The 57,671-nt window shown below is 71.0% G+C and carries 49 protein-coding genes and 1 pseudogene (1 of these 50 running past the window's edge); 37 read left to right on the top strand and 13 right to left on the bottom strand.

The annotated features are described in order from the left end of the window. Positions 1-1,053, bottom strand: partial view of a flavin-containing monooxygenase gene (locus ABT369_RS53150; protein ID WP_350625533.1) — the 5' portion only. Its footprint begins 735 nt before the window's first position; only the first 1,053 of its 1,788 coding nucleotides appear in the window; the start codon lies at positions 1,051-1,053; its stop codon lies beyond the left edge, outside the window. Between the two features lie 169 nt (positions 1,054-1,222). On the opposite strand from ABT369_RS53150, the gene ABT369_RS53145 reads away from it, so the two are divergent. Continuing rightward, entirely contained in the window at positions 1,223-1,816 is a 594-nt protein-coding gene (locus tag ABT369_RS53145; protein WP_350625531.1) for a TetR/AcrR family transcriptional regulator, read from the top strand. Between the two features lie 19 nt (positions 1,817-1,835). Here ABT369_RS53145 and ABT369_RS53140 read toward each other — a convergent pair whose 3' ends face one another. Both ABT369_RS53140 and ABT369_RS53135 read right to left on the bottom strand, forming a co-directional pair. After that, on the bottom strand, positions 1,836-2,795 hold the full coding sequence (locus ABT369_RS53140; protein ID WP_350625529.1) for a phosphotriesterase family protein: 960 nt from the start codon (positions 2,793-2,795) through the stop codon (positions 1,836-1,838). 14 nt (positions 2,796-2,809) lie between these two features. Further along, the gene (locus ABT369_RS53135) at positions 2,810-3,685 is read right to left on the bottom strand and encodes an LLM class F420-dependent oxidoreductase (RefSeq protein WP_350625527.1); all 876 of its coding nucleotides are present in this window, start codon (positions 3,683-3,685) and stop codon (positions 2,810-2,812) included. A 118-nt stretch (positions 3,686-3,803) separates the two neighbouring features. On the opposite strand from ABT369_RS53135, the gene ABT369_RS53130 reads away from it, so the two are divergent. The 10 genes from ABT369_RS53130 to ABT369_RS53085 all read left to right on the top strand — a co-directional run bounded on the left by ABT369_RS53130 (position 3,804) and on the right by ABT369_RS53085 (position 14,541). Then, positions 3,804-5,981 (top strand): acetate--CoA ligase family protein, encoded by a 2,178-nt coding sequence (locus ABT369_RS53130; RefSeq protein WP_350625525.1) that lies wholly within the window; start codon positions 3,804-3,806, stop codon positions 5,979-5,981. After that, a complete protein-coding gene (locus ABT369_RS53125; RefSeq protein ID WP_350625523.1) occupies positions 5,978-6,760 on the top strand; it encodes an enoyl-CoA hydratase/isomerase family protein in 783 nt (260 codons plus the stop codon). The genes ABT369_RS53130 and ABT369_RS53125 overlap by 4 nt, the downstream gene beginning before the upstream one ends. Beyond that, positions 6,757-7,905 (top strand): acyl-CoA dehydrogenase family protein, encoded by a 1,149-nt coding sequence (locus ABT369_RS53120; RefSeq protein ID WP_350625521.1) that lies wholly within the window; start codon positions 6,757-6,759, stop codon positions 7,903-7,905. The genes ABT369_RS53125 and ABT369_RS53120 overlap by 4 nt, the downstream gene beginning before the upstream one ends. Beyond that, positions 7,905-8,990, top strand: a complete 1,086-nt coding sequence (locus tag ABT369_RS53115) for an acyl-CoA dehydrogenase family protein (protein WP_350625519.1) — start codon at positions 7,905-7,907, stop codon at positions 8,988-8,990. Before ABT369_RS53120 ends, ABT369_RS53115 begins: the two co-directional genes overlap by 1 nt. Further along, the gene (locus tag ABT369_RS53110; protein ID WP_350625517.1) at positions 8,984-9,775 is read left to right on the top strand and encodes an enoyl-CoA hydratase/isomerase family protein; all 792 of its coding nucleotides are present in this window, start codon (positions 8,984-8,986) and stop codon (positions 9,773-9,775) included. Before ABT369_RS53115 ends, ABT369_RS53110 begins: the two co-directional genes overlap by 7 nt. A 58-nt stretch (positions 9,776-9,833) precedes the next feature. Next, complete coding sequence (locus ABT369_RS53105; protein ID WP_350625516.1) at positions 9,834-11,126, top strand: ABC transporter substrate-binding protein; 1,293 nt, start codon at positions 9,834-9,836, stop codon at positions 11,124-11,126. A 74-nt stretch (positions 11,127-11,200) separates the two neighbouring features. Further along, on the top strand, positions 11,201-11,878 hold the full coding sequence (locus ABT369_RS53100; RefSeq protein ID WP_350625514.1) for an ABC transporter ATP-binding protein: 678 nt from the start codon (positions 11,201-11,203) through the stop codon (positions 11,876-11,878). Further along, positions 11,878-12,747, top strand: coding sequence for a branched-chain amino acid ABC transporter permease (locus ABT369_RS53095; RefSeq protein WP_350625545.1), 870 nt, complete (start codon positions 11,878-11,880; stop codon positions 12,745-12,747). Before ABT369_RS53100 ends, ABT369_RS53095 begins: the two co-directional genes overlap by 1 nt. Next, complete coding sequence (locus ABT369_RS53090; protein ID WP_350625512.1) at positions 12,744-13,841, top strand: branched-chain amino acid ABC transporter permease; 1,098 nt, start codon at positions 12,744-12,746, stop codon at positions 13,839-13,841. Before ABT369_RS53095 ends, ABT369_RS53090 begins: the two co-directional genes overlap by 4 nt. After that, positions 13,834-14,541 carry an ABC transporter ATP-binding protein gene (locus tag ABT369_RS53085; RefSeq protein ID WP_350625510.1) on the top strand — a complete coding sequence of 236 codons (708 nt, stop codon included), beginning with the start codon at positions 13,834-13,836 and terminating at the stop codon, positions 14,539-14,541. The genes ABT369_RS53090 and ABT369_RS53085 overlap by 8 nt, the downstream gene beginning before the upstream one ends. A 20-nt stretch (positions 14,542-14,561) precedes the next feature. Here ABT369_RS53085 and ABT369_RS53080 read toward each other — a convergent pair whose 3' ends face one another. Continuing rightward, positions 14,562-15,488 carry a sigma-70 family RNA polymerase sigma factor gene (locus ABT369_RS53080; protein WP_350625508.1) on the bottom strand — a complete coding sequence of 309 codons (927 nt, stop codon included), beginning with the start codon at positions 15,486-15,488 and terminating at the stop codon, positions 14,562-14,564. Between the two features lie 53 nt (positions 15,489-15,541). Between ABT369_RS53080 and ABT369_RS53075 the strand changes: the two genes are divergently transcribed. After that, a complete protein-coding gene (locus tag ABT369_RS53075; protein WP_350625506.1) occupies positions 15,542-16,126 on the top strand; it encodes a dihydrofolate reductase family protein in 585 nt (194 codons plus the stop codon). A gap of 33 nt (positions 16,127-16,159) precedes the next feature. On the opposite strand, the gene ABT369_RS53070 is transcribed toward ABT369_RS53075, so the two are convergent. Continuing rightward, positions 16,160-16,642, bottom strand: coding sequence for a universal stress protein (locus tag ABT369_RS53070; protein ID WP_350625504.1), 483 nt, complete (start codon positions 16,640-16,642; stop codon positions 16,160-16,162). A 79-nt stretch (positions 16,643-16,721) separates the two neighbouring features. Between ABT369_RS53070 and ABT369_RS53065 the strand changes: the two genes are divergently transcribed. From ABT369_RS53065 to ABT369_RS53050, 4 genes are all read left to right on the top strand, one after another. Beyond that, a complete protein-coding gene (locus ABT369_RS53065; RefSeq protein WP_350625502.1) occupies positions 16,722-17,174 on the top strand; it encodes a MarR family transcriptional regulator in 453 nt (150 codons plus the stop codon). Further along, positions 17,171-18,853, top strand: coding sequence for an MFS transporter (locus tag ABT369_RS53060; protein ID WP_350625500.1), 1,683 nt, complete (start codon positions 17,171-17,173; stop codon positions 18,851-18,853). The genes ABT369_RS53065 and ABT369_RS53060 overlap by 4 nt, the downstream gene beginning before the upstream one ends. Before the next feature lie 91 nt (positions 18,854-18,944). Beyond that, positions 18,945-19,691 carry an ATP-binding protein gene (locus tag ABT369_RS53055; RefSeq protein ID WP_350625498.1) on the top strand — a complete coding sequence of 249 codons (747 nt, stop codon included), beginning with the start codon at positions 18,945-18,947 and terminating at the stop codon, positions 19,689-19,691. A 78-nt stretch (positions 19,692-19,769) separates the two neighbouring features. After that, the gene (locus ABT369_RS53050) at positions 19,770-20,387 is read left to right on the top strand and encodes a hypothetical protein (RefSeq protein WP_350625496.1); all 618 of its coding nucleotides are present in this window, start codon (positions 19,770-19,772) and stop codon (positions 20,385-20,387) included. Positions 20,388-20,400: 13 nt separating this feature from the next. Here the strand turns inward: ABT369_RS53050 and ABT369_RS53045 are convergent, their stop codons facing one another. Genes ABT369_RS53045 through ABT369_RS53035 form a run of 3 tightly spaced genes read right to left on the bottom strand, consistent with a single transcriptional unit; the run spans position 20,401 to position 22,472 of the window. Then, positions 20,401-21,249, bottom strand: coding sequence for an SDR family oxidoreductase (locus ABT369_RS53045; RefSeq protein WP_350625494.1), 849 nt, complete (start codon positions 21,247-21,249; stop codon positions 20,401-20,403). Positions 21,250-21,288: 39 nt separating this feature from the next. Then, complete coding sequence (locus ABT369_RS53040) at positions 21,289-22,131, bottom strand: SDR family NAD(P)-dependent oxidoreductase (RefSeq protein WP_350625492.1); 843 nt, start codon at positions 22,129-22,131, stop codon at positions 21,289-21,291. After that, positions 22,128-22,472, bottom strand: a complete 345-nt coding sequence (locus tag ABT369_RS53035; protein WP_350625490.1) for a YybH family protein — start codon at positions 22,470-22,472, stop codon at positions 22,128-22,130. The genes ABT369_RS53040 and ABT369_RS53035 overlap by 4 nt, the downstream gene beginning before the upstream one ends. A 48-nt stretch (positions 22,473-22,520) precedes the next feature. On the opposite strand from ABT369_RS53035, the gene ABT369_RS53030 reads away from it, so the two are divergent. From ABT369_RS53030 to ABT369_RS53010, 5 genes are all read left to right on the top strand, one after another. Beyond that, positions 22,521-23,339 carry a MerR family transcriptional regulator gene (locus ABT369_RS53030; RefSeq protein WP_350625488.1) on the top strand — a complete coding sequence of 273 codons (819 nt, stop codon included), beginning with the start codon at positions 22,521-22,523 and terminating at the stop codon, positions 23,337-23,339. Positions 23,340-23,370: 31 nt separating this feature from the next. Continuing rightward, positions 23,371-23,763: a hypothetical protein gene (locus tag ABT369_RS53025; RefSeq protein WP_350625486.1), complete on the top strand. Its 393-nt coding sequence runs from the start codon at positions 23,371-23,373 to the stop codon at positions 23,761-23,763. Between the two features lie 234 nt (positions 23,764-23,997). Continuing rightward, positions 23,998-28,719 carry an NIDO-like domain-containing protein gene (locus ABT369_RS53020; RefSeq protein WP_350625484.1) on the top strand — a complete coding sequence of 1,574 codons (4,722 nt, stop codon included), beginning with the start codon at positions 23,998-24,000 and terminating at the stop codon, positions 28,717-28,719. Positions 28,720-28,745: 26 nt separating this feature from the next. Then, positions 28,746-35,720: a polymorphic toxin-type HINT domain-containing protein gene (locus tag ABT369_RS53015; protein ID WP_350625482.1), complete on the top strand. Its 6,975-nt coding sequence runs from the start codon at positions 28,746-28,748 to the stop codon at positions 35,718-35,720. A 34-nt stretch (positions 35,721-35,754) separates the two neighbouring features. Further along, a complete protein-coding gene (locus ABT369_RS53010; RefSeq protein WP_350625480.1) occupies positions 35,755-37,728 on the top strand; it encodes a hypothetical protein in 1,974 nt (657 codons plus the stop codon). Between the two features lie 13 nt (positions 37,729-37,741). Here ABT369_RS53010 and ABT369_RS53005 read toward each other — a convergent pair whose 3' ends face one another. Then, a complete protein-coding gene (locus tag ABT369_RS53005) occupies positions 37,742-38,353 on the bottom strand; it encodes a TetR/AcrR family transcriptional regulator (protein ID WP_350625478.1) in 612 nt (203 codons plus the stop codon). Between the two features lie 88 nt (positions 38,354-38,441). Here ABT369_RS53005 and wrbA point away from each other — a divergent pair, with 88 nt between their 5' ends. The 5 genes from wrbA (at position 38,442) to ABT369_RS52980 (ending at position 43,339) form a co-directional block, all read left to right on the top strand. Beyond that, the gene (gene wrbA / locus ABT369_RS53000; protein WP_350625476.1) at positions 38,442-39,056 is read left to right on the top strand and encodes an NAD(P)H:quinone oxidoreductase; all 615 of its coding nucleotides are present in this window, start codon (positions 38,442-38,444) and stop codon (positions 39,054-39,056) included. Between the two features lie 149 nt (positions 39,057-39,205). Then, positions 39,206-41,839, top strand: coding sequence for a beta propeller repeat protein (locus ABT369_RS52995; RefSeq protein WP_350625474.1), 2,634 nt, complete (start codon positions 39,206-39,208; stop codon positions 41,837-41,839). 65 nt (positions 41,840-41,904) lie between these two features. Beyond that, the gene (locus ABT369_RS52990; RefSeq protein WP_350625472.1) at positions 41,905-42,237 is read left to right on the top strand and encodes a YnfA family protein; all 333 of its coding nucleotides are present in this window, start codon (positions 41,905-41,907) and stop codon (positions 42,235-42,237) included. A gap of 189 nt (positions 42,238-42,426) precedes the next feature. After that, a complete protein-coding gene (locus tag ABT369_RS52985) occupies positions 42,427-43,026 on the top strand; it encodes a hypothetical protein (protein ID WP_350625470.1) in 600 nt (199 codons plus the stop codon). 73 nt (positions 43,027-43,099) lie between these two features. Further along, on the top strand, positions 43,100-43,339 hold the full coding sequence (locus ABT369_RS52980; RefSeq protein ID WP_350625468.1) for a hypothetical protein: 240 nt from the start codon (positions 43,100-43,102) through the stop codon (positions 43,337-43,339). Between the two features lie 134 nt (positions 43,340-43,473). On the opposite strand, the gene ABT369_RS52975 is transcribed toward ABT369_RS52980, so the two are convergent. Beyond that, complete coding sequence (locus ABT369_RS52975; protein WP_350625466.1) at positions 43,474-43,947, bottom strand: hypothetical protein; 474 nt, start codon at positions 43,945-43,947, stop codon at positions 43,474-43,476. A 45-nt stretch (positions 43,948-43,992) separates the two neighbouring features. Between ABT369_RS52975 and ABT369_RS52970 the strand changes: the two genes are divergently transcribed. Beyond that, the gene (locus ABT369_RS52970) at positions 43,993-44,151 is read left to right on the top strand and encodes an MBL fold metallo-hydrolase (RefSeq protein WP_350625464.1); all 159 of its coding nucleotides are present in this window, start codon (positions 43,993-43,995) and stop codon (positions 44,149-44,151) included. A 3-nt stretch (positions 44,152-44,154) separates the two neighbouring features. Here the strand turns inward: ABT369_RS52970 and ABT369_RS52965 are convergent, their stop codons facing one another. Both ABT369_RS52965 and ABT369_RS52960 read right to left on the bottom strand, forming a co-directional pair. Further along, entirely contained in the window at positions 44,155-44,586 is a 432-nt protein-coding gene (locus tag ABT369_RS52965; protein WP_350625462.1) for a TIGR03618 family F420-dependent PPOX class oxidoreductase, read from the bottom strand. A 10-nt stretch (positions 44,587-44,596) separates the two neighbouring features. After that, positions 44,597-44,770, bottom strand: a complete 174-nt coding sequence (locus ABT369_RS52960; protein ID WP_350625543.1) for an Lrp/AsnC ligand binding domain-containing protein — start codon at positions 44,768-44,770, stop codon at positions 44,597-44,599. A gap of 288 nt (positions 44,771-45,058) precedes the next feature. Between ABT369_RS52960 and ABT369_RS52955 the strand changes: the two are divergent. From ABT369_RS52955 to ABT369_RS52935, 5 genes and pseudogenes are all read left to right on the top strand, one after another. Next, positions 45,059-47,769: pseudogene (locus tag ABT369_RS52955) on the top strand (beta-L-arabinofuranosidase domain-containing protein). 78 nt (positions 47,770-47,847) lie between these two features. Continuing rightward, entirely contained in the window at positions 47,848-48,945 is a 1,098-nt protein-coding gene (locus tag ABT369_RS52950) for a serine hydrolase domain-containing protein (RefSeq protein ID WP_350625460.1), read from the top strand. After that, positions 48,942-49,463 (top strand): pyridoxamine 5'-phosphate oxidase family protein, encoded by a 522-nt coding sequence (locus ABT369_RS52945; protein ID WP_350625458.1) that lies wholly within the window; start codon positions 48,942-48,944, stop codon positions 49,461-49,463. Before ABT369_RS52950 ends, ABT369_RS52945 begins: the two co-directional genes overlap by 4 nt. 22 nt (positions 49,464-49,485) lie before the next feature. Further along, the gene (locus ABT369_RS52940) at positions 49,486-50,259 is read left to right on the top strand and encodes a GntR family transcriptional regulator (RefSeq protein WP_350625456.1); all 774 of its coding nucleotides are present in this window, start codon (positions 49,486-49,488) and stop codon (positions 50,257-50,259) included. Positions 50,260-50,298: 39 nt separating this feature from the next. Beyond that, entirely contained in the window at positions 50,299-52,710 is a 2,412-nt protein-coding gene (locus ABT369_RS52935) for a GcvT family protein (RefSeq protein ID WP_350625454.1), read from the top strand. A gap of 32 nt (positions 52,711-52,742) precedes the next feature. Here ABT369_RS52935 and ABT369_RS52930 read toward each other — a convergent pair whose 3' ends face one another. Next, a complete protein-coding gene (locus tag ABT369_RS52930) occupies positions 52,743-53,648 on the bottom strand; it encodes an SDR family NAD(P)-dependent oxidoreductase (RefSeq protein WP_350625452.1) in 906 nt (301 codons plus the stop codon). A 101-nt stretch (positions 53,649-53,749) separates the two neighbouring features. On the opposite strand from ABT369_RS52930, the gene ABT369_RS52925 reads away from it, so the two are divergent. The 5 genes from ABT369_RS52925 to ABT369_RS52905 all read left to right on the top strand — a co-directional run. Continuing rightward, a complete protein-coding gene (locus tag ABT369_RS52925; protein ID WP_350625450.1) occupies positions 53,750-54,595 on the top strand; it encodes a helix-turn-helix transcriptional regulator in 846 nt (281 codons plus the stop codon). Between the two features lie 190 nt (positions 54,596-54,785). Next, a complete protein-coding gene (locus ABT369_RS52920) occupies positions 54,786-55,499 on the top strand; it encodes a GntR family transcriptional regulator (protein ID WP_350625448.1) in 714 nt (237 codons plus the stop codon). Further along, positions 55,496-56,362, top strand: a complete 867-nt coding sequence (locus tag ABT369_RS52915; RefSeq protein WP_350625446.1) for a carbohydrate ABC transporter permease — start codon at positions 55,496-55,498, stop codon at positions 56,360-56,362. Before ABT369_RS52920 ends, ABT369_RS52915 begins: the two co-directional genes overlap by 4 nt. Beyond that, complete coding sequence (locus ABT369_RS52910; protein WP_350625444.1) at positions 56,359-57,180, top strand: carbohydrate ABC transporter permease; 822 nt, start codon at positions 56,359-56,361, stop codon at positions 57,178-57,180. Before ABT369_RS52915 ends, ABT369_RS52910 begins: the two co-directional genes overlap by 4 nt. Before the next feature lie 24 nt (positions 57,181-57,204). After that, positions 57,205-57,671 (top strand): ABC transporter substrate-binding protein (locus ABT369_RS52905; RefSeq protein ID WP_350625442.1); only part of this gene is annotated, 467 nt, incomplete at its 3' end.

Below are 57,671 nucleotides of genomic sequence, written 5' to 3'. Positions count from 1 at the left end.
CCCGATGACGAGGGCCTTCCGGTTCTCGAACCGGGTTCCGGAGGTGTACTGGGTGGAGTGCAGGACGTCGCCGCGGAAGTCCTCGAGCCCGGGAAGCCGCGGGCGGTTGGGAACGCCGCTCACGCCGCCGGTCGCGATGACGACGTGCCGGGGCCGCAGGACGCGCTCGGCGCCGTCGTGCCGCACGGTGACCGTCCAGATCTGCTCGTCCTCGTCGTAGGTGCCGCCCACGAACTCGGTCGAGGTCCAGACGTTGAGCTCCATGATGTCGGCGTAGTGCTCGAACCAGTTGCCCAGCTTGTCCTTCGGGATGTAGGTGGGCCACGTGTCGGGGTAGGGCAGGTACGGCAGGCTCGCGACCCAGGACTCGTTGTGCAGGGTGAGCGAGTGGTAGCGCTTGCGCCAGACGTCCCCGACGCGTTCGTGCTTGTCCACGATCAGGGCGTCGACGCCGATGGTGCGCAGCCGGGCCGCGATCGACAGGCCCGCCTGGCCCGCGCCGACGATCAGCACCTCGGGGGAGCGGTCGTCGTAGCGCTGTTCCTCCTGGCGCAGGTCGAGCCAGTTCTTGCCACCGAACGTCCGCGAGTACGCCGTGCCGTGCGGCCGGTTGGCGCCGCGGCGCTCCTCGGAGCCGGTCAGCTCCTGCAGGGTGGTCAACAGGGTGCGGGCCCGCAGCGGCGGCCCGGCGGCCAGGTCGAGGCGGACCACGCCGGCGCCGTGACCGAACGCCGTGTCGAAGGTGAAGAAGCCCTCGACCACGTCGTCGCCGGCGCGGACGGCGACCCGGGGTGCCGTGCGTCCGGGGGCCAGGGCGAAGCCGTACGCCTTCACGTCGCGATTGCGCGCGATGAGCTCGGCGGCGGCTTCCCGGCCGCCGAGCGTGGTCCGGACGTCCCAGGTGAACGAGACGAGGTCGCGCCAGTCGGCCTCGGTCAGGAAGAGATCGGCCAGCCGGTCCAGATCCTCGGCGTCCAGAGCGGTTTCGAGGTTCTGAAGCCATGCGGTGACGGCGCTGAGGCACGCTGGTGCTGACATGTCGGAGCGGGACATCGGCCCTCCCGGGACCATCATTGGTAGCCTTGGACACAGTAAGTTGAACATGGCGCCAGAGTCAATTTCTGGGTGCTACGCTGCGTTTCGACAAAGTCGATCGATATGGGATGGGGCTGTGCCAGCGACGGAGCAAGCCTTTCCGGTGAGTGCGCGGGGCCGCCGGACGATGAGCAAGCTGGTCGATGCCGCTGCTGTGGTGTTCGGGCGCAAGGGCTTCCTGGACACCAAGATCACTGACATCACGACCGAGGCCGGCGTCGCCAACGGGAGCTTCTACACCTACTTCGAGTCGAAGGAGGCGATCTTCCGTGCGGTCATCGACGAGGTGAACGAGCGGATGTTCACGAAGTCCCGGGTGCCCGCCGACGCCGGCTCCAGTGCCTACCAGCGCATCGAGCACGCCACGCGGGCCTACGTGCGGGCCTACCGCGAGGAGGCCAGCCTGCTGATGATCCTGGAGCAGGTCGCGAGCTTCAGCCCGGAGTTCCGGGAGATGCGGCGGGAGACGCGGAAGGTCTTCCGCGCGCGCACCGAGCGCGGTATCCGCCGCTTCCAGGAGTCGGGCCTGGTCTCGCCGAGCCTGCCGGCGGACTACGCCGCGGCCGCGTTGACCTCGATGGTCAGCAACTTCTGTTACATGTGGCTGGTCCTGGACGAGGACTACGACGAGGAGACGGCCATCCTCACGCTGAGCCGGCTCTGGGCCCAGGCGCTGGGCATCGAGGTCGACCTGCGCAACGCCGAGCCCAGCGCCTCCTAGCATTCCGCCCGCCCGGCGCTCAGCCGAGAATCCGGGCGGGGTTGGCGACGAGCATGGTGTGGATCTGTTCCGGCGTCACGCCCCGCTGGAGCAGCGCGGGCAGGACGTCCTCGTGCAGATGGTTGTAGTGCCAGTTCGGCAGCAGGCGGGCCTTGTCGGCGACGTCGAAGTTGTGCGTGAAGCACGAGGCGTCGTGCGACAGCACCATCCGGTCCGCGTAGCCGAGCGCGCAGAGGTCGGCGACGGTCTGCACCCGCGCCTCGAACGGCAGCATGAGGTCCAGTCCGAACCGGTCCATGCCGATGAAGGACCCGGCGTCCATCAGCGAGCGCAGATAGTCGAGGTCGGTCGTGTCGCCGCTGTGGCCGATCACCACGCGTTCGAGGTCCACCCCCTCCTTGCGGAAGACCGCCTGCTGGTCGGTGCCCCTGCGGGTGCCGGCGTGGGTGTGGGTGGAGATGGGCGCCCCGGTCTCCCGATGCGCCAGCGCCGCGGCTCGCAGCACCCGTTCGACGCCGGGGGTCAGGCCGCTCTCGTCGGTGGCGCACTTGATGATGCCCGCGCGGATGCCGGTGTCCGCGATCCCGGTCGTGAGGTCCCTGATGAAGAACTCGGTCAGCAGCTCCGGGCCGTCGATCAGCTTGCCGGGACCGCGGAACTTGAAGAACATCGGGACGTCGTCGTAGGTGTAGAGGCCGGTGGCGACCACGATGTTCATGCGGACCAGCTTGGCGACCTCGGCCACCCGCGCCACGTCGCGGCCCAGTCCGATCACGGTGAGGTCGACGATGGTCCGGACGCCGAGATCGTAGGCGCGCTCCAGCTTCTGGACGGCATCGGCCCGGCGGGCCGCCTCGTCCCAGCGGCCCGGGTAGTTGCGCTCGACCTCGGTGTCGAGCACGAAGACGTGTTCGTGCATCAGCGTCTGACCGAGCTCGGCCGGGTCGACGGGGCCGCGGACGGTGGGAACGGTGCTCATGGACTGCGCTCCTGTCAGGCGAAGGCGGGGAGGGTGCTGGAGCCGAGCTCGGCGATGGATCGTTGCAGCCCGGGCTCGGCCAGGGTCTGCGCGGGCACCAGGACCCGGTCCACGCCGAGATCCCGCAGGAACCGGAGCGTCTCGTGGTCCCCGAGCCGGCCGGGGTCCTTCGTCCAGCGGGCGGTGATCTCCAGGCGGCCGTCGCGTCCGGACGCCTCGAACTCCGTGCGGGCGAAGGCGACCAGCGACGCCACCGCCTCGCGGTCGTAGCCGCCCGGGAAGAACCCGTCGCCGATCCGGCCGGCCCGCCGAGCGGCCACCTTGGTCGACCCGCCGATGTGGATCGGCACCGAGCCCCGGGGCGGCGAGGGCTCGCTGTGGACGAGGTCGAAGGAGAAGAACTTTCCCTGGTACGTGCGGGGACCCGGACGCCACAGCTCGCGCATCACGGCGATCGACTCGTCCATCACCGCACCTCGCTGCGCGAAGTCGGCGCCCAGGGCCTCGAACTCCTCGCGGAGCCAGCCCACCCCGACGCCGATCTCGACGCGGCCGCGGCTGAGCCGGTCGAGGGTCGCGATCTCCTTCGCCGTGATCAGCGGGTTGCGCTGCGGGACGGTGATGATCCCGGTGCCGAGGCGCAGCCGCGTGGTCGCGGCCGCGACGAACGCCATCCAGATCAGGGGGTCGGTGAGCGGCAGGTCGTGGCCGAACCAGAAGCGCCCGTCGGGGGTTTCGGGGTACCGCGGCTCGTAGACCTCCGGGATGACCACGTGCTCGACGGTCCAGAGGGATTCGAAGCCGGCCTGTTCGGCCCAGCGTGCGAGATCGAGTGCGCGGTCAGGCTCGGCGAACTCGCCGACGTTGCAGTGGCTGATGCCGAATTTCATGGCTCCGCTCCCGGCCTCGGATTGTGTCAGGCACCCACTTGACTCTGGCGCCAAGTTCAACTTAGCTGTGACTGCCACCACACTGTCAAGGCTTTCGGCTCTACCAGAAGGAGGGGACATGCGAGATCCGCTCGGGCGACCGCGGGACCTCAACGGGCCGCATGGGGGCCTGGATGCGCTCTTCCACCCGCGAGCGGTCGCCGTCCTAGGCGCCTCCGGCCGGGAGGCGAACCCGTTCGCCCGCCCCCTGCACTACCTGGCGCAGTTCGGGTTCACCGGCGAGATCTACCCGGTCAACCCCGGATACGCGGAGCTCGCCGGCCGGCCGTGCTACCCCTCGCTCGCCGCGCTGCCCGGCCCCGTCGACCTGGTGCTGATGCTGATTCCGGCGGCGCGGGTGCTGGAGGAACTGCCCGCGGTCGCCGCGGCGGGTGCGCGCGCCGCCGTCGTCTTCGCCTCCGGCTTCGGGGAGCTGCGGGAGGGTCAGGCGCTGCAGGCGCAGCTGCGGGAGACCGCGCGCAGCCTGGGCGTGCGGTTGCTCGGGCCCAACTGCCAGGGCGTGGTCCACACGGGCGAGGCCATGTTCGGCACGTTCACCGCCGCCCTCGAGTCCGGCCCGGTCGCGGCCGGCGGGCTGGCCTACGTCGGCCAGAGCGGCGCGGTCGGCGGATCGATTCTCAGCCTGGCCCGCGAGCGCGGCCTCGGCATCGCCGCCTGGGCGAGCACCGGCAACCAGGTCGACCTGACCGCCGTCGAGCTCGGCCGCTACCTGCTGGAGGAGGACGAGGTCCGCGTCCTGTCCATGTACCTCGAGGCCGCGGTCGACGACCACGACTTCCGCGAGCTCGCGCGAAGGGCCGCCGAGCTGGGCAAGAAGGTGATCGTCCTGCGCTCCGCGGTCAGCGCCGCCGGTGCCCGCGCCGCGGCCTCGCACACGGGCGCCATCGTCGGCGACGACGCCGGCTACCGGGTGACGGTCCGCGAGTTCGGCGTGGTCGAGGCCGAGGACGTCGACGACTTCGTGGCGCTCGCGCACGGCCTGACGGTCTCCCCGCCGATCGCCGGCGATCGGGTCGCCGTCGTCACCACCTCGGGCGGAGCCGGCAGCCTCGCCGCGGACCAGCTCTCGGCCGCCGGCTTCGCCGTCGACGACCTCCCCGAGCAGACCCGGGCCGAGCTGCGCGACCTGGTGCCCAGCTTCGGTGCCGTCGACAATCCCGTCGACGTCACGGCGCAGATCTTCCGGGACAGCGACCCCTCGGACTTCGTGGACGTCTGTGACCGGGTGTACCGCTCGGACGGCATCGACGCCGTGATGATCACGCTGACGCTCGTCACCGGCACGCTGGCCACCCGCATGGCCGAGTCGTTCGTGAAGACCTGGCGCGACCTGGCCAAGCCCATGGTCCTGGTCTGGATGGCGGCCCGGGAGCAGACCGCCGAGGCGCGGGACATCCTGCGGGACGCGGGCTGGCCGATCTTCGACTCGACCCGCCAGGCGGCACGCGTGCTGTCCGCACTACGCAGCCCCGCGGCGGCGGAGGACGGCTTCACCTCGCCGACGTTCCCGGTCGCCGAGATCCAGCGGGCGATGGCGGGCACCGGCGCGGTGGTCACCGAGGCCGAAGGGGAGGCCCTGCTCGGGCTCGCCGGGGTCGCCCGGCCCGCCTCGGTCCTGGTGTGCTCGGTGGACCAGGCGCAGGCGCTCGCCGCCGAGGCCGCCGGGCCGAGCGTCCTGAAGATCCAGGCGAGCGGCGTGCTGCACAAGTCCGAGCGCGGCGGCGTGCGGCTGGCCGTCCCGGCGGATCAGCTCGTGCCGACCTACCGCGACCTGATGACCGAGTTCGCGGCCGATCAGCCCGCGGGCGTGCTGGTCCAGGAGATGGCGCCGGCGGGCGTCGAACTGATCGTGGGCGTGACCCGGTCCGCCGGCGGCCTGCCGATCGTCACCGTGGGCCTGGGCGGGTACGCCACCGAGATCTACCGGGACGCGGTCTCGGCCTTCGCCCCGGTGTCCCCGCAGCGGGCCGAGCAGATGGTGCGTTCGCTGACCGCCGCCCCGCTGCTGACCGGCTTCCGTGGCAGTCCTCCGGTCGATCTGTCCGACACCGCGCAGGCCATCTCCCGGATCAGTCTCCTGGCGGTCGCGGCCGGCGAGCGCCTGAGCGACCTGGAGGTGAACCCGCTGCGGGTGACCCCCGACGGCCGGGCGATCGCCCTGGACTTCCTGCTGCTCAACCGGCCGGCCTCGACGCCGGTTCCATCCAACGGACCCCGTGAAGGAGAAGCCCGATGACCCCCTCGGTCACCTTTGAGCGCCACGGCAACGTCGCGCTCGTGACCATCTCCAACCCGGCGATCAAGAACGCGCTGACCATGGACATGGCCCAGCAGCTGGCGGATTGCTGCGAGCGGATCGACCGGGACGAGACGCTCGGGGCGGCGGTGATCCGGGGCGATGCCGGGACGTTCTGCTCGGGCGCGGACACCAACTCGTGGCGCGACTCCTACGCCGATGACGCCGTGAGCGACCGCGCGTACGCCGAGACGGACCAGATGTACGGCTCGTTCGTCCGGGTGGGGCAGCTTCGGGTGCCCACGGTGGCCGCGGTGCGCGGCGCCGCCGTGGGGGCCGGGCTCAACCTGGCGCTCGCCACCGACCTTCGGATCGTGTCCCGCGATGCGCGGCTGATGGCCGGCTTCCTGCGGGCGGGCATCCACCCCGGGGGCGGCTTCTTCACGATCCTGAGCCGGCTGACCGGCCGGGAGGCCGCGGCCGGCATGGGGATGTTCAGCGACGAGATCGACGGCGACCGGGCGCGCGAGCTCGGCCTGGCCTGGCGATCGGTGCCGGACGACGAGGTCGAGTCCACGGCACTGGAGCTGGCCGGGCGGGTCGCGGCCGACCCGCTGCTGGCGACGCGGGTCGTGCGCTCGTTCCGGCTCGAGACCTCGGACCAGCGGCTGCCGTGGCCGGTCGCCCTGGAGCTCGAACGCGGCGTGCAGCTCTGGACGCAGAACCGCCGCCTCAAGCGCCTGGCGGCCGCCGAGCACACCGAGGCGGGCACGTCATGATCGACTTTGCGGCCTCCCGGCTGACCGAGGCGGAGATGACGCTCCGCGACGAGGTGCGCGAGTTCATCGCCGCGGCGCGGCGCGAGAACCGCTTCTCGGTCGGCCTGGGCATCAACGCGGAGGCGAACATCGAGTTCAGCCGCGAGGTCGCCCGTCGCGGCTGGGTCGGGATGGTGGTGCCCAAGGAGTACGGCGGCCCGGGCCGCGGCGCGGTCGACCGCTTCGTGGTGGTCGAGGAGATGCTGGCCGCCGGGGCCCCGATCAGCGCCCACTGGGTCGGCGACCGGCAGACCGCCCAGATCATCCTGCGGTTCGGAACCGAGGAGCAGAAACGGCGCTTCCTGCCCGCGATCGTCCAGGGAGAGGTCTGGTTCTGCCTGGGCATGAGCGAGCCCGGCAGCGGCTCGGACCTCGCGTCCGTGCGCACCCGGGCCACCCGGACGGACGGCGGCTGGCTGCTGAACGGGCAGAAGGTATGGACCTCGGGCGCGCACTACGCGGACTTCGCCGTGACCCTCTGCCGGACGTCGGCCGAGGGCAAGCACGCCGGGCTCAGCCAGCTCATCGTCGACCTGCGCGCCGACGGCATCACGATCCGCCCGATCCGCCTGCTCAACGGCTTCCACCACTTCAACGAGGTCTACTTCGACGACGTCTTCGTCCCCGACGACATGGTGCTGGGCGAGATCGGTGACGGGTGGCTGCAGGTCACATCCGAGCTGGCGCACGAGCGGTCCGGCCCCGACCGGTTCATGTCGGTTGTCCCGGTGCTGGAAATGGTCTACGCGGCACTGGCCGAGACCAGCCCGTCGGAGGAGACGGAACACCTCATCGGGCTGGTCACCGCGCGCTACTGGACCCTGCGCAACCTGTCGCTGTCCATTGCCCGGGCCCTCGACCGGGGCGAGACCCCGGCCGTGGAGGCGGCCCTCGTGAAGGACATCAGCACGCAGTTCGAGAACGAGGTCGTCGAGATCCTGCGCAAGCTCGTGCCGGACGAGCTGGACCCCTCGGCCGGGGGGCTGCGGTCCCTGCTCGCGGACGCCGTGGTGACGGCCCCGACCTTCACGCTGCGCGGCGGCACCAACGAGGTGCTTCGCACCGTCATCGCCAAGCACCTGGCCCGCTCGTCGAGGAGTGACTGATGTCGGAGACGTCCGAGATGCTCGACCAGGCGCTCGCCGCCATCTTCACCCGATCCGGCGCGGGACCGGCGCAGCGGGGCGCGCCCTGGCCGCAGGACACCTGGTCGACCGTGGAGGCCAACGGATTCGCCTACCTCGACCTCGACGAGCACGGCATCGGCCTGGAGGAGGCCGTCCGGATCGCGATCAGCGTCGGCCGGCACGCCGTCGCGATACCCCTGGTCGAGACCGCCGGCCTGGTGTCCTGGCTGCTCGCCCGGTCCGCCCTCGAGCGCCCGGAGGGCCTGACCCTCGGCGCCGTGTCGCATCCGCTGGACGACCTCCGGGTGACGCCGCTGTCCGGCGGCGACGCCGAGATCTCCGGCACGCTGCATCGAGTCCCATGGGGGCGCCGCGCGGACCACCTGGTGGCGATCGCGGACTTCGATGGCACCCCCCGCACGGTGGTGCTGCCGCGCCCGGCCGAGGTCCGGGCCGGGGAGAACCTGGCCGGGGAGCCCCGCGACACCGTCCTGTTCGACCGGCTGCGGCTGCCCGCCGCGGCGATCGCGCAGGGCGTGGGGCCGTCGCCCCTGGAGCTGCGCGCCCGCGGCGTCCTGCTGCGTGCCGCCTCCGCCGCCGGCGCGATGCAGCGGGTCCTCGCCGTGGTGCTGGCCTACGCCGACACGCGCGAGCAGTTCGGCAAGCCGATCCGGACGTTCCAGGCGGTGCAGCACCACATGGTCGACGTGGCCGAGGCCGCGGCCGCCACGATGCTCGCGGTCAACGCCGCCGTGCTGGCCGATCCGGGGGAGCGGCTGCTGGCCGCGGCTTCCGCGGGCGTGACCGCCAAGGAGGACACCCGCCGGCTGAACCGGTCGGCCCATCAGGTGCTCGGCGCGATCGGCGTGACCGACGAGCACGAGCTGCCGGCCCTCACCACGCGGCTGTGGAGCTGGCAGGGGGAGTTCGGCAGCAGCCGGGACTGGTCGGTCTTCATCGGTCGCGCGGCGCTGAACAAGAGCCTGCCGAGCCTCTGGAGCCTGATCTCCTCGACCGGGCAGGCCCACGCCGGGCGCGCCCTGGGCGAGGTGGTCCCGTGGTAGAGCACCGGTCCGACCTCCTGGTCGACGTCAGCGCCGACGGTGTCGCCGTTGTCCGCCTGAACCGCCCCGAACGCCGCAACGCCCTGAGCCGCGGGCTGCTGAGCGACATCACGACCGTCTTCACCGACCTCGACCGGCGTCGCGACGTCCGGGTGGTGGTGCTGCGCGGCACCGGCGGACAGGCGTTCTCCGTCGGTGCCGATCTGAAGGAGATGCACGCCCGGGACACGGCCGAGCATCTGCCGTACGAGCCGATGCGCGAGGCCACCCGCAACCCCTACGAAACCGTGCTGGAGTGCCGCAAGCCGACGATCGCGGTCCTGGAGGGCTGGGTCGTCGGCGGCGGGCTCGAGCTGGCGATGGCGTGCGACCTGCGGGTCGCCGCGGACACCGCACGGTTTCTGATGCCCGAGTCCAAGGTGGGCCTGGGCGCCAACTTCGGCAGTCAGATGCTGCCGCGGCTGGTGCCGGCGGGCTTCGCCTTCGAGGTGCTGTACCTCGGCGAGCCGTTCGACGCCGCAACCGGGTTCCGGATGGGCCTGCTCAACCGGGTCACCCCGCCCGAGGAGCTGGACGCGACGGTGGACGCCCTGGCGGCGACCCTCGTATCCAGGGCACCGATCACCCTGCAGCGGTACAAGGCGATGGTGCACCTCGGGTCGTCCCTGCCGATCGCCACCGCGCTACGCCTCGACCCCGGTCCCAGCCCCTACCTGAGCGAGGACCGCGCGGAGGGCACCGCAGCCTTCAGCCAGAAGCGAACTCCACGGTGGTCCGGCCGCTGAACGCACGGATCGCGACACCCCGCAACACCCCGGTTCCACTGCTGCGAAGGGAACAGCCATGAAGACACCCCAACGGTTCCGCACCATACCCCGCACCGCCGCCGTGGCCATGGCCACGGTTGCCAGCCTCGCCCTCGCCGCCTGCGGAGGCGGTTCCGCGAACAGCGGCAAGGGCGGCGGCGACATCAAGGTCGGCGTGATCGCCGCGCTGACCGGCATCGCCGCACCCTACGGCGTCCAGAGCGTGAACTCCTTCCAGATGGGCGTCGCCGACCTCAACGCGGCCGGTGGGATCAACGGGCGCAAGGTCTCGGTGGAGGTGCTCGACAACCGCTCGAAGCCGGAAGAGGTCCCCGCCCTGATGCGCCGGCTCGTGTCCGGCGGTGCGAACGTCATCGTCGGCGCGTCGTCCAGCCCGGTCACCATCACCGCGGCCCAGACCGCCGACCAGCTCAAGGTGCCGCTGATCGTGCCGATGGAGGCGGCCGACAGCATCATCGGCACCGGGCGCAAGTACGTCTTCAAACTGGCCCCCTCGATCCTGGCCGACAACGGCTGGGCCGCGCAGTCGGTGCGCGCCGTGATGCAGGGGGCGGAGAAGAAGGGCGAGACGCCGAAGACGGCGATGCTGATCTACGCCAGCGCCGGGGCCTACCCGGACGCGCAGAAGGCGTGGTCCGGCACCTTCCAGAAGGAGTACCCGGGCGTGAAGGTGCTCGACTCCATCTCCTACGACGAGGCCACGACGACGGACTTCGCCCCGCTGGTCAGCCAGGCGAAGAACGCGAACCCCGACATCCTGTTGTTCGGCGGCAACCCGCAGGGCGCGTTCCTCTTCTACCCGGCGCTCGCCCGCTCCGGCTGGAAGCCCAAGGCGACGGTCGGCGTGCTGGGCGGCAACACCAACGCGCAGTTCATCCCGACGGTCGGCGCGATCTCGGACGGCGACGTCGCCGGCAACTACTGGACCTCGCTGCTCAAGTCGGCCGACGGCGCCAAGCACACCCCGCAGAGCTACTCGGACGAGTACAAGGCCAAGTACAACGGGCAGACGCCCGACGGGGTCGGCGCCTACTACTACGCGTCGGTCGGGCTGCTGGCGGACGCCCTGTCCGCGGCGAGCAACCCGGACGACAAGGAATCGATCACGTCGGCCCTGCGGTCCGTGGACATCTCCGGCATCAACGGCGACAAGCACGGGCTGTGGATCATCAGCCACGGCGTGAAGTTCGACGCCAAGGGCACGAACGAGCGGGCGACCGGCCTGGTCACCCAGATCCAGGGCGGCAAGTACGTCCCGGTCTTCCCGGCGGACGCGGCCGCGACCTCGACCGTCTACCCGAGGCCGTAGGCGGATCGGGGACCATGATGAAGACGGCCCTGTCGGTTGAGGGATTCAGCGTCTGGCGTGGACGGTCGGAGATCGTGCGATCCGTCGACCTCGAGGTCGGCCAGGGTGAGCTCGTCTGCCTGCTCGGCTCCAACGGAGCGGGCAAGACGACCCTCACCGAGGGGCTGCTCGGCACCATCCCCGCCCGCGCCGGCAAGCTGGAGTTCGACGGTCGCCCAATCGCCGGCCTCCGGCCCTGGCACCGGGTGCGGGCGGGACTCGTCCTGGTCCCGCAGGAGCGGTCGCTGTTCGTGGGCATGACGGTCGAGGAGAACCTCCTGGTCGGCGCGGGACCGCGGGCAAAGGCGGGCCCCTTCGACCTGGCGGCCATGTACGACCTCTTCCCGCGCCTGAAGGATCGGGCCGGCCAGCTCGCGGGGACCCTGAGCGGTGGCGAGCGCAGCATGCTCGCCATCGCCCGGGGGCTCATGCTCCAGCCCCGCACGCTCGTGCTCGACGAGCCCTCGCTCGGTCTGGCGCCGGTCATCGTGCAGGTGATCATGAAGACGATCGGCGAGATCAACGCCGCCGGTGTCGGGGTCCTGCTGATCGAGCAGAACGTCCACCAGGCGCTCGCGCTGGCCTCCCGCGGCTATGTGCTGGAAGGCGGAAAGATCGTCGCGGCCGGCACCGCGGAGTCGCTGCTCGCCTCCAGCCTCCTGGAGAGCGGATATCTCGGAACCACGACCAGCACACGAGAGGAGGCCAGGTGATGGCCGTTCTCCAGATCATTGCCACCGGGGTGCTCCAGGGGCTGATCTACGCCCTGATCGGGCTTGGCCTCTACCTGATTTTCAACGTCATGCGGGTGGTGAACTTCGCCCATGGCTACTTCGTCCTGATCGGCATGTACGGGGTGCTGTCCCTCAAGCCCAGTTCGCTGGCCGACTTCGCCGTGGCCCTGCTCTTCGTCGCCGCCGTCGCGGCCGCCTTCGGCTATCTCGTCGAGCGCTTCCTCATCGAGTCGACCCTCGACAAGTCCGGTCACGCGCAGCTGGTGATCACCCTCAGCATCGGCGTCGCCCTGCAGTACCTCTTCCAGGTGCTCTATCCCGAGCCGTACCAGACCATCCGCAACCCCTGGCCGATCGACGCCATCAACACCCTCGGCGTCACGATCAGCTTCGCCCGGCTGGCGGCCGGGACGGTGAGCCTCGTCCTGGCGCTCGCCCTGTCGTGGCTGATCTATCGGACGCGCCTGGGCGTCTACATGCGGGCCTGTGCGGAGAGCCTGAACGGTGCCATGTTCGTCGGCGTCAACGTCCGCCGGGTGTACCGCTCGACGTTCGCGCTCGGCGCGGCCGCCGCCGCGGTGGCCGGCGGGCTGCTGATTCCGTTCCAGCCGGTGTCTCCCTTGTACGGCCTGGAGCTGACGGTCAAGGCGTTCATCGTCGTCGTGATCGGCGGCAGCGGGGCGCTGTGGGGGACGGTGACGGCCGGCGTCCTCCTCGGGGTGGCCGAGGCGGCCAGCAGCGTCTACGTCAGCGGCTCGCTGGCCTCCTCGGTGATCTACGGCGCATTCCTGCTGATCATCCTGTTCCGCCCCCAGGGCCTGGCTCGGAAGCGGGTGGCCCGGACATGAGATCCCTGCGCGCGCTCGTCTCCACCCCACTGAACCGGGCGAACACCCTGGTCGTGGCCGTCGCGCTCGTCGTGGCGGTGACCTTCCCGCAGTTCGCCGCGGAGCCGACGATCGGCGTCGGCTTCGTCGCCCTGCTCTACGCGATGCGCAACCTCACCTGGAACATCGCCGGCGGCTTCACCGGACTGCTGTCGATCGCGCACGCCAGCGCCTTCGGCATCGGTGCGTTCTCGGTCGCGGTGCTGACCTGGCAGCACGGCATCAACATCTGGCTGGCGATCGGCGTGGGCATCCTGCTCTCGGCGGCGATCGGCGCGGCGGTCAGCCTGATCATGAGCCGGTTCGGCGTCAACGCGCTGTTCTTCACGCTCGGAACCCTGGCCCTGGCGGTCGCGATCTCCGGAATCGCGGCCACGTGGAGCGTCACGGGCGGCGTGAACGGTCTGCAGAACCTCACCACGCAGGAGGGCATCCTGCATCTGCAGTGGTTCACGGACGCCGCTCCGCTGTACTACGTCGCACTCGCCGTCCTCGTGCTCCTCACCGCCGGGGTGTCGTGGATGACGCGCCGCACCCGGTTCGGCCGTTCGCTGCCGTTCATTCGCGAGGATCCGGTGCTCGCCGCGAGCATGGGCGTCGCGGTGATCCGCAACCAGGCGATCGCCATGGGTGTCAGCATGGGGCTCACCGCGATTCCGGGTGCGCTCATCGCGCAGTACACGAACTTCGTGAGCTACGACTCCGTCCTGTCGGTGGAGGTCGGCGTCGCGATGCTCGTGGGCGCGATCATCGGCGGCTCGGCCACGCTCGCCGGGCCGATCGTGGCCGGGATCGGCATCGCGGTGCTCGAGGAGCTGCTGCGCATGTTCGCGGTGTCCAGCTCCAACGTCTCCAGCTACACCCAGATCGCATACGCGATCTGCGTCATCGCGATCCTGAGGTTCGGCGGCTCGGGCATCGTGCCGCTGTGGAACCGGTTGATCGTCCGCCTGTTCGGCACCGGCCGGCCGCACGACCCGGAGTCCGAGAAGTCGTCCGGCCGGTCGGCGCCCGATCGTGCCCCGGCCCCCGAGGTGGTGAGCGAGCATGCTTGAGGTCACGGCGATCGCCAAGAACTTCGGCGGTCTCAAGGTGCTGCAGGACGTCTCCTTCACGGCCGGGTCCGGGATGGTGACCGCCCTGATCGGTCCCAACGGCGCGGGCAAGTCGACGCTGGTGAACCTGATCGCCGGCGTGCTGCGCCCGACGAACGGGACGGTGCTGCTGGACGGCGTCGACATCACCGGGATGTCTCCGGTGAAGGTGTTCGAGGCGGGTGTCGCACGGACCTTTCAGGTGTCGGGGAACGTGTCGGAGCTCAACGTCTTCGAGTGCGTCGCGCTGGCGGCCTACCGGCGCGCCCGCGGCTACCGGGAGGCGAACCGGCTGGCTCGCGAGCAGCTCGAGCGGTTCGACCTCTGGCAGTACCGGCGCGAGGCGATCGGGGACATCCCGTCGGCGATGGTCCGGATCGTCGACTTCGCCCGGGGCCTGGTGTCGCAGCCGAAGGTGCTGCTGCTCGACGAGGTGATGGCCGGCCTGACCCCGCACGAGGTGGACATCGTGATCGAGCGCGTGCGCGAGTGCCGCGCGGAGGGCATCGCCATCGTGATGATCGAGCACGTGATGCAGGCGGTGAACGCGCTCGCGGACAAGGCCGTGGTGCTCAACCACGGCCGGATCGTCACCGAGGGAGCCCTGGCCGAGGTGACCGCCCACCCCGACGTTCGCGAGGCGTACCTGGGCGCTGCGTGAGGTTCGGGCGTCGCCGGTCGTCATCCACGGGGGGCGGCGGCGTCCGAGTCCCGCTGCACGACGAGGTCGGGCAGGCCGAAGGCGGGGAACAGGCCGGGCGCCTCGAACACGTCCATGGCGGCCAGCCCGTCGGGCTCGAGGCGGAGCAGGATCAGGGCGAACGGGCGGAACGTGGTGTCGCCGGGGCGGCAGACGTACGCGGCCACCGCCGGCTGGCGGTTCGCGCCCGTCGGCAGCATGCGCCAGCGGCCCTCCGACATCATGTCCTCGCGCAGCGCCGGCGCGACCCGGTCCCGGCCGGTCCACGAGCCGACGCCGGGCTCGATGGTGAGGCGGACGTCCTCGCGGAGCAGGGCGATGAGCGCCTCGGGGTCGGCGCTTTCGTGGGCCGCGATGTACCGCCGCACCAGGTCCCGCTGCGCCCCGTCGGGGACGTTCGCCGGCGCCCACTCCAGCCGGCCGCCGGGCCACCGTTCGCGCAGGGCCGACCGCGCTCGCTGCAGGGCGCTGTTCGCCGCCTGCGTGGTGGTGTCGAGCGTGGCGGCCGTCTCGCCGGCCGACATGGACAGGACGTCGCGCAGGATGAGCACGGCCCGCTGGCGCGGCGGCAGGAGCTGGATCGCGGCGAGGAACGCCAGGGAGATGGTCTCGCGGCCGACGGCCACGGCGTCCGGGCCGGGCCGCTCGTCGAGGAGCTGGTCGGGGTACGGCTGCAGCGGTGGACCCGGGCGTCGCAGGGTGTCCAGGCAGGCGTTCGTGGCGATGCGGTACAGCCACGTCCGGGCACTCGATCGTCCCCCGAAGGTGTCGCGGGACCGCCAGGCGCGCAGGAACGTCTCCTGGACGTGGTCCTCGGCGGCCTCGAACGAGCCGAGCATGCGGTAGCAGTGCACGTGCAGCTCACGGTGGTACCGGCGGGCCAGGCCGGCGAAGTCTTCGGGGTCCACGAAATGTTCTTACCGCACCGATGACTTTCCGGCCCGGCATCGTCTACCTGGGCATGGCACTGGTTGAAGCGGATATCTCGATGTCGGTGGACGGGTTCGTGACCGGGCCCGACCTGGAGGCCTTTCCCGGGTACGGCAAGGGCGGCGAGCGGCTGCACGCGTGGCTGGAGCACGAGGAGGGCCTGCGGCTGAGCGAGGCGACGTTCGCCGCGTCCGGGGCCTTCGTGACGAGCCGCCGGGTGTATGAGGACACCGGCGGCTGGGCCGAGCACGCGCAGTTCTGGAACGAGCCGGCCTTCGCGGGGCACTACGGCATGCCGGTCTTCGTCGTGACCCACCGCCCGCACGAGCCGGTCCGCCACCGCGACACGACGTTCACGTTCGTCACCGAGGGCGTGCGCGCGGCGCTGGAGGCGGCCGCGGTGGCCGCCGCAGACCGGCGGGTGCACATCATGGGCGGGGCATCGCTCATCCAGCAGGCCCTGCGGACCGGCCTGGTCGGCCGGCTGCGCCTGCACATCGTCCCGCTGCTGCTCGGCTCCGGCACCGCCCTGTTCGACGGGGCCGGCCCGCGGCTGCGGCACCTCGAGACCGTGGACACGCCCGGCGCGACGCATGTGACCTACCTGGCCGGGTGACCGGCCGCGATGGCGGCCGGGTGCCGGTCACCGTCAGGGGACCACGGTGACCGGCCAGCGGCCGCAGCGCACGAGTTTGACCGCGACCGAGCCGGCGAAGCGGTGCAGGGCGCCGGCCGAGCGGCCCACGACGACCGCGTCCGCGTGGAGCTGCTCGGCGATGGCGACCAGTTCGGTGTACGGCTCCCCGGTCCGCACCACCAGGCGCGCGTCGACGTTCAGGCGCGGGATGTGGTGCTCGACGGCGTCGCGCAGCTGCCGTTCGACCGCGTCGTGCGCGTCGACCACGTTGGCGGCCGCGTTCCCGCCGGTGTCGGCGAGCGAGAGCACGGAGGCGGGGAGCGTGCGCACGTAGACGGCGACGAGCCGCGAGCGCTGCCGCCGGGCGAGGCCCACGGCGTACGCGGCCGCGCGCAGGGAGGACGTCGAGCCGTCGATGCCGACGACGATCGTGCCCGGCCCGTCGCTGCTGACCTCGCGAATGGGCCGGGCGGCCGGCTGCAGTTCCTCGTTCACGGCATCTCCCCGGGGTGTGAGGGCGCGATCACACGGGAAAGCATAACGCCAGAATATAAGTACGTGATATAAAAGTTGTGTGTCCAAGATCCTTGACGGGGTGGCGCTGGCCAACAGCCTGGAGCGGGTCGTCTCGCTCCTGCGCCGGCTGGCCCCCTCGGACCAGGTCTCGCTGACGAAGGCGGCCACGCTGCGGACGCTCGACGTCCACGGCCCGTGCCGCATCTCCGAGCTCGCGGTCCGCGAGGGCATCACCCAGCCGGCCATGACCCAGCTCGTCTCCCGCCTGGAGCAGGACGGCTACGCCGAGCGTCGCTCCTGGGCCGACGACGCCCGGGTCGTGATGGTGCACCTCACCCCGGACGGCGCCGACGTGCTGCGGCACCGCCGCGACACCCGGGCCCGGCTCCTGGCCGACCTCGCCGATCGCCTCGGCGAGGAGGACCGCGCCGCGCTCGCCGCCGCCCTGCCCGCCTTGGACCGGCTCGTCACCACCTATCAGACCCTCCTCCCCGGGAGTACCGCGGTATGAATCAGCACAGTCCGGCGGCGGCCAGCCCGTTCCGCCAGCCGAAGGCGGTGTGGGCCGTCGCGTTCGCCTGCGTCGTGTCGTTCATGGGCATCGGCCTCGTCGACCCGATCCTGCCCGCGCTGTCGACCAAGCTGCACGCGTCGCCCAGCCAGGTGTCGCTGCTGTTCACCAGCTACCTGCTCGTGACCGCGGTCGCGATGCTCGTCACCAACATGGTGTCCAGCCGCATCGGCCCGAAGCGGACCCTCATCGTCGGCCTCGTGATCATCGTCGTGTTCGCGGGCCTCGCCGGCACCTCGGACTCGATCGGCGGCATCGTCGGCTTCCGCGCCGGCTGGGGCCTGGGCAATGCGCTGTTCATCGCCACCTCGCTCGCCGTCATCGTCGCCTCCGCGAGCGGCGGCTTCGGCGGGGCGATCATCCTGTACGAGACGGCGCTCGGCGTCGGCATCGCGGTCGGCCCGCTGCTCGGCGGCACGCTCGGCGGGATCAGCTGGCGCGGCCCGTTCTACGGCGTGAGCGTGCTGATGTTCATCGCGCTCATCGCGACCATCTTCCTGGTGCCGAAGACGCCCAAGCCGGCCGAGCGCACCTCCATCGCGGCCCCGATCGCCGCGCTGCGCCACCGCGGGCTGCTCATCATGAGCCTCACCGCCGTGCTGTACAACTGGGGCTTCTTCACCATGCTCGGGTACGCCCCCTACCCGATGCACCTCAACGAGCACAAGCTCGGCCTCGTCTTCACCGGCTGGGGCCTGCTCGTCGCGATCTTCAGCGTCGCCGTCGCCCCGCGGCTGCAGCGGCGCTTCGGCACGGCCAAGACGCTGTACGCCAACCTGTTCCTCCTCGGCGTCGTGATGACCGTCATCGCCGCGTTCACCGACTCGCCCGCCACGGTCATCGTCGCGGTCATCGTCTGCGGCGCCTTCATCGGCATCAACAACACCCTGACCACCCAGGCGGTCATGACGGTGGCCCCGGTGCCGCGGCCGGTCGCGTCCGCCTCCTACGGCTTCGTGCGCTTCATCGGCGGCGGTCTCGCCCCGTTCGTGGCGGGCAAGCTTGCCGACCACTACAACATCCACGTGCCGTTCTACCTCGGCGCCGCGACCTTCATCCTCGCCATCTTCGTGCTGGCCACCGGTCACCGGATCCTCACCGACGCCGAGAACGCGGCCTCGGCCGACGAGTCCCAGCCCATCGGCGAGATCGTCGCCGTCGGCCGCATCGGCGCGGCCAACGGCAACCGGCCCGTCGTCGTGGCCGTCGACGCGGGGGAGTCCGCGGCCGCCGTCCTTGCCGCCGCGGCCGAGCGCGCCGCCGAGCTGCACGCGCCGCTGGAGCTGCTGCACGTCCACGAGATCGCGGTCGTCGGCGACGAGGCGGTGGATCGGGAGACGTACGAGCAGGCCCGCACCCGGGTCCAGACGCTGCTGGACGACCTGGCCGCCCGCGGCGTCACCGCATCCGGGCACGTGCTGCGCAGCGTCGCCGACCACGGCCACGCCGGCAGCCTGATCGCCCGCCACGCCAAGGCCGTCGACGCCCAGCTGGTCGCGATCGGCGGCCCGTCCCACGGCGGCGTCGCCCACCTGCTCGACGGCAGCGCGACCGAGCGCGTCGTCGCGGAGTCGGGCTGCGAGGTGCTCGTCGTTCCGCCGGTCACGCTTGCGGGGTAATCCCCGCGGACAGCCGGTGGTCGTCCGTCCGGGGCACGTGTTCGTGCCCCGGACGGTTTCCGGTTCACTCGTTTCGTTTTACGGTTATTCCATGATGACCGTCGAGTCCCGGCACGACCTCGAACGGGAGGTCACCTGGATCACCGTCGCCGGGGAACTCACCGTGGAACGCAAGCACCGCCTCCGCACGATCATCGGCAAGGCGCTCGTCGCCTGCCCCCGCGCCGTCATCGTCGACCTCACCGGCTTCGACGACCCGACCGGCACCGCCGCGCCGCTGTTCCACGCGGCCCAGAGCCGGGCCTTCCGCGACCACGGGGCGTTCCTGCTGTGGGTGCTGCCGCGCCAGGGCCAGCTCCGCGACCGGCTCGCCAACCCGTTCTGGCACCACGTCCTGCGGCTCTACGACACCATCGCCGAGGCCGAGGCGGCCGTCGAGCTCGGCCCGCCACCGCCGACCCGGTTCACCGAGCCGCTCGAGCCCGACGGCTTCGCCCCGAGCCGGGCCCGCCTGATCGTCCACGACGCCTGCATGGCCTGGGACCTGCCGCACATGGCCACCGTCGCGCGCCGGGTCGTCTTCGAGCTCGTCCACAACGCCGCCACCCACGCGGCCACGCCGCTCGTCCTGGTCGTCAGCCGGCGCGGCGGCTTCCTGCATCTCTCGGTGCGCGACGGCGACCCCCGGCCTCCGACGGTGCTGCCCAACAGCCGCAAAGCGGGTGTTCCCGGCGACGGCCTGCACATCGTCGACCGCAACGCCACCGCGTGGGGCTGCCTGCGCAGCGCCGAGGGCAAAATCGTCTGGGCCGCGCTGTGGATCGCACCCCCGCCGTAAGAATGACCGTTATGTTCGGTAGGCCGGGCTGATGGGTATCAGAGTGGTCGATTCGCAGCCACTCCGAGGGAGCCCCCCATGCCAACCGAGCTGCAAACGCTGGGCCGTCACGCCCGCCCGCTGCACGGCGTCCTCGGCTGGTGGGCCGTGACGAGCTTCGGCCTGCTGAGCGTGCTGGTCGCGGCCCTGGCGGCCTGCTGGCCGACGTACGTGCGCGCGGTCGGCACCGCCGCGCTGGGCGCCTGGCTGCTGTTCACCGCCGTCGGCCGCGCCGGCGGCGGCCAGCTCCTGCGCGCCCGCTACGGCGGCCCGCTCTTCCTGCAGGCCGGCCCCGCCCTGCTGGCGCTGGCCGGCGTCATCCTGATCCGCCTGCCGGAGTCGGACCCGTCCGTCGGCGTCTCGGTGGCCGCCCTCGCGTTCGGCATCGCCGCGGCCGTCGACGGCGCCGCCGCGCAGCCCCTGCCGAGCCTGGCCCGCACCTGCCTGCGCGTGCGCGCGGCGAGCGGTCTGGTCGCCGCCATCGCGGTGGCCGCGGCGCCGGTGGTGGGCCTGATCATCGCCGCGGCCGTGATCGGCATCGGCGAGCTCGTCCTGGCGGCGCGGCTGCTGCCGGAGGCCGATCGCCTGGCCCAGATGCTGGACCGCACCGAGTCCCCCGCGGACGCCGAGCCGCTGCTGGCCCTGGACGACGACTGACAGAGATGCCGGCTCAGGCGGGGACGGGGGTTTCGGGCTCCATGTCGAACGACGCCTGGAGCTTCTCCGGGCGTGTGCCAAGTCCGGCGCGGATCGCGCGATGCCACGGCGCATCGATGAGGCGCTTGGTCTCGTCGAGCATCGACGCCGGTTCCAGGTTGCGGTAGGTGTCCACCTCGCCGGCGGCGACGGCGGTCAAGGTCGCGTACACGGGCTCGGGATCGAACTGCGCCCGGGGGAACGCGAGCCTCGAGTAGTCGAAGAGCCGCTCGCCGGGATCGTCCTCCCAGCTCTTCCACGTCTGGAACATGCGGTCGTTGAATCCGGTCAGGAACGGGCCCGGGTTGACGGTTGCCACCTCGATGCCGAACTCGCGCAGCTCGTCCGCCATGGACTCGGCGACGGCCTCGATCGCGTGCTTCGACGCCGAGTAGAGGCCCGTGAAGGGATTGACGTTCAACCCCTCGCGTGAGGACACCCAGACGATCCGGCCCTCGCCGCGCTTGACCATCTGCCGCGCGATGCCCTGCGTCAGCAGGAGCGGCCCGAAGACGTTCACCTCGAACTGGTGGCGGATGTTCCTCGCGGGAATGTCGACGGTCGAGCCGCCTTCCCCGACGCCGGCATTGTTCACCAGAATCTCGACACCCCACGAGAGGGCCTTTCTCCGGTCGCCTTCGTCGGTGACGTCGAGCTTTTCGACCTGCAGATGCACGCCTCGCTGCGCCGCCTGCCACTTGAGGGTCTGCACCTGGGCCCAGATCTCCACGGCGGCGATGACGTCGAATCCCTTTCCGGCCAGGCGCATGGCCACCTCGTGGCCGAACCCGGTCCCGGCTCCGGTGATGAGCACCTTCTTCATGGCACACCCGTCCTTCTTGAGCGGTATCGATGGAACGCTTCACAGGCCCGGCGGGAAGTCGGCGGCGCGGGACATGGATTCGGATCTGCCGATGTCGGCCATCGCCTCGCGCAGCGCCGACGTCACCGTGTCGTACGCGTCGCTGCCCAGCACCAGCCGGCGCGGCGGCGGGTCCTCGGCCATCGCGGCGATGACCGCGCGGACGCCGCGCCGCGGGTCGCCGGGCTGCTTGCCGTCCTGGTCGATCATCGCGGACCGCACGTCCTCCAGCATCCGGCGGTAGGCCGGCACGGTCTCGGTGATCGGCTCGTCGGCGAACCCGGCAAAGGCGTTCGTGCGGAAGGGCCCTGGCTCGACCGCCAGGACGCGGATGCCCAGCGGGGCGACCTCCTCGCGCAGGACCGCCGTCGCCGCCTCGACCGCGTGCTTCGCGGCGCTGTAGTAGCCGAACCCGGTCACGGCGCGCAGACCGGCGAGCGAGGACATGTTGACGATCCAGCCGCGGCCCCGTTCGCGCATGCCGGGCAGCACCGCACGCGTCACCGAGAGCAGCGCGAAGAAGTTCAGGTCGAACGTCCGCCGTACCGCATCCTCGGGCATGCCCTCGACCGAGCCGTACCATCCGCGCCCGGCATTGTTGACCAGCACGTCGATCCCGTCGAAGCGCTGCTCGGCCGCGGCCACCGCGGTGCGGACCCGGCCCGCGTCGGTGACGTCCAGCGGCAGGAGCAGCACGCGGTCGCCGTACGGCCGCGCCCACTCCCGCAGCTCCTCGGGGCGCCGCGTGGTCAGCGCCACCCGGTCGCCCGTCTCGAGCGCGGCGTCGGCGTACGCCTGGCCGAAGCCGCCCGGCGTCCCGCCGGTGATGAACCACGTTCTCATGGCTCGATCATGAGCCGGACGATGGAGGAGCCGCGCAGGGTGAACCGGTAGTGCAGGTCGACCACCCCGCCCGGAAAGTCGCCCTCCAGACGCTGCGTCACGTCATACCGCTCCTCCCCGAGCCGCGTGTCCTCCCCGAGCCGCGTGGCGGAGACGAGTTCGGTGGTGTACGTGTACTCGGCCGCCGCACCGGCCAGCCACGCGCGGATCTCGGCGGTGCCGTGATGGCCGCGGCCGTCGTCGATCACGACGGCGTCGGGTGCGTAACACGCGACAGCGCGGTCGACGTCCCGGGTGTTGTGCGCGGTCAGATAGGTCGTGATCGCGGGAGGAAGGTCCATGACGCCAACGGTGGAGTCTCGCGCAGGGGGAGGGTCAAGACTGGAGGCATGCGCCGAGGACTGACCATCGGGGAGTTCGCCACGCTGACGCACCTGAGCGTGCGGACGTTGCGCCGGTACCACGAGGCCGCCCTGCTCGTGCCCGCCACCGTCGACCCGTTCACCGGCTACCGCTACTACGCCGCCGAACAGATCCCGTCCGCGCAGGTCATCCACCGGCTGCGCGAACTCGACGTCCCGCTTGCCGAGGTGAAGTCCATCCTCGCCGCCGACCCCGAGCGGCGCGCGGACCTCATCGCCGGGCACCTGCGCCGGCTGGAGGCGGAGCTCGATCGCACCCGGGCCGCCGTCGTGTCGCTGCGGCGGCTGCTGCGCCCCGACCCGGAGAACCTTCAGGTCGAGCTGCGCTCCGTGCCCGCCCGGACCGTCGCCGCCGTCCGCGGGCACGTCACGCTCGAGGACTCGACGAGATGGTACGACGCGGCGATGGCCGAGCTCGATGCCGCCTTCGCCCCGGCCGATCGCACCGGGCCACCCGGCGGCCGCTACGCCAACGAGCTGTTCACCGCCGGCGCCGGGGCGATGACGGTGTACCGCCCGGTGCGTGAACCCCGCGCGCGCGGCCGCATCGAGGTCGTCGAGCTGCCGCCGGTCGACCTCGCCGTCGCCGTCCACTCCGGCGGGCACGACGACATCGACGTGACGTACGGCCGCCTGGGATCGTGGGTGGTCGAACACGCCCTGGCCGTCGACGGCCCGATCGACGAGACCTACCTGGCCGGCCCCCGCGACACCCCGGCCCCCGCCGACTGGCGCACCGAGATCGGCTGGCCGGTGTTCCGCCTCACCCCGGGGGGACTGGCTTAGGATGCCGTAGGACATCGGCAGGGGAGCTGAGATGGCGTTCGTTTCCGGACGGGCCACGGCGGTCCGGGCCGTCGCGGCGTTGCTCGGCATCGGCTCGCTCGAACTGCGCGCGCTCGCGAGCGACCTGCGCCAGGGGGCGATCGCCGCGCACGAGGTGGCCGACGCCATCGCGCGGATGCAGATGATCGCCGACGTCACCCACGACTTTCCGCTGCTGCTCATCCGGCCCGGGCTGCTCGGTCGCGAGCGCGCCGCCCGGGAGGCGCTCGTGTGGCGGTGGGGCGTCTCGACCGACGCCGCCCGCGAGTGGATCGGGGCCGCGCTGGCCGATGCCGGGCCGCAGTTCCGGCGGTACCCGGCGATGCTCGATCGCGAGCACCAGCGCTGGATGGCCAAGAACCCGCTCCGGCGGGTGCTGCGCTAGGCACGCCCGGCCCGTCCGGCGGTGAGATTCTTCACATTGACGGGACCGGATGCGACCGACCGTTAAGGGGCTTATCCATTTTGAGCAGGGCTCCGTGGTCGCATGATCACATCGAGTAGTCGCGATGAGTAAACCCAATCACCGGCGTCAGTGTCCCGGGCCGTTGACCGGATTCCCAGCGAACTCCTAGCCTTCCCTCGCACCGTCCGACTGGATCACGGGGGAGTGGCCGGCGTGGATATTCGTCTGCCCATGTTTCGTGCGCACGTGCGGCCGTACAAGGCCCTCGGCGTACTGTTCGCGCTGCTCAGCCTCATGGTGACGCTGCTCGTCGCGCCGCCCTTCGCCGGGCCGGCGCACGCCGCGCCCAAGACCCCCGCCTGCCCGGCGACCGCGCCCGACGCGAAGACCGCGCGGGACCAGGCGGCGGCGTGCAAGGGCCGCGTCGAGGTGCTCGGCGGCCGCACCGAGCGGGCCCAGGTCTTCGCCAACCCGAACGGCACCTTCACGTCGAACGAGGCGGTGGTCGTGCAGCGGGTGCGCACCGCCGGCGGCGGCTGGACGGCCCCGGACTCGACGCTGCGCAAGACCTCCTCCGGCGGCTACGCACCCGCGGCGAGCTGGCTCGGCACCACGTTCTCCGGCGGCGGCACCGGCCCGCTGGTGACGCTGCGCCGCGGCTCCGGCGAGCTCTCCCTGTCGTGGCCGTCCGCGCTGCCGGAGCCGAAGGTCGCCGGGAACACCGCCACCTACCCGGAGGTGCTGCCCGGCGTCGACCTGCAGCTGACCGCCGAGGTCGAGGGTTACTCCGAGGTGCTGGTCGTCAAGACGCCCGAGGCCGCCAAGCAGCCGGCCCTGGAGAACGTGCGGTTCCGCACCGCGACCAAGGGGCTCAAGGTCAAGACCGGCGACTCCGGCTCCGTGTCGTACCTCGACGGCAGCGGCTCGCCGATGTTCGCCTCCGGCACGCCGGCGATGTGGGACTCCTCCGGCGGCGTCCCGGCCGACGCGCGGTCCGCGACCGCGCAGAGCCGCACCGCGCGGATGCCCGTGACGGTCGAGGGCGGCGACGTCGTCGTCCGGCCCGATCTGCAGGTGCTGCGCGGCGGCGCGACGAAGTTCCCGGTCTTCATCGACCCGGCCTTCAACGCGAGCGCCTGGACGATGATCAACAGCCGGTTCACGACCCAGTCGTACTGGAGCTACGACCGCAACGGCTGCCCCGCGCCCTTCAAGAGCGTCCCGTGCGCCAAGGTCGGGTACACCGACGAGGGCCAGACGATGATCTACCGCTCGATCTTCCTGCTCCCGACGGCCTCGTACGTCGGCAAGCACGTGCTGGACGCCAAGTTCTCGATGGATCTGCTGCACTCGTGGACCTGCAGCGACACCCGCACGAGCCTGTGGTGGGTCGGCGGGATCGACGCCAACACCACCTGGAGCAACCACGCGGGCAGCTGGAGCTCGCTGCAGACGTTCACCGACAACCACACGTGCAACCTGGCCCGGGTGCGCAGCGAGTGGGGCATCACCGGGCTGATCCAGTCGGCGGCCGGGCAGTACTGGAACGGCGTCACCATCGGCCTGCGGGCCGGCGACGAGGCCAACCACAACGCGTGGAAGAAGTTCGACGCGGGCACGGCGCTGCTGACCGTCACCTACAACTCCTACCCGAACGCGCCCGACCAGCTGACCGTCTCCGGCAGCGCGTGCGCGACGGGCGCGGCCCGGCCGGTGGTGAAGACGGTGACGCCGGAGTTGCGCGCCCGCACCAGCGACGCCGACGGTACCGCCCAGACCCACCGGGTGTCGTTCTGGTGGTGGCCCGTCGGGGGCACCCGCAACGACAACGACAAGGTCACGCAGACGGCCGTCACGCCCGGCACCACCGCCATCGTCAGCATCCCGCCGGGCAAGCTCGTCAACGACGGGGTGTACCAGTTCCAGGCCCGCTCCTACGACGGCACCGACGACGGCCAGTTCTCACAGGTGTGCGAGTTCAAAGTGGACACCGCACCACCCGGCCCACCGTCGCAGGTGACCTCCACCGACTACCCCAGCGACGGGCAGCGCCACGGCGGCGCGGGCATCGGCGGCACCTTCAAGTTCTTCCCGCCCGCGACCGTCCCGTCGGACTTCGCCGGCTACGCCTACACGCTCGACACCGGCACGACGCCGCCGAACGCCAAGCAGGTCGCCGCGGCCACGGACAACACGGCGACGGTGAGCATCACGCCGCCGACCGATGACGCGTTCACGCTGCGCGTGTGGACCAAGGACACGGGCGGCAGCTACTCGACGCCGACCACGTACGCCTTCAGCGTCAAGGCCGGCGCCGGCCCCGACGCCCGCTGGCAGCTCGACGAGGGCAGCGGTACGAGCGCCGCGGACTCGACCGGGCACGGCAACCCGATCACCCTGTCCAACCCGTCGTGGATCGCGAGCCGCGGCGGCACCGGCAAGGCGCTGTCGTTCAACGGCACCAACGCCACCGGCGCGACCGGCGGCCCGATCAACACCAAGTCGCCGACCACGAACACCGCGACGACGGTCCGTACCGACGCGAACTTCACGGTCACCGCATGGCTGAAGGTCGACACCCTCGACCCGGGCGGCGCGAACTATGTCGCCGTCAGCCAGGACGGCACCCGCACCTCGGCGTGGACGCTCGGCTACCACGGCAGCAGCAACCGCTGGCGGTTCGCGATGTACGGCTCCGACGTCGACAACGTTCCCGTCATCGCCGGCATCGTGTCCGACGGCACGCCCGTCGCGGGCAAGTGGACGTACATCGTCGCCACCTACGACGCGTCGACCCACACGCTGCGGATGTACGTCGACGGGGTGCTGCAGACCGGCAGCCTCGTGCTCTCGGGCGGCTTCAACGCCACCGGCCCGGTCGTGCTCGGCCGGCGCAAGTGGAACGGCGGCAACGACAGCTTCTTCAAGGGCGGCGTCGACGACGTGCGCATCTACGCCCGGGTCGTGCCCGCGGCCGATCCCGAGCTCACCAACCAGCTCAACCCCGAGAAGCCGACCATCACCATCCCGGCCGGCCAGACCCCGACGGTGAACCAGCCGCTGCAGGTCACCTTCAGCGGCGGGGGAGACCCGGCCGTGACGGCGATCAAGTACAGCCTCGGCGCCGCCGGGCTCGGCTCGACCGCGACCCTGCCCACGCCGGGCGGTCAGGTCACGGTCACCGTCACGCCGCCCGCCATGGGCCAGGTCACGCTGTTCGCCGCGGCCGTCGCGGGCACTCACCAGAGCGACATCGCCACCGCGTTCATCACGGTCGGCACGCCGCCCGCGATCACCGGCACGGTCGTCGACCCGGTCAGCGGCAACGCGGTCTCCGGCGCGACGGTGACGCTGCGCCCGAGCGGCACCACCCGGGTGACCGACGCGTTCGGCGTCTACGAGTTCACCGGCCTGACCCCGGGCACCTACACCGTGTCGACCGCGGTCGGCGACGCCTGCGGGCTGTACGCCAGCACCGAGGTCGAGGTCACCGGGCAGACGTACGTGGACCTGCTGCTCTTCCCGCAGTCCGACGTGTTCGGGTACACCTGCCTCACCCAGACCCAGGCGTTCGAGCCCGGCGACACGCTGCTCGGCCTGAGCGGCGACGACTCGGTGACGCAGGTGTCCGTACCGTTCGCGATGCCTTTCTACGGGCACAACTCGTCCACCGCCTGGGTGTCGACGAACGGCTTCCTGGCCTTCGCCGACCCGAGCGCGGCCGGTGACGCGGCGGCCGGCGCCGCCATCCCGCAGTCGGCCGCCCCGAACGCGCTCGTCGCGCCGTTCTGGACCGACCTGGTCGTCGACGGCAGCGCGAGCGTCTACACGAAGACGGACGGGGCGTTCCCGAACCGGCGCTTCATCGTCGAGTGGCGCAACGTGGCGCTCTTCGCCAGCAGCAAGCGGGTCACGTTCGAGGCGATCCTGTCCGAGAACGGCGACATCGCCTTCAACTACGCCGACATCGACGCCGACGACGCCGAGCGCGGCGGCGAGGCGACGGTCGGCATCGAGAGCACCGGCGGCGAGTACGGCCTGCAGTACGCCTTCCACCAGCCGATCCTCGAGTCCGGCAAGGCGGTGCTCATCGACTACCCGCTCGACGCCCAGCCGATCGGCACCGGCTACGTCACCGGCACCGTGACCCGCAACGGCACCCCCGCCGCCGGGCTCACCGTGTCGCTGCAGCCGCAGGGGCTCACCACGACGACGGCGAACGACGGCACGTACGCCTTCGCCGCCGTCGAGGAGGGCGGGTTCAGCGTGTCCACGGTGGACGGTTGCGCCACGGCCACCGCGAGCGGCCACGTGTCCGGCCCGACCGTCGCGAACCTGGCGCTGGCCGCGGTGCCGGACGAGTTCGGCTACACCTGCACCACGTCGACGCAGGCGTTCGTGCCGGCCGACACGACGGTGCTGCCGATCGTCGACGACGACGCGCACACCCAGGTGACGCTGCCCTTCCCGGTGACGTTCTACGGCCAGACGTACACCGGCGCCTGGGTCTCGGCCAACGGCTTCGTCAGCTTCACCGACCCGGGCTACGAGAACCCGGACGTGCGGGCCGCCCTGCCCAACGCGACCGGCCCGAACGCCGCGCTGTACCCCTTCTGGGACGACCTGGTGCTGGACGGCAACTCCAGCGTCCGCACCGCCGTCGTCGGCTCGGCGCCGAACCGCAAGTTCGTGGTCGAGTGGCGCGACATGTACCTCTTCGGCAACACCTCGCGCCGGGTCACCGTCGAGGCGATCATCGCCGAGAACGGCACCATCACCTTCAACTACGCCGGGCTCGACAACGCCTACGAGCGCGGCCTCGGCACGGTCGTCGGCATCGAGAACGCCGACGGCACCATCGGCCAGACCTACTCCGCGTTCCGTGATGCGCTGGCCGACGGCCGGGCCATCACCTACACCCCGCCGGCCGCGTGATCGTCGTGGAACTTTGGAGGAAGCCGGTGCACACCTCACTGCGCGCCCGCAACGGCCTGCTGTACACCCTCTCGGCGCTGCTCGTCGTGCTCGTCGCCGGGCAGCAGCCGGTGTTCGCCGGCCCGGCCAGGCCGTTCACGCCGGCGGCCGCCGCCAAGGTGCCCAGCGTCAAGACGAAGGCGGTCACGGCCGGGAAGCCGGTCAAGGACACCACGAAGAAGGCCCAGGACAGCCCGGCGCCGGTCTGGCCGGGCGCGTCCGCGGTCGACGTCGGCGTCGGCGCCACCGCGCCGGCCGCCTCCGGCCCGGTCACCATCACGGCCCCGGCCACGACGAAGCAGGCCAAGACGGTCGGCGCGGCGGGCATCGCGATCCCGGCGAAGGTGCACGTCGAGGTCCTCGACCAGCAGGCGTCGCGCAAGGCGAACGTCCAGGGCCTGCTGCTCAAGGTCGGCCGGGCCGACGGCGGCAGCTCGGCGAGCGCCGTGGGCGTGAAGGTCGACTACAGCCGGTTCGCCACGGCCTACGGCGCCGACTGGTCGAGCCGCCTCAAGCTGGTCGAGCTGCCCGAGTGCGCGCAGACGACCCCGGACCGGCCCGAGTGCGCCGCCACCGACGTCCCCAGCCACAACGACGCCCGGACGAAGACGGTCAGCGGCGACGTCGTGCTCGCCGCCGGCGCGAAGACGCTCGCGCTCACCGCCGGCTCGTCGGGCGCGTCCGGCAGCTACGGCGCGACCAGCCTCTCGTCGTCGAGCACCTGGTCGGCGGGCGGCTCGGCGGGCGACTTCTCGTGGTCGTTCCCGATGCGCACCCCGCCGTCGCTGGGCGGCCCGTCGCCGACGCTGCAGATCACGTACTCCGCCCAGTCCGTCGACGGCCGCATGGTCACCTCGAACAACCAGCCGTCGATCGTCGGCGAGGGCTTCGAGCTGTCCACGAGCGGCTACATCGAGCGCCGGTACAAGACGTGCGCCGAGGACCCGAAGACGGGCGGCGACCCGGCCGCGAAGACCGGCGACATGTGCTGGGCGACCGACAACGCCACCATGAGCCTCAACGGCAGTGGCTCCGAGCTCATCAAGGACGGCTCGGACCCCAACCGCTGGCACCCGCGCAACGACGACGGCTCCCGCGTCGAGCACAAGACCGGCGCGTCCAACGGGGACGACAACGGCGAGTGGTGGGTCGTCACCACCGTGAACGGGACGCAGTACTGGTTCGGCCGCAACCAGCTGCCCGGCGCGCCCGCGGGCACCACGACCCAGTCGACGTGGACCGAGCCGGTGTTCGGCAACGACACCGGCGAGCCGTGCCACGGCGCCACCTTCGCGGCGTCGTCGTGCACGCAGGCGTACCGCTGGAACCTCGACTACGTCGTGGACCCGCACGGCAACACGATGTCGTACTGGTACGGCATCGACCGCAACTTCTACAAGAAGAACAACAGCACCGCGACGCAGTACGACCGCGCGGGCTACCTCGACCACGTCGACTACGGCACCCGCGACGAGAACCTCACCACCGCTGGGGACTGGACCACCGGCACCGACACCGCGTTCAGCGGGCACGCGGCGGCCCGGATCAGTTACGCCTACGCGGACCGTTGTCTTTCCTCATGCGGTACCAAGGACAAAGCCCACTGGCCGGACACGCCCTGGGACCTCAACTGCGACAGCGGGGCCTCCTGCTCGCAGACCTCCCCGTCGTTCTGGACCACCCGCCGCCTGGCCTCCATCACCACCAAGGTGTGGGAGGCGACGACCTCGCAGATGCGCGACGTCGAGCGGTGGACGCTGACCCACACGTTCCCGGACCCGGAGGACGGCACCCGCGCCGGCCTGTGGCTGGACAAGGTCTCGCACAGCGGCCTCGTCGGGCCGCCCGGCACCTCGACGGACCTGCCCGACGTGAGCTTCGTGCCGACCCAGATGGCCAACCGCGTCGACGGCGTGGACGCGTCGCCGTCGATGAACTGGAGCCGGCTGACCGCCATCAACACCGAGACCGGCGGCCAGATCCAGATCGTGTACTCCGCGCCGGACTGCTTCGTCGGCACCCGCATGCCCGCCGCGCCCGAGAACAACACGCTGCGCTGCTACCCGGTGCGGTGGACCCCCGACCCGATCACGGGCGAGATCACCGACTACTTCCACAAGTACGTCGTGGACAAGGTCATCGAGAACGACCTGACCGGCGGCTCCAAGCGGGTCCTGCACCAGTACACGTACATCGGCGACCCGGCCTGGCACTACGCCGACGACGACGGCCTCATCTCCAGCGACCAGAAGACCTGGAACGTCTGGCGCGGCTACGCGAAGGTCGGCACCTCGGCCGGCGAGGCCCCCACCGCACCCGGCAACCCGGACGAGCGCACGTACAGCGAGACGCTGTACTTCCGCGGCATGAACGGCGACCACCTGCCGTCGGGCACCCGCACCGTCAACGTGGTCGACTCCGAGGGCGGCAGCGTCCCCGACGACGACGCCTTCTCCGGCATGATCCGCGAGTCCCGCACCTTCAACGGCGTCGGCGGCGCCGAGGTGACGGGCGCCATCAACGACCCGTGGCAGTCGGCCGCGACCGCGACCCGCACCATCAACGGCGTCACCACGACCGCGAAGTTCACCAACACCCAGGCCGTCCACAGTAGAACGGCGCTCGATGCCAGCCGGGGCTTCCGCCGCTCGTCCACGAAGAACACCTTCGACTCGCTGGGCATGGTCGTCACCGCGACGGACTACGGCGACGACGCGGTGACGGGCGACGAGCAGTGCACCACGACGTCGTTCGAACCGCGCAACACGACGGTCTGGCTGATGACGGCGCAGCAGCGCACCCAGACATTCTCCGTCGACTGCGACAAGGTGGCGACCGGCCCGATCACCGAAGCCGACGTGATCGGCGACAGCCGCCTGTACTACGACGGCGCCACGACCTTCGGCACCGCCCCGACGAAGGGCGACGTGACGAAGAGCGAGGCCCTGAGCGTGTGGAGCGCGACGAGCCCCACCTACTACCAGCTGAGCCGCTCGGCGTACGACGCTCTGGGCCGCGTCCACGAGTCGTGGGACGCGATGGACTACCACTCGCAGACCGACTACACCCCGGCGACGACGGGCCCGGTCACCCAGACCGTCGACACCAACCCCCGCGGCTGGACCACGACCACCACGCTGGAGCCGGCCTGGGGCCTGGCCACGGCGACCGTCGACCCGAACAGCCGCCGGACGGACATGACGTACGACGGCCTCGGCCGCATGACGGGCGTGTGGCTGCCGGACCGCTCGAAGGCCGCGAACGACACGGCCAACATGACGTACGACTACCTGATCCGCACGAACGGCGCGAACGCGGTCACCACGAAGACCCTGAACCCGTCCGGCGGCTACACCACGTCGTACGCGCTCTTCGACGGCTTGGTCCGCGAGCGTCAGACCCAGACGGACTCGCCGTCGGGCGGCCGCCTGCTGACGGACGTCTTCTACGACACCGCCGGCCGCCAATCCCGCAGCTTCGGCGTCTACCACGACGCGTCCGGCGCCCCGGGTACGTCGATCGTGCAGCCGGTCGACGAGGGCCTCACCATCCCGTCGCAGACGAAGGTCCTCTACGACGGCGCGGGCCGCCAGATCGCCGAGATCTTCCAGCCGTACAACACCGAACGCTGGCGCACCTCGACCTTCTACGGCGGCGACTACACCGCGATCACCCCGCCGGCGGGCGGCACGGGCAGCCTGACGCGCACCGACGAGGACGGGCGCACGACGGAGCTGTGGCAGTTCGCCCAGCAGATGCCGGGCAACCTGAACTCGAACCCGAGCACGTACGACAAGACGACGTACAGCTACAACCGCCGCGGCCTGCTGTCGAAGGTGGTGGACCCGGCCGGCTTCGAGTGGACGTACGACTACGACCTCCGCGGCCGCAACACGTCCTCGAAGGACCCCGACAGCGGCACCACGACGAAGGAATACGACAACGCGGCGCGCCTGACGAAGACCACCGACAGCCGCGGCAAGATCCTGGTCACCACGTACGACAACCTCAGCCGCAAGACCGGCGTCTACCAGAACTCAGTCACCGCCGCGAACCAGCTGGCGGGGTGGACGTACGACACGACGAAGCTCGAGGACGGCGTCACCAACGCCAAGGGCTACGAAACCGCATCCATTCGATACGTCAGCGGCCAGCAGTACAAGCAGACCGTCGTGCAGTACAACGTCCGGTACCAACCGACTGTCGCGACGCTCACCATTCCCGCGTCGGAGACCGGCCTGGCCGGTGACTATACCTACTACACCGGTTACAACCCCGACGGAACGGTCAGCAGCACGAGTTCCCCTGGCGTCGGTGATCTCGCGGCCGAGACGACGATGGTCGGCTACAACGCGCTGGGCATGGCCGACAACCTCAGCACCTTCTACGGTACTGACCAGCGGCGATGGCTGGTCGAGCGCACATCGTTCAACGCGATCGCCCAGCCGACGCAGTACAGCCTGTTCAACGGCACCGTCACCACCGACGACAACGACAGCGGCGACCCGCGCACCTATCTCTCCCGCAGCTACGAGCTGGAGACCGGCCGTCTGACAGGGCTGAAGACCGAACGGGACCAGGTGTCGCCGAACACGGTGGCTGACCTGCATTACTCGTACAACGACTTCGGCAGCATCACGAAGATCGCCGACACTCCGGCGGGCGGCACCGCGGACACCCAGTGCTTCACGCACGACCGCTACGAGCGCCTGACGGACGCCTGGACCCCGAACTCGGGCGACTGCTCGACGGGCCCGACCGCGACGACGGGCGGCCCGGCCCCGTACCGGGTGCACTACGACTACGACACCATCGGCCGGCGAACGGGCCAGACCCAGTACGGCACGGCTGCGGGCACGAAGACGACGTCGTACACCTACCCGACCGGCACGGTGCCGGCGAACATCGTCCGTCCGCACACTCTGACGGGCACGAGCACGACGGACGACACAGGCACGCACACTGCGTCCTACACGTACGACAATGCGGGCAACACCACCGGTCGGCCCGGCTCGAACGGCAACCAGACCCTGCAGTGGGACGCCGAGGGCAACCTGGCCAGCGTCACCGACACCGCGGGCAGCACGACGTTCCTTTACGACGCCGATGGAGACCGTCTGATCCGCAAGGACGTCACCGGCAAGACGCTGTACCTGCCCGACATGGAGGTGAAGTACAACACCCAGACGGCGGGCAAGAGCTGCACGCGGTACTACTCCTTCGGCGGTACCATCATCGGCCAGCGTACGGCCGGCGGCCTGACCTGGTTGGGCAGCGACGGCCAAGGCACGGCCGACGTGTCGGTGGTGGCGACGACGCAAGCCGTCACGGTCCGCCGCCAGCAGCCGTTCGGAGAACAGCGCGGCGCTTCGGTGACCTGGCCGAACGAGAAGGGGTTCGTCGGCGGCACGAACGATCCCACCGGCCTGGAACAGATCGGCGCGCGGTACTACGACGCGACGATCGGCCGGTTCATATCCCTGGATCCGGTGGTCGACAACAAGGATCTGCAGCAGCTCCAGGGATACGCCTACGCCGAGAACAGCCCCATTACGCATAGCGATTCGACGGGCGAGCGGACCGACGAGCAGTACTACGGCAAGACCGGCGCGGCGAACATGGAACGCTACGTCGATCCGGCCGAGATGGACCGGCTCCGGCAGCAGGAGCTCGACCGCCAGAAGCGGGCCAAAGAGGCGCAGCAGAAGGCGTGGTGTAAGGCCCACCCGATCAAGTGCGGCCTCAAGAAGGCCACCACCGCAACGGTGAACTGGGTCGATGAGCACAAGGCCGAGATCATCGGCAACATTGCCGGGCTCGCAGTGGGCCTGGGCTGCGGTGCCCTGATCGGCGTGACCGGCGTGGGCGCGGTCGCCTGCGGTGCGCTGGCCGGTGCCGTGACGAATATGGTCACCTACGCCATCCAGACGAAGGTCGAGCACAAAGGCAACTTTTCCTGGGGCGGCATGCTCAAGACGGGAGCCGAGGGGGCCATCGTCGGTGGTCTCATGGGCGGACTCGGATCCGTCGGTGGCGCCGCGCTGAAGGCCGGCAAGGCGGCCCTGATGGGCGGCGGCGGATTCAAAGCGGCGGCCCAGGCTGGAGGCAAGGCGGCCGCGGCCGAGTCGCGCTCCATCGCCCAGGGCGCCAAGAACATGCTCCGGCGCGGCTGCAGCTTCACCCCGAACACCAAGATCCAGATGGCCGACGGCAGTCAGAAGGCGATCAAGTCAGTCAAGGTCGGCGACAAGGTCCAGGCAACCGACCCCAGGACCGGCGAGTCGTCGTCGCGGGCGGTGCTCGCGGTGAAGGTGAACCACGACAAGGCCCTGACGGATGTGACGGTCAAGACGCCCGGCGGCGCTGTGGCCACCGTCGAGACCTCGCAGAACCATCCGTTCTGGGACAGCGACCGTCAGGTGTGGGTGAGCGCGGGCGACCTGACCGCGGGCGCGACGCAGGACGGCAGCGCCAAAACCTCGTCCGAGATCGTCGCGGTTCGCAACTACGTCGGGTTGCGTGACATGTACGACCTCACCGTTGCAGACGTCCATACCTACTACGTGGTCGCCGGGACCACTCCGGTGCTGGTCCACAACTGTGATGGCGTGGGGTGCAGTTGCACCAGCCTCCGCGACGTCGCGGACAATGCCCCGGTCGGCTCGTTGTTTGCGGCCGAGTACAGGTCGGCCTCCGGCCAGGTGTTCCGGGCAAGCAACCGGGAGTTCGTGCAGATTCCGGCGGCGATGCGGCAGGAGTTGGCGGAGTTCGGGCATCCGACGCTGATGTGCGCGGAGATGAAATGCCTGGCCAAAGCGTGGACGGCATCCGGCGGCAACCCCGCATCGATCCGTGGTGGCAGCATGCGGACGGTGCACGTGGGAGGATCGAATCATATGCAGAAGGCATTCCCATGCAGAGCTTGTAAGGACGTCCTGAGAGGACTTGGCATCAGGTTCTGAGCGGCGAAGGACAAGGAAGGATTTCGACCCATCGGTGGAAATGGACGATCGGCTGGCGGTGTTCGACTGGGCGCGGCTTGAGGACGCGTACGGCGACGCGACCGACATTCCGGAGTTGTTGCGCGCGCTCCGCTTCGGTGCAGATCCGGAGCGCAGCGCCGAACTCCTGACCGATCGGCTGGTCCATCAGGGGTTCATGGTGTACTCCGCGGCTGTGGCCGCCGCGCCGATTCTGGCGGACATGACGTTGGACGTGGCCGTGCCGGTGCGCGTCGCCGTGGTCCAGTTGATCGGTCGCCTGGCTCGCGAGGCGAGGGCGGCCGACCCCGTTCTGCCCGAGCGGGCCGACTGGGAACGGATGTGGCGGCAGCAGTTGCCCCGCCTGGTTGATCTGCTGAGCGATGATGACGTCGAAGTGCGGCGAATGGCTCCGGGTGTCTTCGCCGCATCGTCGGATCAGGACAGCCATTTGGGGCGGCTGCTGACAGCGGCCGAGCATGAGCCGGACGAGGCGACCCTGCTGGGCGAGTTGATCGCGGCCGCCGACCTCCTGCCCGATGTTTCCGCCGACGCGCGGGAGGCCGCTGTGGCGCGAGTTTCTGCCATGGCCTCGAGCGGGCCGGCGCAGGTGCGGATGGGAATCGCCCTGGTCCTTCGCCAGGTCCGGCCGGTCGAAGCAACGACGCTCCTCGCGGCGCTGTCAGCGCCCGATGCCGCCCTGTGGGCGCAGACCTGGTGCGTTCCCAGCGGTGACAGGATGCTTATCGAGTGGGTCGAGGGACGGCTCGGCGACGACCGTGGCCCGCGCCGAGATCTTGGCCTCGGCCTGCTCACCTCGAAACACGCGGCTGCTCGTAGGTCCGGGCTCGGGGTACTCACACGGCTCGCGGCCGGATGGCGGTCTTCAGCCGCCGATCTACGGACGGCGGCGTTCGCGGCCTTGGACGATGCAGACCAGGGTATGCGGCAACAGGCGCTCTTCGCGCTGGCGGTCGTGCGTTCGCCGGAGCATGCGGCGAGGGATCGCCTCGCCGCCCTGGCCGGGCAGCGGACAGGTGGGTTCGAACACCTGGCCCTGACCTGGGCACTCGCTCGATCGGGCGACGCCCGATGTGTGCCGCATCTGCTTACCGCCCTGCGTCGGGACGACTTCGGGTTTCCGCATCATCAAGTCTACGAGGCGACGGTGTCGCAGCGGACGCTGCCTTCCCTCGACGAGATCCTGCTTGAAGCGACGGCCTGGTCGGATCGGCTCCTTCCGGATGTCGCCGAGCGCCTGACCGCGGTCGGGCCCGGGCTTGCACGGCGTGCGCTGCTGACGGCCGTCATCGGTTGGGGACCGGCCGCGCGGTCGGTGCTGCCGGTTCTTCTGGAAGGCCTGCAGCTGCCGGATCCTGGCCTCGAAATCGTCGCGCTGGCCGCGATCGGCGCCGACTCGAGCGAGGTGCCGCTCGCACTGCTGCGGTCGGCGTTCGACCGGGCCTTGGTGTTGCCGAGCGCTGACCGGGTGAAGTTGATCCGCGCATACGCCGTGCTTTCCGGCAACCGTGATCCGGTCCAGGCCGAGCTTCCTGACCCCGCCTCCGGCGAGCGCTGGTCGGCGTCGGCCCTACACCTCGTCGGTGCGCTCGGACCCCAAGGCGCGGTTTATGCCGACCGTCTTGAGCCGTACCTGTCCGCCACGGCCGAGTGGCTCGTCATCGGTGCGGCCACATCACACTGGGAGCTGACAGGCCGGTCCGAAGTCGGCGGTCGCGCGCTCACGCGTCTCATCGCCGACATTGCCGATGGCCGCCCCGCGTTTCCGGCCGACCTCCTTGCACTCCGCCGGCTTGATCAGATGGGGTATATGGATCCCACCCTGACCGGCGTCCTGCGGTTCCTGGTGGAGACCGATGCGCGGGCGACTGGACCGGCCGCGGACTGGCATGACATGGATCTTGACTCCGCGCTTGCCGGTACCGCCGGCCAGATGCTGACGCGTGGAAATCAGTCGGGCGAACGATAATCCGGCGGGCCGCTCATATGGCCGGGATCAGGCCGTCCAGGACGGATTCGATGCCTTGGCGGATTCGGGCCGGGCTGAGGTTCAGGGTTCGGCGCTGGTGGTCCAGCACGTTCGGCTGGAGCAGGGCCAGCAGCGCACTCGCCAGATACGGCGCGTCCAGGTCGCGATCCAAAGACTCCAGCAGGTGTACCAGATGCAGGTGGTACGTCGGGTAAGGGCCGCTCCCGTGCCCCTGTGACGCCTTCTTCGCGGCCAGCAGGCGCAGGTCCCACTGCTCCTCCTGCAAGTCCAGCAGCGCGAACACGAACGCGCGGATTCGCGCGGCCGGCGGTGCGCCCGGGCCCAGTGGTGGCGGGCCGGTCAGGAAGGCCTCCTGGAAGCGCACCTCGTGGTCCTCCAGCAGCGCGTACGCGAGTGCCCCCACGTCGCCGAAGCGGCGATAGGCCGTACCGACGCCGACTCCCGCCTCCCGGGCGACCTCGTCGAGCGCCAGCCCCGCCACGCCCCGCGCGGACACGATCCGCGCCGCCGCCTCCACCAGCCGCTGCCGGTTGCGCGCGGCGTCCGCCCGCTCGGCCGGGGGCTGGTCGATGAGCGGCAGGGGGGTCGGCTTGCGGCGGGTCACGTGACGATCCTCGCATCTCTTGTAAGTGGAAGAAGTTCCACTTAGGCTCCGAGTGTAACCGGAGAAAGTTCCATTTCTTGGAGGCGTCATGGGCGCGAAGGTCGCCGTCATCTACTACTCGGCCACGGGGAACGTGCACGCGCTGGCCGAGGCGGTCGCGGAAGGGGCGCTCGAGGCCGGCGCCGAGGTGCGGCTCCGGCGGGTGCCCGAGCTCGCGCCGGACGCCGCGATCGACGCCAATCCGGCCTGGCGGGCGCACATTCAGGCGAATTCGCGCGTCGAGGTCGCCACGCACGACGATCTGACCTGGGCGGACGCCTACGCGTTCGGCTCGCCGACGCGGTTCGGCAATGTCTCGGCGCAGCTCAAGCAGTTCATCGACACCACGGGCGGGCTGTGGGCGGCCGGGCAGCTGTCGAACAAGGCGGCCACCGCGTTCACGAGTGCGGACAACGCGCAGGGCGGCAATGAGTCCACGCTCCTCGCGATGTACAACACGTTTTACCACTGGGGCGCGTTCATTGTTCCGCCCGGATACACCGATCCGGCGATTCACGCCGCCCGCGGCAACCCGTACGGCGCCGGGCATCCGGGAACGGAGGGCGCACCCTCCGCCGCGACCCTCTCGGCCGCTCGCTACCAGGGGAAACGCCTCGCGACCGTCGCCGCCCGGCTGCGCGAAAGTGTGCTCAGCCTAAGCTAATCGTCCAGTGTCACGTACCAATGGAGAATGCCCGACTCCTACGCAATGTAAGATCCAGATTGCTTGATGTTTAGCGCGGTAAATGAGTCAATCAGGCGTGAATGCGCCGGCCACCGACGACCGGCGCACGGTTCTGGAGGGAGCCGGCCTTGCCGCGACTTCGGCATCGACGTCTGCTCATCACCGCGGGACTTTCCGCATTAGCGCTCACCGTTGCCGGAGCGCCGGCCACCGCCGCCCCCGGCACCCCGCGCCCGGCCCGGTTCGACGACTTGGCGAGGACCGCCGCTCGGGACCAGATCAAAACCTTGGCCGAGGACGACGAGGAAGGCTCCAGCGACATCATGGAGCAGGCCGACCAGTGGAACGAGGCCCGCAGCGCGCCCGGGGTCGTGGCCCCGGGCGCGTACTCGGCCGCCTGGGCGCAACTGCGGGCCCTGCCCCGCACCGGCGGGAACTGGACCGACGAGACCGGCCTTCCGTACAACTCCGACGACCCGCGGTACCGCGACATCAACTCGAACTCGTCGGGCGGCGCCGGCAACGTGACGGGCCGCGTGGTCGGCATGGCGGCGGACGACCACGGCTACGTGTACGCCGGCTCGGCCAACGGCGGCGTCTGGCGCTCGTCGACGGGCGGCGGCAAGTGGCAGCCGATCTCCGACAAGCTCCCGGCCCCGGCGACCGGCGACCTGCGCCTCGACGGGCGCGGCCGGCTGTGGTTCGCGACCGGCGAGGCCAACACGAGCGCGACGAGCTTCGTCGGCACCGGCGTGTACGTGCTCGCCGACCCGCGCCACGGCGAGTTCCGCACGAGCGACCGCGTCGGCGGTACCGAACTGGAGAACACCACGATCCGGGCGCTGCGCTTCGGCGGCGACACCGTGTGGGCGGCCACGAGCCGCGGCGTCTGGAGCCACTCCACCACCAACCTCGCGGGCCCCTGGCACCTCGAGTTCGCGCCGAACCCGTCGTTCCTGCCCGGCGGCGCCGACGCGGCCGACGAGGACGCGCCGTACAAGAACATCGCCAACGACATCGCCATCGACCCGCGTGACCCGTCGAAGGTCGTGCTCGCGATCGGCTGGCGCAGCGGCGACGACTACAACGGCTTCTACGTCAAGAACGGCGGCACCTGGCAGAAGACCACGCTCGCCGGGGACATCGCGAGCGACCCGGACAACCTCGGCGCGGTGACCTTCGGCCGTTCCAACGACGGCAGCAAGTACTACGCGATCGAGCAGTCGCCCGAGATGCTCGCGACGAACGGCGACAGCAACCTCTTCGGCATCTTCGTCTCGAACAACGGCAACCCGCTCGGCCCGTGGACCCGGGTCGCGGACTACCACAAGCTGGCCGCGTCGGGCTCCGCGAACACCGCGCCGGGCTACATGCCGGGCATCCAGGCCTGGTACAACCAGTTCGTCCAGGTCGACCCGGCCGACCCGCGGCACCTGTACGTCGGGCTGGAGGAGGTCTTCGAGTCCAAGGACGCGGGCGCGACGTGGACGACCCCGGGCCCGTACTGGAACTTCAACTTCCCGTGCTGGAACATCGACCCGTCGAAGCAGACCGGCGACTGCCACCAGACCGTCCACGCCGATCAGCACGCGGCCGCGATCGGCAGCAACGGCGGCAAGCCGTACCTCGTCGTCGGCGACGACGGCGGCATCTACCGCCGGCCGGCGAACGGCAAGGCGGACGCATCGGGGCACGCGACCGACTGGGTGTCGCTCAACGACGGCAGCATGGACGTCCTGCAGTACTACTCCGTTGGCGTCGGCACCGACCGGCAGGGGCACAACACGGGCGTGGCGATCAGCGGCGGCCTGCAGGACAACGGCGAGTCGATCCTGCGCCCGGGCGACAAGGTGATGGGCTCGAACTTCGGCGGCGACGGCGGCGACACGATCGTCGACCCGAGCAACGGCTGCAACGTCGCGGCGGAGTACGTGTACCTCGCCCTGTCGGTGACGAACAACTGCGCGGTCAACGACGGCTCGTGGACGACCGACCCGAGCAAGGTGTCGAGCCGCAACGTCGCCCCGCCCGACAACGACCTGGGCCCGGCCGGCGCGCGGTTCATCGCCCCGATCGCCGCCGACGCGCGGGACGTGAACACCTGGGTCGCCGGCGGCACCCACGTGTGGATCCAGCACAAGGGCTTCGCGATCCAGTCCGGCGCGGACTGGGTGAACGTCTTCGACCTCGGCGCGGGCCACGTCGCGACCGGCGTGTCCATTTCGGGCGGCATGGTCTACGTCGGCTGGTGCGGCCCGTGCAACAACCAGGGCTTCACGCGAGGCATCGCGGTCGGCAAGGCGGACGGGACCGGCTGGCACCAGCTGAGCCTGCCGGTCGACGGGGTGATCCCGAACCGGTACGTCTCCGGCTTCGACGTCGACCCGGCGAACCCGAGCCACGTGTACGTGGCGATGAACGGCTACTCCCGCAAGTGGACCGAGGGCCCCGGCGCCGGCGTCGGGCACGTCTTCGAGTCCCGCGACGCGGGCGCGCACTGGACCGACATCTCCGCGAACCTGCCGGACATCCCGGCCAACGCGGTGAAGGTCCTGTGGGGCGGCGGCCTGGTCGTCGGCACGGACCTCGGGGTGCTGTACCGCCCGGCGGGCCAGACCGGCTGGAAGGTCCTCGGCCGCAACCTGCCGACGACGACCACGATGGAGCTGCGGACCGGGCTCTACGGCCTGCGCCTCTACGCCGCGACCCACGGCCGCGGCATTCAGTCCTACGACCTGTGGCAACTGCTGCTGTTCGGCTGAGCTTTTTCTAGGTGAGGGCGGCCCTGGTTCAGCCGGGGCCGCACCTGCCGTGATCCGATGGACCCATGACGATCGTGCGCTCCATCGCCCTGTTCGTGCTGGCCGCCATCGCCGAGATCGGCGGCGCCTGGCTGATCTGGCAGGGCGTACGCGAGCACCGGGGCCTGCTGTGGATCGGCGCGGGGATCGCTGCCCTGGGCGCCTACGGCTTCGTGGCCACCCTCCAGCCGGACGCGAACTTCGGCCGCATCCTGGCCGCGTACGGCGGCATCTTCGTGGCCGGGTCGCTGGCCTGGGCGATGGCCGTCGACAAGTTCCGCCCCGACCGCTACGACCTGATCGGAGCGGCGATCTGCCTGGTCGGCGTGGCTGTCATCATGTACGCCCCGCGCCACTAGCCGGCTAATCCGAAAAGGCGAAACTCGGATTCGGTAGGTCTGGTTAGGGTGGGTCGAGCACGGCGATGAATGGGATCGGAATGGGGCCTTGGAGCCTATCTGTTCAGTGGTCGACCACCCAGAACCGTTGGGAACGCACCAGCCAGCCGTCGGAAGCAACGGCGGTGTGCTAGGCGGGCACACCCGGGGATGACCAACTCGCCGGGCGTGGACCCGAGGCACCGATGGCTGCCGCAGCGGTACGCCGCGGCGGTCATCGCCTTGTCGCTGGCCGCCGTCGTTTCGGTGGGGATCGCAGCTTGGCGCGAACTGTTCACAGCTCCGTCGATCTCGGCTGAGGCCGCACTGTCGTCGGAGCTGCTGGAATCGCCATCGGGCGAGGCCCAGGCAAGGCACTTCGAGAGTCTGAACGGCGCACGGCTGACCCGTACGACCGGACCGGCCGTCTTCATGACCGGAAGCTGGACCATCCGAGGACGGATCGACCGTGACTGTCAGATCCAGTTCGCGGTGCACACCGGGCGCGGCTGGCAATTGTTCGGCTGGGCGAGCGATCACGGCATTGCGAACGGAACGATAAACGCCTGGGGCCGGATCACCGAAAATTCCAGCTTCCTGAGCGACTACCAAACCACCGTGACATTGGAGACATCAGATTCCGGCAAATTCGTGCTGGTTTGGCAGCCCGCCACCCTCGACGTCGAACTGAGGCCGGTGGACGCGCGCATCGCCTACGCGTGCGGAGCAACCGGCCGATCTGCGGTGTTCAACGTGACGACCACTTCGTAGGACGGCACGGGTGGTGCCGCACGGGTCGGGTGTCGTCGCTGTGGACACGGTGAGGGCGGCATAAGCTCCGCTGGTGGAGCAGGACGATGTGCGGATCAGCCTCACCCAGGACGAGGCCTTGGTGTTGTTCGAATGGCTGTGGCGCATCGATGAGCAGACCGACCGCTTCGGTGACCTCGTCGAAGATGAGGCCGAACGGCGGGCGTTGTGGAACCTCACCTGCCTGCTCGAGCGTGAGCTGGTCCAGCCGTTCTCGGCGAACTATGCCGAACTGGTCGAACAGGCCCGATCGCGGCTTCGTGACAAGGAGTAGGAGACCAGACACACCAAATACTTCGCGGATGAGTTCGGGGTCGGTGGCCGCCATCTGCCGCGCCGGATCGCGGCCACCAGCGCCCCGATCGATCTGTGAACACGGCCGGGTGGCGATGAGCAGGGCCGTCTGCTTCAGGCCGCGTGGGCGCCTCTGGTGTCGCGCAGTGGTGGGCGGTCCAGCAGGCGGCGGACCGGGAAGAACCACAGCCACACCAGCTCGATCGCCGCGAGGAGCGCAAGCCCAAAGGCGCCCACGACCCAAGCTCGGGAACCAGCGGCCCGGTAGACGCCGTCCGATTCCCCGACGACGAGCCCGGGCAACTCGTCCCCGACGTGGACACTGTCGTCGGCCGAGTCTTGCCACCGCTGGTACGGAGTGCGCACGGTGCCGTCATCGCTGGTGAAGGTCCCGACGAGCGTGCAGTTGCCGCTGTTCTTGCACAGGCGCTCGTCGACGTGGACCGTGCCGTGGACGCCCCGGCCGTGTGCGGCGTCGAGGCCGGTGCGCAGGACGTCCATGGTCGTCACGATCCCGATGACGAGCAGCGCGTGCACGGCGACAACCGAGAGGACCAGCAGCGCGCGTACGACCGTTCCGCTCGACACCAGACGCACGGTACCGCGCGGATGCCCGAGTACCATCGGCGCACCATGACCATGCGCGTCACGCACGTCGGTGGGCCGACCGTTCTGATCGAGGTCGGCGGGTGGCGGCTGCTGACCGATCCGACGTTCGACCCGCCCGGCCGCCGCTACACGGCCCCGGTGCGCTGGCTCGAGCTCGGGGTGCCAGCCGACGTCGAGGCCTGAGGCTCAGGCGTTGCTGTAGATGCGGGACGGTTCGATGAGCACGGCCGTGCGGTGCTGCTCGGCCATCACGCGGTCGTACTCGTCCCAGTCGTCGTGCTCGCCGCCCGCGGCCGTGAAGACCTCGCGCAGCAGCAGGCGCAGGCGGTCCGCGCCGAAATCCGAGGCGGGGCCGATCAGGGTCGCGGTGCCCTCCAGGGTGGCCCACTCCCAGCCGGCCCGGGCTGTCACCGTCACGCGGGGGCGGGCGCGCAGGTTGGCCAGCTTCACCTGGCCGTAGGTGACGAAGGCGAGTGCCGGGGTGCCGGTCAGCGGGTTGAGCATCGCCCCGGCGTTGACCACCGAGGCCTGCACGGTGCCGTCCGCGCGCACGGTCGACACGACGACGAGACCGTGCTCCCGCGCGGCGAGCGCGGCGAACTCCTCCAGCGTTGTCATGGCCGAAAGCCTACGGGCTGCGCAGCTCGTCGAAGATGAGCACGGTCTCGGTCGAGGTGATCTCCGGCATGCCCTGCAGGTGGGTCGGCACCAGCTCGCGCAGCGACGTCGTGTCGCGGGTGCGCACGAGCAGCACCAGGTCGTGCGATCCGGACACGAGGGCGGCGTGGTCGACCTGGGGCAGCGCCAGGATCCTGGGATTCGCCGCGCAGGCCGAACGAGGCCTCGTGGTCCCGGTCGTCCGCGACGGCGGAGCGGCGGGCGGCTTCCTGCACTACGTCGCCGACTGCGTCGAGTCGCCCCTGACCGCCCTGGGGGACCTGTAGTGCGCGCGTCTTGACACATCGGCACGCATCACTGAGACTGGCCAGCATTCCGCCAACCCGTCTCCCGGCGCTCACGTCGCCGCCACGATGTGAGCGCTAACATCGGAGGATTCGTGCTGACCTCTCCCGTGAGCCGCCGCGCCGTCATGCGCGCGAGCGGCGCCTCGCTGATCGCGGCCGGCGCCGCCGCGGGCATCGCCGAGCCGCCCGCCGCCGCGGCGCTCGCGCCCGCCCGCGCCGACATCGGCGTCGCGGCCTACCCGTTCGACCTGAGTCAGGTGCGGCTGACCGCCGGACGGTTCCTCGACAACCAGAGCCGGACGCTGGCGTACCTGCGGTTCCTCGACGTCGACCGGATGCTCTACAACTTCCGGTCCAACCACCGGCTGTCCACGAACGGCGCGGCGGCCACGGGCGGCTGGGACGCGCCGACGTTCCCGTTCCGCACCCACATGCAGGGCCACCTGCTCAGCGCCTGGGCCCAGGCCTACGCGACGCTGGGCGACACGATCTGCCGGGACAAGGCGAACGCGATGGTCGCGGGGCTGGCCGCCTGCCAGGGCAACAACGCGGCCGCGGGATTCGGTGCCGGATACCTGTCCGGATTCCCCGAGTCGGACTTCACCGCGCTGGAGTCGGGCACGCTGAGCAACGGCAACGTCCCCTGGTACTGCATCCACAAGACGCTCGCGGGGTTGCTCGACGTGTGGCGGTACATCGGCAGCACCCAGGCCAGGGATGTGCTGCTGGCGCTGTGCGGCTGGGTGGACACCCGCACCGGGCGGCTCGGCGCGAGCCAGATGCAGGCGGTGCTCGGCACCGAGTTCGGCGGCATGAACGCCGTGCTCACCGACGTCTACCAGCAGACCGGCGACGCCCGCTGGCTCACCGCCGCGCAGCGCTTCGACCACGCCGCGGTGTTCAACCCGCTCGCGTCCAACACCGACCAGCTGAACGGCCTGCACGCCAACACGCAGGTGCCGAAGTGGATCGGGGCCGCGCGGGAGTACAAGGCGACCGGCACGACCCGCTACCGGGACATCGCCGTCAATGCCTGGGCGATCGCGACGGGCGCGCACTCGTACGTCATCGGCGGCAACAGCCAGGCCGAGCATTTCCGCGCCCCGAACGCCATCGCCGGCTACCTGACGAACGACACCTGCGAGCACTGCAACAGCTACAACATGCTCAAGCTCACCCGCGAGCTGTGGCTGCTGCAGCCGGAGCAGGCCGCCTACTTCGACTTCTTCGAACGCGCCCTGCTCAACCACGTGATCGGCGCGCAGAACCCGGCCGACGCCCACGGCCACGTCACCTACTTCACCCCGCTCAAGCCCGGCGGTCGCCGCGGGGTCGGGCCGGCCTGGGGCGGCGGCACGTGGAGCACCGACACGACTCCTTCTGGTGCTGCCAGGGCACCGGCGTGGAGGTGAACACGAAGCTCGCCGACTCGATCTACTTCTCCAACGGCACCACGCTGACGGTGAACCTGTTCGTCCCGTCGGTGCTGACCTGGACCCAGCGCGGCATCACCGTCACGCAGTCCACGTCCTACCCGGCGAGCGACACCACCACCCTGACGGTCACCGGCACCGCGAGCGGCTCGTGGACCATGCGCGTGCGCATCCCGGCCTGGACCTCACCCCTTCCCGCGGATGGCGCCACGATCAGCGTCAACGGCACCGCCCAGTCCGTCGCGGCCACGCCCGGCACCTACGCCTCGCTGACCCGCACCTGGACCTCCGGCGACACGGTCACCGTGCGGCTGCCCATGGCCGTGGCGGTCCGCGCGGCGAACGACAACGCCAACGTCGTCGCGCTCACCTACGGTCCGGTCGTCCTGGCCGGCAACTACGGCACCACCGCCCTGTCCGCCCTGCCGGCGCTGACCCCGTCGTCGGTCACCCGCACGAGCACGACGGCGCTCACGTTCACCGCCACGGCGAACAACGCCACGGTCGGCCTGGGCCCGTTCCACGACGCCCAGGGCTTCAACTACACCGTCTACTGGAGCACCGGCGCCGCGGCGTCCACGTTCCGGCTCGCCAACGCCGCCAGCGGCCTGGTGCTCGGCGTGCGGGACATGTCCACCGCGGACGGCGGCCTCGCCCTGCAGTGGGGCGACACCGGCACGCCCGACCACAGCTGGGAGCTCGTCCTCGACGGCACCGCGGTCCGGCTGCGCAACCTCAACAGCGGCAAGGTCCTCGGCGTCACCGGCATGTCCACCGCGGACGACGCGAACGTGCTGCAGTGGACGGACAACGGCACCGCCGACCACCGGTGGACCATCGCCGACAACGGCGACGGCACCCACCGGCTGCGCAACGTCAACAGCGGCAAGCTGCTGGCGATCCTCGGCGGGTCGACGGCCCAGGGTGCGCAGGCGGTCCAGTCGCCGGACGACGGCTCGGCGGACAACCTGTGGCGCTTCCTGCCCGACGGCACGCGCCGCATCCAGAACCTGCGCAGCGGCCTGCTGCTCGGCGTCACGAACATGTCCACGGCGGACGGTGCCCTGCTCGTGCAGTGGGGCGACAACGGCACGAGCGACCACCTGTGGACCGCGATCGTGGACACCGGCGGCTACCTGCGCCTGCGCAACGGAAACAGCGGCAAGGTCCTCGGTGTTGAGAGCAACGGCACCGCGAACGGGGCCCGGGCCGTGCAGCTGCCGGACACCGGCGCGAACGACCGCCGCTGGCGGCTGCGCTACGGCGCGAACGGCTACTTCCGGATCCAGTCCGCCAACGGCGGCCGGGTGCTGGGCGTGAGCGGCGCCTCGACGGCCGAGGGCGCCCAGGTGCTGATCTGGGACGACAACGGCACCGACGACCACCTGTGGAGGTTCGTGTGAGCGCCGCCGGGTGATTGCGAGCCACCACCGCTCGGCTTAGGCTGCTTGCGGTTGCAAACTGCAAGCAGTGGGAGGGCCGTGCCGAGGGGTGAGATCCAGGAACGGGTGCAGCGGTACATCGACACGCTGGTCGGCACCGGCGCGGAGACCGGTGTGCAGGTCGCCGTCTACCGGGACGGCGCGCTCGTCGTCGACGCGGTGGCCGGCTCGGCCGACCCGGCCACCGGGCGCCCACTCACCTCCGGCACGCCGATCTTCAGCTTCTCCACCGGCAAGAACATGGCGGCCACGATCGCGCACCTGCTCGTCGCGCGCGGGTTCCTCGGCTACGACACCCCGGTCACGGACCTCTGGCCCGAGTTCGGCGGGCACGGCAAGGCCACGACGACGCTGCGGCACGTGCTGACCCACACGGCCGGCCTTCCGGCCATGCCGCTCGAGATCACCCCGGCCGAGCTGCCCGACTGGCCCAGGGTGTGTGCCGCGCTGGCCGCCGCCGAGCCGCGCTGGCGTCCGGGGACCGCGACGGGCTACCACTCGTACACCTTCGGCTTCCTCGTCGGCGAGCTGGCCCGCCGCGCGACGGGTCGGCCCATGCACGAGCTGCTGCGGGAGTGGGTCACGGCGCCGCTGGGCATCGACGGGCAGCTGTACTTCGCCGCTCCGGCGGAGGCGCTGCCGGGCTTCGCGCGCCTGGAGCAGCCCGCGCAGCAGCGGCCGGCTCTCCCGGACGGGATCCTTGCGCCGTGGGAGAGCGGGCCGAGCGCGGATTTGGGCAACGACGAGGGCATCCTGCGGGCCGACATCCCGTCGGTCGGCTCCGCCACCGCGCACGGCCTCGCCGCCATGTTCAACACCCTGCTGCGGGGCCGGCTCGTGGACGCCGCACGCCTGGCGGAGCTGTCCGCGCTCGCGTTCGAGGGGACGGACCGGGTGTTCGGCACGCCGGCGCGGATGGCGCTCGGCTTCCCGATCGGCCGGATCGGCGCACCGGCCGAGGAGCGCTCCGCGGCCTTCGGATGGCCAGGCGGCGGCGGCAGTTACGCCTACGCGGACCCCGCGCGGGGCGTAGCCTTCGCGCTGACGAAGACCCGGCTCCTGCCGAACTTCGACACCGCCCTGTCGGTCACCGCGATCCTGGCCGACCATCTCGCCCGAGACGAGGAGCGACCATGACCGCCGACCCGGCCCCGCCGCGGACCAGCCTCGGCCCGTACTCCTCCGCCGGTGCCGCCCCGGTGCCGTGGGAGGCGACGGAGTGGGCACTGCGCCGGATCCAGAAGTTCCAGCTGTGCACGGTACGCCCCGACGGCCGGCCCCACGTGACACCGTTGCTGGCGATCTGGGCGCACGGCGCGATGTGGTTCACCACCGGCGACGAGGAGCAGAAGGCCCGGAACCTCGGCACCAACCAGCACTGCGTGCTGACCGCCGGCACCGGAACCCTGACAGGCGTGGACTACGTGATCGAGGGCACCGCGAGCCTGGTCACCGACGAGGACACCCGCGAGGCCGTGGCGACCGCGTTCGAGGAGGCCTACGGCTGGCAGATCACCCGCGAGGACGGAACCTGGCATCACCTGGCCGGCGCCGTGCGGGCCGGGACCGTCCAGCTCTACCGGGTCCGGCCGGACAAGGCGTTCGCCTTCTCGGCCGGCCCGGAGTCGTCCGAGACCCGCTACCGGTGGCGCTGATCCCGCGGCTACTGTTCGTGTCGTGACCGCCGCTGAGCCGGGTGCTGACTGGCTGGCCGCCGTGCCCCGCTGGTCGGCCCGCGGCGGGCCGCCGGTGCACGCCCAGATCGAACAGTGGCTCGCCGGCGTCATCGGGCGCGGGCAGCTCGTGCCCGGGGACCGGCTGCCGCGGGAAGAGGACCTCGCGGCCCGGCTCGGGGTCAGCCGGATGACGCTGCGGCAGGCGCTGGCCTCGCTGGAGGCGCTCGGGGCGGTCGTGCGCAAGGCGGGGCGGTCCGGGGGCACGTTCGTCAGCGAGCCGCGCATCGAGTGCGACCTCACCGGGCTCGCCGGCTTCACCGAGCAGATGCGCCGCGCCAATGTGCGCGCCGGGGCGCGGATGGTCTCGGCCGCGACCGTGCCGGCCGCTGCCGCCGTCGCCGCCGCGCTCGGGGTCCGGCCGAACGCGCCGGTGCACGAGATCGTGCGGGTCCGCACGGCCCGGCGGGCGCCGCTCGCGCTCGAGCGTTCCTACTTCCCGGTGCAGCCGTTTCCCGACCTGCTCGAGCAGCGGCTGACCGGCTCGCTGTACGAGCTGCTGCGCCGCCGCTACGGGCAGCACCCGCACACCGCCCGCGAGTCGCTGGAGCCGGTCATCGCCGGCCCGCAGGAGGCGCGGCTGCTCGGGGTGGCCGCGCAGAGCCCGCTCATGCGCATCGAGCGGACCGTTCACACCGCGGCCGGGCTGGCCGTCGAGCACGCCACCGATCTCTTCCGCCCCGACCGGGTCCGCATTTCGCTCAGCGTTAATGTCTAGACCTTTTCAGGCCGGGGGAGCGCTGCTAGCGTCGCGGGCATGAGCAGCGCCCTGCCGTCCCGCGCCCGCGTCGTCGTGATCGGCGGTGGCGTCATCGGGGCCAGCGTCGCCTACCACCTGACCAAGCTCGGCTGGACCGACCTGGTCCTCGTCGAGCAGGGGCGGCTGTCCAGCGGCACGACCTGGCACGCGGCCGGGCTCGTCGGGCAGCTGCGCTCGACGGAGAGCGGGACGCGGCTGGTGCAGTACTCCGCCCGGCTCTACAGCGAGCTGGAGCAGGAGACCGGGCTCGGCACCGGCTTCAAGCGCTGCGGCGGCGTCACCGTCGCCCGCACCCCCGACCGGATGGTCCAGCTGGAGCGCACCGCGGCGTCGGCGGCCGCCTACGACCTCGAGTGCGAGCTGATCAGCCCGCAGCGGGCGAAGGAGCTGTACCCGATCCTCGCCACCGAGGACCTGGTGGGCGCGATCTGGCTGCCGGGCGACGGTACCGCCAACCCCACCGACGTCACGAACTCCCTGGCGAAGGGCGCCCGCGACCGCGGCGCGACCATCGCGCAGGGCGTGCGCGTGATCGGCGTCGACGTGCGCGACGGCGTCGTCACGGGCGTGCGCACCGACGCGGGCGACATCGAGGCCGAGATCGTCGTCAACTGCGCCGGGCAGTGGGCCAAGGCCGTCGGCGCGCTCGCCGGGGTCAACGTGCCGCTGCACTCGGCCGAGCACTTCTACGTCGTCACCGAGGCGATCGAGGGCGTGCACCGGATGCTGCCGATCCTGCGCGACCCCGACGGGTACACCTACTTCAAGGAGGAGGTCGGCGGGCTCGTCGTCGGCGGGTTCGAGCCCGAGGCCAAGCCCTGGGTCGCGCCCGACCGGCTGCCGTACCCCTTCGAGTTCCAGCTCCTCGACGAGGACTGGGAGCACTTCGGCATCCTCATGGACAACGCCCAGCACCGCATCCCGGCGCTGCACGAGACCGGCATCAAGAAGTTCTACAACGGCCCCGAGTCGTTCACGCCCGACAACCAGTTCATCCTCGGCGAGGCGCCGGAGGTCAGGAACTTCTTCGTCGGGGCCGGCTTCAACTCCGTCGGCATCGCCTCGGCCGGCGGGGCCGGGCGCGCGCTGGCGGAGTGGATCGTGAGCGGCGAGCCGACCAGCGATCTGTCCAGTGTGGACATCCGCCGGTTCGCGCCGTTCCACGGCAACAACCAGTGGCTGCACGACCGGGTGGCGGAGATCCTGGGCCTGCACTACGAGGTGCCGTGGCCCAACCGGGAGCTGACCTCGGCCCGGCCGTTCCGCCGCTCGCCCGCCTACCACCTGCAGGCGGCCGCGGGCGCCGTCTTCGGTTCGAAGATGGGCTGGGAACGGGTGAACGTGTTCGCCCCCGCGAACGCGAACGGGCAGGTGGAGTACACCTGGGGCAAGCCGGGCTGGCTCGAGTGGTCGGCCGCCGAGCAGCGGGCGACCCGCGAGTCGGTGGCCGTGTTCGACCAGACGTCGTTCGGCAAGCTGCTCATCGCCGGCCGCGACGCCGAGGACCTGCTGCAGTGGCTGTGTACCGCCGACGTCGCCGTGGAGACCGGCCGCGCGGTCTACACCGGGATGCTCAACGCCCGCGGCGGCTACGAGTCCGACGTGACCGTCACGCGGCTGGCCCGCGACGAGTACCTGCTCGTCACCAGCTCCGGCTCGGTGCAGCGCGACCGCGACTGGATTCGCCGGCACATCGGCGACCGGCACGTGACCGTCGCCGACGTCACCTCCGCCTACGCCGTCTACGGGGTGATGGGGCCGGACTCGCGCGCCCTGCTGCAGGCGCTGACCCGGGCCGACCTCTCCGACGCCGCGTTCCCGTTCGCGGCCAGCCGGGAGCTCGACCTCGGCCACGCCACCGTGCGAGCGACCCGGATCACCTACGTGGGGGAGCTGGGCTGGGAGTTGTACGTCCCGTCGGAGTTCGCCGCCGGCGTCTACGAGCGGCTGGTGGAGGCCGGCGCCACCCAGGCCGGCTACTACACGATCAACTCGCTGCGGCTGGAGAAGGGCTACCGCGCCTGGGGCTCCGACCTGCGCCCGGACACGAACCCCGCCGAGGCCGGCCTGCTGTTCGCCTGCAAGCTCGGCTCCGGCATCCCGTTCCTCGGCCGCGAGGCCGTCGAGCGGGCCAAGGCGGACGGCCCGCGGCAGCGCCTGGTGTCGCTCGTCGCCGGGGACCCGGACGTGATGATGTGGGGCGGCGAGCTGGTCCTGTGCGACGGGGCGCCGGCGGGGCAGGTGACGTCCGCGGCGTGGGGCGAGACCCTCGGCGCGTGCGTCGCCCTCGCCTACGTGCCGCCCCGCGACGGCGGCGCCTGGCAGGTCAACGTCGGCGGCACCCTCGTGCCGGTCGCCGTGCACCGGCGCCCGCCGTTCGACCCCGCGGGGGAGCGCGTCAGGCGGTGAACAGCACGACGTCGGCCACTGGCCGATGATGCCTACGCGCGGGCGAGGAGTTCGGCGGTCGCGGCCCACAGGCGGCGTTCCCGGTCGCGGTCGTGCGCGACCGGCTGCACCTCGGTCACCTTGCCGCGCACCACGAACGCGCCGTCGCGCAGGTGGGACCAGCGCTCGTCGAGCGCGATCGACGCGAGCTGCGGACCCGAGCGCTGCGGGGTGGCGACGCCGGGCAGGCGGCCGAGGGCGCGGCCGACGGCCTGCAACGCCGCGGGCGCGTCGCGGCTCAGGGCGGTGCCGGGCATCCAGCCGGGCTCGTACACGGACACCGCGACGCCGGGGCCGGCCTGGCGTTGCAGCTCGTGGGCGTAGTACAGCAGGGCGAGCTTGGCGTTGGAGTACGCGGTGCCGCTCGCCTGCATGCCCGGGTTCTCCTCGCCGGTCGCCGGGCGGGCGATGTCGACGGGGTCGGCCCAGCTCGCCGGGGCCACGCCCAGCACGCGCCGCCAGAAGTTCTGGTGGTACGTGTTCGAGCCGAGCAGCACGATCCGCGCGGGCTCGGTGAGCGAGCCGAGCAGATCGCCGATGAGCTGGGCGTGCGCGAGGTAGTTCACGGCGAACGTGAGCTCGTAGCCGTCGGCGGACGCGGTGCGGGTGTCGGCCGACATGGCCCCGGCGTTGGCGACCAGGGCGCGCAGCGGGCCGGCCGCGCCGGAGTCCAGCAGCTCGCGCACCGTCGCGGCGGCGGCCCGCACGTCGGCGAGGCGGGCCAGGTCGACGCCGACCTCGTGCACGGTGGAGCCGAGCGCGCGCGCCTCGCGGGCGATCTGCGACAGGGCGGTACCGCTGCGGCCCAGAAGGATGAGATCGGAGCCCTTGGCGGCCAGGGCGAGGGTCGCGGCCCGGCCGAGGCCCCGCGTCGGTCCGGTGATCAGCGTGGTGGTCATGTCCCGACTGTGCGGCCCCGGCCGGGCGTTAGGCAGCCGTCGCGTTGTCGTAGGACTGCCAGGGCCAGGACAGCGGCGGCGCCCGCGCGCAGACTGGACCCATGGAGTCGTGGGAGTTCGGCGCGATGGTGCGCCGCTGCCGGGACCGGGTGACGCCCGAGGCCGTCGGCGTGCCCGTGGGCCGGCGCCGGCGCGCGACCGGGCTGCGCCGCGAGGAGCTGGCCGCGCTCGCCGGGATCTCGGCCGACTACCTGACGCGGCTGGAGCAGGGCCGGGCGACCGCGCCCTCGGCCCAGGTCGTCGAGGCCCTCGCGCGGGCCCTGCGGCTGCCCGACCCCGAGCGCGATCTGCTCTACCGTCTCGCCGGCCACGCCACCCCCGGGCGGGACGTCGTGCCGTCGCGCGTCACGGCGAGCGTGCAGCGGCTGCTCGACCGGCTCTCGTACACGCCGGTCGTCGTCTACGACGCCACCTGGACGCTCGTGCTGGCCAACGCGGCCTACGACGCGCTGATGGGCGAGACGACGACGTGGCGCGGCCTCGAGCGAAACGCCATCTGGCGCAACCTCGCCGGCCCGCGCAACCGGGTCGTGCACACGCCGCGGGAGCAGGCCGAGCACGAGGCCCGGCTCGTCGCGGACCTGCGGCTGACGGCGGCGCGGTACCCGGCCGACCGCTCCCTGCGCCGGCTCGTCGGTGAGCTCGCCGACGCCTGCCCGCGCTTCGGCGAGCTCTGGAACGCCGAGGCGCCGCCCCCGCCGCCGGACCCGTCCAAGCGCAAGGTCGTCGACCACCCGGCGGTGGGCCGGATCACGCTGGACTGCGACGCGCTCCTCGTCGCCCAGGACGACCTGCGGATCACCGTCTACACCGCCGAGCCCGGCACCGAGGACGCCGAGCGGCTCGCGCTCGCGATCGTCCTGGGCACCCAGTCCCTGGTGGACTGACGCCCCGGCGTCGGTGAGCCTCGCTCCCGCAATCTGCCACGTGCCGCCGCCGCACGGAAGCGCGGACCCCGGAACGACACGCGTGTGGAGCGGATCTGCATCGACCCCTTGCGCTGTGTCCGGTCGCGGTGCAACACTGCGTCGCATGCGATCGATAGTATACGACGATCGCCTGACCTGGGGAGATGGCGTGGAACGGCTCGACGGCTTCCAGACCAAGGCCGATGTCGTGTACGACCGGCTCCGTCGGGCCATCCTCGCCGGCGAGCTGCGCCCGGGCGCCCGCATCAACATCGACGCGCTGTCCCGCTCGCTCGGCATCAGCAAGATCCCGCTGCGCGAGGCCATCCAGAAGCTCACCGGCCAGGGGCTCGTCGTGCAGCCCAACCCGCACGCGGGCGCGCACGTGGCACCGCTGTCCCTGCGCGAGATGCGCGGCGTCTACCTCGCCCGTGGCGCGATGGAGGGGCTGGCGGCCCGGGTCGCCGCCACCACGATCGGCGACGGCGAGCTGGACGAGCTGGAGGAGCTGCACGAGCAGATGCGCTTCCAGTTCGAGCGCGGGCGGCTCACCCCCATGTCCGAGCTCAACCGGCGGTTCCACACCGGCATCGCCACCGCCACCCGCTACGCGACGCTGCGCGAGATGACCGACCTCGCGCTGCTGCGCGTGCAGCACTACCGCGTCGGCGTGCGCGTCGATCCGGCCTGGGGCCAGGTCATCACCGAGCACGCCGCGATCCTCGACGCCCTGCGCCGCCATGACCCCGACGACGCCGAGCGCGCCGCCCGCGACCACGTCGAGTGGCAGCTGGGCGTGGAGCTGCGCGCGCACCTCGACCCGGAGCTCATCGACCTCGACGACGACCACCCGAGCGTGGCGCAGACCGAGGAGCCCCGATGAAGGACCGCACATTCGGCTTCCTGCTGACCCTCCCGGCCCTCGCGCTGCTGGGTGCCGTCGTGCTCTACCCGCTCGCCGGCGCGCTCAGCACCAGCCTGTTCCGGCAGAGCCTGGTGCTGCCGGGCCGGTCGTTCGTGGGCCTGGAGAACTTCCGGGCCGTGCTGTCGCAGAACTTCTGGCCGGTGCTGCAGAACACCCTCGTGTTCACGGTCGCCTCGACGGTCGTTCCGGTGGTCATCGGCTTCGCGCTCGCCCTCGCCCTCAACGCCCGGATTCGCGGCCGGGCCGTCCTGCGGGGACTGTTCCTGTTCCCGTGGGTCATCCCCGGCGTCGTGGTCTCGTTCGTCTGGCTGTGGATCTTCAACGCGAACTACGGCCTGCTCAACGGGGTGCTGACGACGCTGCACATCACGGACGAGCCGATCTCGTGGTTCAGCCGGCCCGGCACCGCGATGGCCGCGATCATCGTGGCCAAGAGCTGGGCGAGCTTTCCGTGGATCATGGTGATGCTGCTGGCGGGTCTGCAGACGGTGCCGTCGGCGCTGCATGAGGCCGCGGCGCTGGACGGTGCTGGTGCGGTGGCGCGGTTCTGGCATGTGACGCTGCCGCATCTGCGGGGGATTCTCGGGATCGTCGTGCTGCTCGAGGTGATCTGGAATGTGCAGCACTTCGACATGATTTATGTGCTCACCGGTGGTGGTCCGGCCGGTTCGACGACGACGTTCGCCGTTGCCGTGTACGACACCGCGTTCAAGGCCTTCGACCTCGGCAAGGCGAGCGCGCTCGGCGCCCTCTGGCTCGTGCTGATCCTGGCCCTGGTCGTGGTCTACGTGCGGCTGTCGGAGCGAGGTGAGCGGGCGTGAGGCGGCGGCCCTGGCTCGCCGCGAGCACGATCGCGGTCATCGGCGTGTTCGCGTTCGGCCCCGTCTACTGGGTGCTGGTGACCGCCCTGACCCCGACCCAGGACGTGTTCCGCTTCCCGCCGCACTTCTTCCCCGACCACATCACGTTCGAGCACTTCGGCAGCATCTTCGAGAACCCCAAGCTGCTGCGGTACCTGCTCAACTCCCTGTTCGTCTCCGCCGTCACCGCCGTGCTGACCGTCGTCGTCTCGGCCTACACGGGCTACTCGTTCGCGAAGTTCCGCTACCGCGGCCGGCGCGCGCTCATGTACCTGGTGCTCGCCTCGCAGATGTTCCCGCAGGCGGTGCTGCTGATCACCCTGTACCTCGTGTTCAGCGCCGTCGGCCTGCGCGACTCGTACCTCGCGCTGATCCTGTCCTTCACGACGTTCACGCTGCCGTTGTGTGTGTGGATGCTGAAGGGCTTCTTCGACACGATTCCGGATGAGCTGATCGAGGCGGCGAAGGTCGACGGGGCCGGGCAGGGCGCGATCATCCACCGGATTCTGCTGCCGGTGTCGCTGCCGGGGCTGGTGGCGACGGGGTTGTTCGCGTTCATCCGGGGCTGGAACGACTTCATCTTCGCGCTCACGCTCGCCGGTCCTGATAAGCAGACGTTGCCGCCGGGTCTGGTGAACACGTTCCTCGGCGAGTTCGAGACCGCCTGGCCGGACCTGATGGCCGCCTCGCTCGTCGTCTCTCTTCCCGTCGTCATCGGCTTCACCGTTCTGCAGCGCTATCTGGTCGCCGGCCTCACCGCCGGCGCCGTGAAGGGCTGAACACCCCCGCATTGGAGTCACAGCATGAGCATCTCCCGCCGCACGTTCCTGGGCGCGCTTGGCTTATCGACCCTGGCCGCCTGCGCCCCCTCCACTCAGGCCCCCGCTCCCGCCGGCACCGAAGGTCTCAAGGACGACGGGGTGAAGGAGTTCCCGTTCACCTCGTGGTCGTTCAACGAGGCGGTCACGAAACAGCCGATGCAGGACCAGATCTCGAAGTACACCTCGGCCAATGCCGGCGTGAAGATCACGACGCCGTCGTATCCCTACAACGACTACCTGAACCAGTTGCTTCTGCAGGTGCAGGGCGGCCAGCTCGCCGGGGCCGTGCAGCTCGACGTCGCGTGGCTGGCCACCCTGGCCGCGACCGGCAAGCTGCTGGACCTCAAGAGTGTGGCGAGCGGGCTCGACTATGCCCCGGCGGCGCTCTCGCTGGGGCAGTCGAAGGGCACGCAGTACGGGCTGCCGTGGACGTTCGCGGGCATCGGTCT

It is taken from the genome of Dactylosporangium sp. NPDC000244 (assembly GCF_040300725.1).
In the GTDB taxonomy this organism is placed as follows: Bacteria; Actinomycetota; Actinomycetes; order Mycobacteriales; family Micromonosporaceae; genus Dactylosporangium.
Note: the sequence above shows the minus strand (reverse complement) of the source record. Positions and strands in the feature narration are given on the sequence as shown.

Excerpts from the sequence above, each read along its gene's own strand:
- ABT369_RS53045 (WP_350625494.1), bottom strand. The coding sequence starts at position 21,249 with ATGAAGAAGGTGCTCATCACCGGAGCCGGGACCGGGTTCGGCCACGAG.
- ABT369_RS52925 (WP_350625450.1), top strand. The coding sequence starts at position 53,750 with ATGGAGTCGTGGGAGTTCGGCGCGATGGTGCGCCGCTGCCGGGACCGG.
- ABT369_RS53135 (WP_350625527.1), bottom strand. The coding sequence starts at position 3,685 with ATGAAATTCGGCATCAGCCACTGCAACGTCGGCGAGTTCGCCGAGCCT.
- ABT369_RS53140 (WP_350625529.1), bottom strand. The coding sequence starts at position 2,795 with ATGAGCACCGTTCCCACCGTCCGCGGCCCCGTCGACCCGGCCGAGCTC.
- ABT369_RS52970 (WP_350625464.1), top strand. The coding sequence starts at position 43,993 with ATGACCATGCGCGTCACGCACGTCGGTGGGCCGACCGTTCTGATCGAG.
- ABT369_RS53125 (WP_350625523.1), top strand. The coding sequence starts at position 5,978 with ATGACCCCCTCGGTCACCTTTGAGCGCCACGGCAACGTCGCGCTCGTG.
- ABT369_RS53120 (WP_350625521.1), top strand. The coding sequence starts at position 6,757 with ATGATCGACTTTGCGGCCTCCCGGCTGACCGAGGCGGAGATGACGCTC.
- ABT369_RS53040 (WP_350625492.1), bottom strand. The coding sequence starts at position 22,131 with ATGAGAACGTGGTTCATCACCGGCGGGACGCCGGGCGGCTTCGGCCAG.
- ABT369_RS53145 (WP_350625531.1), top strand. The coding sequence starts at position 1,223 with ATGAGCAAGCTGGTCGATGCCGCTGCTGTGGTGTTCGGGCGCAAGGGC.
- ABT369_RS52930 (WP_350625452.1), bottom strand. The coding sequence starts at position 53,648 with ATGACCACCACGCTGATCACCGGACCGACGCGGGGCCTCGGCCGGGCC.
- ABT369_RS53030 (WP_350625488.1), top strand. The coding sequence starts at position 22,521 with ATGCGCCGAGGACTGACCATCGGGGAGTTCGCCACGCTGACGCACCTG.
- wrbA (WP_350625476.1), top strand. The coding sequence starts at position 38,442 with ATGGGCGCGAAGGTCGCCGTCATCTACTACTCGGCCACGGGGAACGTG.
- ABT369_RS52965 (WP_350625462.1), bottom strand. The coding sequence starts at position 44,586 with ATGACAACGCTGGAGGAGTTCGCCGCGCTCGCCGCGCGGGAGCACGGT.
- ABT369_RS53115 (WP_350625519.1), top strand. The coding sequence starts at position 7,905 with ATGTCGGAGACGTCCGAGATGCTCGACCAGGCGCTCGCCGCCATCTTC.
- ABT369_RS52945 (WP_350625458.1), top strand. The coding sequence starts at position 48,942 with ATGACCGCCGACCCGGCCCCGCCGCGGACCAGCCTCGGCCCGTACTCC.
- ABT369_RS53090 (WP_350625512.1), top strand. The coding sequence starts at position 12,744 with ATGAGATCCCTGCGCGCGCTCGTCTCCACCCCACTGAACCGGGCGAAC.
- ABT369_RS52915 (WP_350625446.1), top strand. The coding sequence starts at position 55,496 with ATGAAGGACCGCACATTCGGCTTCCTGCTGACCCTCCCGGCCCTCGCG.
- ABT369_RS53105 (WP_350625516.1), top strand. The coding sequence starts at position 9,834 with ATGAAGACACCCCAACGGTTCCGCACCATACCCCGCACCGCCGCCGTG.
- ABT369_RS53095 (WP_350625545.1), top strand. The coding sequence starts at position 11,878 with ATGGCCGTTCTCCAGATCATTGCCACCGGGGTGCTCCAGGGGCTGATC.
- ABT369_RS53075 (WP_350625506.1), top strand. The coding sequence starts at position 15,542 with ATGGCACTGGTTGAAGCGGATATCTCGATGTCGGTGGACGGGTTCGTG.
- ABT369_RS53130 (WP_350625525.1), top strand. The coding sequence starts at position 3,804 with ATGCGAGATCCGCTCGGGCGACCGCGGGACCTCAACGGGCCGCATGGG.
- ABT369_RS53035 (WP_350625490.1), bottom strand. The coding sequence starts at position 22,472 with ATGGACCTTCCTCCCGCGATCACGACCTATCTGACCGCGCACAACACC.
- ABT369_RS52935 (WP_350625454.1), top strand. The coding sequence starts at position 50,299 with ATGAGCAGCGCCCTGCCGTCCCGCGCCCGCGTCGTCGTGATCGGCGGT.
- ABT369_RS53050 (WP_350625496.1), top strand. The coding sequence starts at position 19,770 with ATGCCAACCGAGCTGCAAACGCTGGGCCGTCACGCCCGCCCGCTGCAC.
- ABT369_RS53025 (WP_350625486.1), top strand. The coding sequence starts at position 23,371 with ATGGCGTTCGTTTCCGGACGGGCCACGGCGGTCCGGGCCGTCGCGGCG.
- ABT369_RS53085 (WP_350625510.1), top strand. The coding sequence starts at position 13,834 with ATGCTTGAGGTCACGGCGATCGCCAAGAACTTCGGCGGTCTCAAGGTG.
- ABT369_RS53055 (WP_350625498.1), top strand. The coding sequence starts at position 18,945 with ATGATGACCGTCGAGTCCCGGCACGACCTCGAACGGGAGGTCACCTGG.
- ABT369_RS52985 (WP_350625470.1), top strand. The coding sequence starts at position 42,427 with ATGACCAACTCGCCGGGCGTGGACCCGAGGCACCGATGGCTGCCGCAG.
- ABT369_RS53060 (WP_350625500.1), top strand. The coding sequence starts at position 17,171 with ATGAATCAGCACAGTCCGGCGGCGGCCAGCCCGTTCCGCCAGCCGAAG.
- ABT369_RS52990 (WP_350625472.1), top strand. The coding sequence starts at position 41,905 with ATGACGATCGTGCGCTCCATCGCCCTGTTCGTGCTGGCCGCCATCGCC.